This is a genomic window from Flavobacterium keumense (assembly GCF_029866485.1).
In the GTDB taxonomy this organism is placed as follows: Bacteria; Bacteroidota; Bacteroidia; order Flavobacteriales; family Flavobacteriaceae; genus Flavobacterium; species Flavobacterium keumense.
Genome location: NZ_CP092332.1, coordinates 980,413 through 1,038,083, shown reverse-complemented (window position 1 = coordinate 1,038,083; position 57,671 = coordinate 980,413). Strand labels below are relative to the sequence as shown.

Genomic DNA, 57,671 nt, shown 5'->3' with positions numbered 1-57,671 from the left:
GTCCGAATTCATGAAATAATGTACTTACCTCATCAAAGGTCAATAAGGCTGGGGTTGTTTCAGTAGGTTTTGAAAAATTACACACGATAGAAACTACTGGTGCTTTTCGCTCTCCATTTTCCGTTTTTTGATTTCTATATGAAGTCATCCAAGCTCCACCTCTTTTAGATTCACGAGGATGAAAATCAGTGTAAAGCACCCCAACATGCTTTCCATCAGCTTCAAGAACTTCGAAAGCAGTAACCGATTCATGATATTTAGGTACATCTTTTAATTCTTTAAACTGCAATCCATATAATTTTTGAGCGACTTGAAAAGCTCCATTTCTTACATTCTCTAAACTAAAATAAGGACGCAATTCCTGTTCGTCCAAATCAAAACGCTCTTTTCTAATTTTCTCCGTATAATACCTCCAATCATACGGTTGAACAGCTCCTTTAATTCCGTCTTTAGCCATCATTTTTTGAATGTCGGCAGCTTCTACTTTTGCTTTTTCTAAAGCAGGTTTCCATAAATCGTTTAATAATTTATTGACATTTTCTGGTGTTTTTGCCATTGATTCTTCCAAAACATAATTAGAATGAGAGGCATACCCCAACAATCGGGCTTTCTGCCCACGAAGATTCGCTAACTGAATTGCATTTGCTTTATTATCTAATTCATCATCGTGATTGGCACGAGTTTGATACGCATTCCAAATCTCTTGACGCAACTTTCTGTTAGCACTATATTGCAAGAACGGTATCACACTCGAATTAGCTAAAGTAAATACCCAACTTCCTGATTTTCCTTTTACTTTAGCATCAGCTGCTGCCGCATCAATGACATTTTGTGGCAATCCCTCTAGATCTTTTTTATCGGTAATTACCAATTGGTATTTATTGGTCTCCGCTAAAATATTTTGACCGTATTTCAAACTCAACATCGACAACTCTCCGTTAATTTTACGCAACTTCTCTTTATCAGTAGCCGCTAAATTAGCTCCTGAACGAACAAAGTCTTTGTAAGCATTATCCAAAAGTTTAGCCTGCTCTAAATTCAATCCTAAGGTTTCTTTTTTGTCCCAAAGCGCTTTAACTCTAGCAAATAATTTTTCGTTCAAATAAATGTTATCGCGATGCGCCGATAAATTAGGGGAAACTTCCTTGGCAATTGTCTGAATTTCTTTGTTGGTATTAGCCGAATTTAAATTAGAGAAAACTGTATTGACATTAGACAACAACTCTCCTGCATTTTCCATAGCTAAAATGGTGTTTTCAAAAGTAGGAGCTACTGGATTATTGGCTATTGCCTCAATCTCGGCAGCATTTCTTTTAATCCCTTCTAAAATGGCAGGTTTGAAATGTTCGTTTTTAATTTGATCAAAAGGTGGTACATTAAATGGTGTATTGTACGCTTGAAAAAATGGATTCATAGTAGTCGTTTCTTGAGCATTTGCAGTTAGCATACTTCCAATGGCTAGGCAAACAAATAAAGATTTTTTTATCATATGTTACGTTTTAAAAAAGTAAATTTAGGAGAAAGGAAGAATATAAAATAAAAAAACCTTAAAAATGTTTCCATTTTTAAGGTTTTTGGTGCGGATAATAGGACTCGAACCTACACGCCTTGCGGCACCAGATCCTAAGTCTGGCATGTCTACCAATTTCACCATATCCGCGTGAATTGGGTGCAAATATACACATAAGTTCTAATTTTCAAAGCAAATTAAACAAAAAATATTTCAGTCATTTTTTGTACTTTTGATTGTATAATTTGAAACCCAATTATGGAAAATATAGCCGCTTACGTTCAAGAAAACAAAGAACGTTTCATCAATGAATTAATTGAATTATTAAAAATCCCTTCTGTCAGTGCAGACACAGCTTACTCTCAAGATGTATTCGATACCGCCGATGCCGTAAAATTAAGTTTAGAAAAAGCAGGTTGTGATCTAGTCGAAATTTGCGATACGCCAGGCTATCCAATTGTGTATGGCGAAAAAATAATTGACCCCAATTTGCCAACCGTGTTGGTATATGGACATTATGATGTGCAACCACCCGATCCAATGGAATTATGGACTTCTCCTCCATTTGAGCCAGTAATTAAAACGACCGAAATTCATCCTGAAGGCGCTATTTTTGCACGTGGCGCTTGCGATGACAAAGGACAGATGTACATGCACGTGAAAGCATTTGAGTACATGATTCATTCGAATTGCCTGCCTTGCAATGTAAAATTCATGATTGAAGGCGAAGAAGAAATAGGTTCCAAAAGTTTGAGTTGGTTTGTAGAACGCAACCAAGAAAAACTAAAAACCGATGTGATTCTGATTTCAGACACCGGAATGATTTCAAATCAACAACCGTCTATTACGACAGGCCTTCGCGGTTTGAGTTATGTAGAAGTAGAAGTTACAGGACCTAATCGTGATTTACACTCCGGATTGTATGGCGGTGCCGTGGCTAATCCAATCAATGTACTGACTAAAATGATTGCTTCTTTACATGACGAAAACAATCATATTACGATTCCTGGTTTTTATGATAAAGTAGAAGAACTTTCTGCTGCCGAAAGAGCCGAAATGGCCAAAGCACCTTTCAGTTTGGAAAACTATAAAAAAGCGTTAAACATTGAAGAAGTCTATGGCGAGACTGGCTATGTAACTAATGAAAGAAACTCCATTCGTCCCACATTAGACGTGAACGGAATTTGGGGTGGCTATACTGGCGAAGGAGCCAAAACTGTGATTGCAAGTAAGGCTTTCGCCAAAATTTCAATGCGTTTGGTTCCAAATCAAGATTGGGAGGAAATCACTGAATTATTTACTAACCATTTTCTAAGTATCGCTCCAAAAGGAGTAACCGTAAAAGTAACTCCACATCATGGCGGACAAGGCTATGTGACCCCAATCGACAGCATTGGCTACCAAGCCGCTAACAAAGCCTACACCGAAACTTTTGGAGTTCCAGCTATTCCTGTTCGTTCTGGCGGAAGTATTCCTATTGTTGCGTTGTTTGAAAAAGAATTGAAAAGCAAAACGATACTGATGGGATTTGGATTGGACAGCGATGCGATTCACTCACCAAACGAACATTTCGGAATTTTCAACTACTTGAAAGGGATTGAAACTATTCCGTTGTTCTATAAATATTTTGTAGAACTGAGTAAATAATTTTCCTCTTTATCTGAAAAAATGAATAAAAAAATTACAGCAACAGCCGCATTCTTAGGAATGACCGCCATTATTTTAGGCGCTTTTGGTGCCCACGCTTTGAAAAAAGTACTCACTCCCGAACAATTGATTAGTTTTGAAACAGGGGTGCGGTACCAAATGTACCAAGCGTTCTTTTTATTCTTTCTAGCCGCTCAAAATAATATTCTAGAGAAAACTAAAAAAACGATCTATACCCTGATTATATCAGGAGTCCTTTTCTTTTCAGGATCGATTTATCTGTTGTCCACAATGGGAATCTCAGGGATCAATTTTAAAAGTATTGGATTGATTACCCCACTAGGTGGCTTATTACTCATCTTGGCTTGGGGGATACTTGGTTTTTCTATTCTAAAAGTAAAAAGATAAAAATAGCGGTTTCATTTGAAACCGCTATTTTATTACATATAACTCAAAATTTCCTTTTTCAAGGCATCGTATTCACCTTGTAAAATCAGACCGTTATCGAGTAATTTTTTATAGTTCTGTAACTTTTCAAAAAGTTCATCTGATGTCAATTCGTTGAGTGGTTTATCTCCATCCAAAGTACTGATTCCAGTAAAAAAAGGAACTTGAGTAGGCATAATCTCTGCAAAAGAACTAACTTCTTCTGTTTCGACTTCTTCTACCGCTGGGTTAGTGTTCAAACCTAAACCTCCTTTTAACAAATCGATTTGTTCTTTAGCAAAAGCGTACATCTTTCTTGCTTGAACTTTCGGAATGTATTCAATAGTCACCGAAATCTCGGTTTTGGTTACAAATGAAAAATCAGAGCCTAAAATACCTTCTTTAACAAAAGTACTTTCAATCTCATCCCAAGAATAATCTGTAAAATTCATTGAAAGCCCTAAATTTTTAGGTTGACAAATAATGATTCGTTTATTAGTCACCACAATACTATCTGGCAAAACGGTAATTGCGGGTTTTTTCTGCACCGCTATGTAACCAATTTCTTCATTTTTCATCAATAAATCACTCAATTTTGACATGACTTTTTCGATGGCTTTAGGATCTTGTTCTTCGTTTAAAAACTTTTTAAGTTGCTCATTCATATACTATTTATTTGGGAATTAGTTTTATTTAAGTAAATATACTATCTAATTTTCTAAACTCAGGATTTCATTTTTTATTTTATTAGGCAAACTGCTAAAAACCAATTCATACGAATGGTCGATTAACTCTTTAACCAAAGCATCAGCAACATCTTGATTGATTGAAATGGTGTTCCAATGTTTTTTACTCATATGATACCCCGGCTGAATTCCGTCGTATTCAGCACGCAATTCCTGAGCTCTATCAGGATCACATTTCAAATTGACCTGCGGATTTCCGTTTTCCCATGAACTTAGCGAAGTCAAAAGAAACATTTTACTGCCTACTTTTAACACCAAAGCATCTTCATTGAACGGAAAATGTTCTGTAACTCCTTTTTTAGAAAGACAATATTCGAAAAATTGTTGAATATCCATAATAGTTGAGAGTATTGAGTTTTTAGTTGGGAGTTTTAAAATGTTTAATTTAAATCTTGCTCGAACCGAATTTATCTGGATTATTCATCATATAGTAAATCAGTTTCCCAACTTCAGTATTTAGAGAAGTTAATTCGTTGTATTTTATTTCTTTCAAATAACCGCAAGCTAAAGAAAAATCTAACCAAACTTGAGTTTCGGAATTTTCAGCTTCTGCGTCAGTAAGTTTGCTTAAGAAATTTTTGGGATAAACCCTTTTCCTATAAGACTCAGTTATTGTAACTGTTACACTTCTCGAACTTCTTCTAATTTGATCTGTTAAAGAAAATTTTTCCTCATTTGGAAAACCTTTGGATTCTTCAAAATAAACATTGCTAAAGCAAATGATTTTTTATAAGCTAATAAATCTTTATAATCCATAATTCAAATCTTTAAAACCTAAAACTATCTCCCTACTCTCAACTCCTTACTCCAAACTATACAAAATAGGTTTACTCGGACTAGCATCATTTTCAAATGAAGCGATTTGTAAATTCAATAAATAATTGCCATCAAGCACTTCGTTAGGTACAAAAATCATCTCGGTAATCGTACAATTCAGTCTCGCATCGTCATTCAAATGGTTCACATCTTTGACATTCCAAAAGGCTTTGTGTGCTACTAATTTGCCCCCGTCTTTTTCTTTATCAACACTAGGCAAATCAATCAACAAATGTTGGATTCCGCTTTCGCGAAGGAACAACGCTGCCTCTTCAGACAAAAAAGGCGGATTCGTATTGGAATACTTCAATGATTTTTTTGAAACGTCATTTGGCAGGGTGCGAATAACAATGGCTTCTGGATTGATTTCTGAATTAGGAACAGATTGTAACGCCTTATCAATTTGCAGTTTTGAAATCACTAAATCCTCCCCTACTTTTTCTGGTTGAACCGAAATTAAAGTTGCCCAAAAGAAAAACGCTTTCAAACATTGATTGATACTGTAAAATTCTCTTGTAATATGCCCTAAACACTCGGTATGTGTCCCGTGTGCATGCGGATTGAAAAATAGATTATTAAAATTCGTTGACGATTGCCCTTCAGCTACTTTCCCAATCCAATCTCCCATAACTACAGGAGTAATTTCGGGGGCATTTTGGTACCAAGCAATAGGATTTTGCTCGTCATTCGTTATTGGAATGGAAATATCAATGGGTTTTGATAAGTCAATTTGTATGTTGTGGATTTTTGCTTTCATTTATTTTAACCGCAAAGCACGCAAAGTTTTACGCTAGGTTCACAAAGTTTTAAAGATTATTAACTACCCTTTTTACTCCGTTTTTAATTAATGTTACATTAAAATTTATTAGCAATCCTAATTTACAATTTGTTAATTTCAAATACGTTAACAATTGAGCAAAATGTACATCGTTCAATGCCTCAACAGATTTAATTTCAATAATTAATTTATTGTTTACTATAATATCAATTCTATATCCAATATCAAGTTTTACTTCTTCATAAATTAAAGGCAATGGCTTCTGTTTTTCAATATTTAATCCTTGCTTTTTTAATTCATAAAACAAACATTCTTCATAAGCACTTTCTAGTAGTCCAGGACCTAAACTTTGATGTACTTTTAAAGCGCAATCAAATACTATTTTAGACAATTCGTTTTCTGTCATATTGAATATTGGTGTATATTTTTATCTTGCGTTCTTTGCGAAAACTTTGCGACCCTTGCGGTTAGATTATTCCAAATTTAAGTAAAACAAATCACTTGCTATTCCATCGGTTAAAAATTTCCCTTTCAATGTTGGCTTCAATATTCCATCGGTAATAGAAAGCAAACCATCAACAATGAATTTTTGTGATTGTTGCTTCAAATAATCCAAATATTGAGAACCAAATTCCTGCTCAATTCGATCTAAAGAAACACCCCAAATCGTTCGTAAACCTGTCATAATATATTCGTTATAACGATCTTCGAGTGTTAATTTTTCGACTTCATTAGGCAATTCGTCATTCTGAAGTGCTTTCAGATACAAGGTATTATTTGCAACATTCCAACTTCTAGAATCACCATTATAACTATGTGCTGAAGGACCAATTCCGATGTATTTTTTACCCAACCAATAGGCCGAATTATTCCTAGAAAAATAATTTTCTTTACCAAAATTAGACAACTCATAATGAACAAATCCATTGGCTTCCAGAGTTTCGACCAAAATCATAAAATGTTCTTGGGCTACCTCATCATTGGGCGAAGCTACTTTACCTGTTTGAATCAGTTTGTTCAACGCGGTTTTAGGCTCTACCGTCAAGGCATAACTAGAAATATGTGGTATTCCAAATGATAGTGCCGTTTCAATATTCTGCTGCCATCTTTCGTTCGACATTTGCTTCGCCTGTTCGCCATTCTGGCTCGGGTCGGGAATTCCGTAAATTAAATCCAGTGAAATATTATCGAAATAACGGGTAGCTATTTCTAGGCATTTTTTTGCTTGCGCCGAATCATGCGCGCGATTCATTAACTTTAAATCCTCTTCAAAAAAGGACTGAATTCCAATAGAAAGCCGGTTAACCCCAATCCCTTTAAGTTCTAATAAATAAGATTCTGACAAATCATCAGGATTGGCTTCGAGAGTAATTTCGGGGTTTTCTACAATAGTATAATGTTCATAAATCGTAGCAATCAAAAATCTTATATCTGCAATCTGCAACCTACTTGGAGTTCCTCCTCCAAAATAAATGGTTTCGATAATTTCATATTCAAACTCACCTTTACGCAGTTGCAATTCTTTGGCCAAAGCCAAAACCATTTCTTCTTTCTTCTTCATCGAAGTCGAAAAATGAAAATCGCAGTAATTACACGCTTGTTTGCAAAAGGGGATATGGATGTAGATTCCGCTCATTTTTTAAGTGTTTAATATTAACACCATTGGTAGAACTACACTTAAAATAATAAAAATAAAACCAAAAAGTTTATCCGCTATTAAACTGACATCCCCGGAATAAAACATTTCTCTAGGCGGGATTTTTGGATCTCTTTTTTTTCTTAGCCAAAAAGGTATTAACATCAATCTATACAACAAAAGAGAATATATTGGACTATACCAAAGTAATAAAAAATTCGGTTTTAAAAACTCTTCAACACTTAACTTATAAGTTGTGATTGATGCTAGAGCAATTGTAAAACAAAAGATTATTATAAAAGAATCTTTCTTTCTCAATACTTTTCTACTAATAAAAAATATTGTAGGAACTATAACTAATCCAATAATTGAGAATTCTTCAAAAAAACTATTCATAAGTTATTTGTTAACACGAGATTCATTATTTTTCACAAAAGCATCCCAACCCGAATAACTTTTGCCAATTTCTAGTCGGCCTGAATTAAAAAAATGACAAACAGCGGCCGCTAATCCATCGGTAGAGTCTAAATTTTTCGGTAAGGTTTTAAGACCTAATAATTGTTGAAGCATTTTGGCTACTTGCTCTTTACTAGCATTTCCATTTCCGGTTATGGCCATTTTTATTTTCTTAGGTTCGTATTCTGTAATGGGAATACCGCGCGAAAGTCCCGCCGCCATAGCAACGCCTTGTGCACGACCTAATTTCAACATCGACTGCACATTTTTTCCAAAAAAGGGAGCTTCAATCGCTATTTCATCAGGATGATGCGATTCGATGAGCTCAATTGTGCGTTCAAAAATGATTTTTAACTTTTGATAATGATTGTCGTATTTGGATAATTGCAGTTCGTTCAATTGCAAAAATTCCATTTTTTTATTGACTACTTTAATCAATCCAAAACCCATAATAGTGGTTCCAGGGTCGATTCCTAATATGATACGTTCGTTTGCCAATTGAGGTTTGTTTAAAGGAACTACTCTACTTTTAGTATTACAGGAAGAATAAATTGAGTTTTAACAGGAATTCCACGTTTGATAGCTGGGTTTACTTTCGGAAAATCTACTAAACGTGCTTTTAAAATACTGTCAATTTTAACCGTATCATATGCTACTGAATCTTTTGGAAACTGCGGTTCAAATTGCATGGCTGAATTAGGAAAAACAGTAACTTTAACTTCTATAGTATCCAATTCTGGATACAGAACTGATAGTGTATCAATACTTAATTTTTCTTGAATTAACTGAGTTAATATTTCAAAAAAACATTGATTACGTTGTGTTTTATCTTCAATTTTTTCACAATCAACTAGTGAAGGAAACTCATCCACTTCTTTCCAATTAATTTCTTTTAATTCTTTGGCTAATAATTCTTTTTCAGAAGGAATTTGCTTCTCAAAATATTGACAAGAACTAAAAAGTAAAATAACTAAAAAAAGAAAATAATGTTTCAATGTTTTGTGTTTGAATAAAACTAATATGGGATAAAAATACAATTATTTTTTTTGAGAAGCTTTATAAAGCAAATAATCTTGATACGATTCAGACATCCATTTCTTTTTACTTTCGACTGCAGTTTCTTTTTGAGCAGGATACAATCTTGCAAGCCGATCGGAAAAAGCAGCAATTTTAATAGTATAACTATAAAACTCTATTTTACTCAAAACTATAGCTGGATTTGCTTTTTTTTCAAAAAACTCAAAAAACAACGTATCAAATTCTTTCATAGTATAATTTACCACAACACGGCGGTTTACATTATATAATGAGTCCTTTAGTTGCTTATCTTCATTGAATATCAATGCTGGTTGAGCAAGAGCAGTAAAAGAAATAAAAAACAGAACAATAAAAATGTAGTAATCAAAGTTTTTCATGTAAAGGGAGAAAAAAAATTTTGAAAAACCAAAGTTATGCTATTTTTTAGGATAAAAAAGAGTAACTATAACGATTTAGTACCCTTGTAAATCAAAAAAGCTATCCTTAGTTCTGAAAATCAGAATTTCTGGAAAGCTTTTCATTGGTCTAACTACTAAACCCGGTCAGCTTACAAGGCCGACCAAACAACACAACTAACTTTAGATACCGTTTTTGGGCAAAAAAGCACTCCATTATGAAGTGCTTTACCCAATTTAGCGGTCTGGACGGGACTCGAACCCGCGACCCCATGCGTGACAGGCATGTATTCTAACCAACTGAACTACCAAACCTCTGCTTAATTGCGGTTGCAAATATACAACAGATTTCTATTTACACAAGCATTTTTATAAAAAAAATAAAATATTCCTTCATGAAATTAACCAAAGTTTTGTTTTTCAACTAAATAGGTTAACAGTATTTTTTCGAAATTTTCGCCCACAGCGACTGGAACATATTGGATTCGGTTTTGAGCGCAACGTAATGCTAGCTTTTTAAAGTAATTAGCCACTTCTTTTTCATAATCTTGCTGAACGGTATTAGCAAAGACGGCTACTTCTTCTCCAGTTTCTACGTCTATAAATTTTCGAGGAGCCGAATCAAAATTAAACCCCAATTCGGTTTTAGCATCAAAAACATGAAACAAAACCACTTTATGCTTGTTGTGTTTCAAATGTTGTAAAGCACTAAATAAAGCTTCTTCGTTTCCAGCCTGAAACATATCCGTAAATAAGATAATCATGGAGCGACGGTGTATCTTTTCTGCAATTTGATGTAAAAAAGTAATCGAATCGGTCGTTTTTGAAACTTTCGGTTGTTCCAAAAGCCCCTCAAGCGCATTCAAAATCATTCGATGATGACGATCACTTCCTTTTTCCGGCGCATAATATTCATAGATGTCCGAAAACACGCTTAAACCCACTGCATCACGTTGCTTTTTCAATAAATTCATCAAAACCGCTGAAGCTAACACAGAAAATCCTATTTTACTTTCATAAAAATGCTGACTTTCTTTTAAATAGGGATAATGCATTGACGAAGAATTATCAATAATAATATGACAACGCAAGTTGGTTTCTTCCTCAAATTGTTTGGTATACAAACGATCCGTTTTGGCAAATAATTTCCAATCGATATGTTTGGTACTTTCTCCAGAATTATAGACTTTATGCTCTGCAAATTCAGCCGAAAAACCATGAAAAGGGCTTTTGTGCATACCCGAAATGAATCCTTCCACCACTTGATGAGCTAACAACTCCAAATGACGAAAACTAGAAATAGTATCTCTTTGTGATTCAATATTCATTACCCAAATATAAGAAAACGATTGGTATTTTATATGCAATAAAAAAGGCTGACTTTCGTCAACCTTTTTTATATCAATGCAATCAGAGGATTACAATAATGCGTCTAAACTATCAGTATAGGTTTGTTTTGGAGCAACCCCTACTTGTTTTCCTACTACTTCTCCGTTTTTGAAAATCAAAACCGTTGGAATATTTCTAACTCCGTATTTTGCTGCAAATTCTTGGTTAGCATCAACATCAACTTTACCAACTACCGCTTTTCCTTCATATTCAGTAGCAATTTCATCAATTACTGGTCCTACCATTCTACAAGGCCCACACCAAGCTGCCCAAAAATCTACTACTACTGGTTTATCTGATTTTAAAACTACTTCGTCAAAAGTAGCGTCTGTTATTGCTAATGCCATACTATATTATTTTTTATTTGTTTATTAATTGTATTGCAAATTTATAAATTAAAACACATTCTCACAGCACTTCTAAATTAGTTTTGGTTATGAATGTATTACCTTTTTTTATTTGTCAATTTAATTCAACTTAAAATTAATCTGTCTTTTTTCTAATTCTAATAATAACTCGTTTGATATTTTTACTTTCAATTTTCGGCTTGGCATACTCAATTTAGTTACCACATTTATTTCTTCAACTGCTGTAGTTGCATTAATTTTTTGATTTTCTATCAAAGAAACATCAGCATCCTCACTATCACTTTCTTCGACAAAAACTTCTTCATCGGCTTCATTAATTTCAGCGGTAGTCTCAATAATTTTTGTAATTTTTTCCAATTCCATAATTTCAAAAGTAACTGTATTGTCGCCTTTGTTTTCTTGAAAAAGTTGGTTCAATTGATGAATGAAATTTGGTTGAATATCGTTGATATTTAATAAAAGTACTAACTTTTTAGCGAAAGAAGGCAAAACATCTTGCAAATATTGGATTAAAGTAAACTGTAGTCGAGGTTCTCCCTTTTTACCCGTTTCTTTGTCTGCCCAACCTTCTTTTACCAAAACGCGCATATACGTAAAATTGTTCTGAATCAAAAAGTGACGGAATTTCAAATACTCTTCGCCAAAAATTCTAAACTCGTAACTTTCATCATATCCTTCCAGAAAAAAGGAAGCCCAGCCTTTACCGTTTTTAGCCACACGATGTTGTACATTATTAATTATCCCACCAAAAGAAAGTGTTTTACCCACGTACTGTTCTAAGTGTTTCAGTGCCTCCAACTTAGCATTGCAGAAATATTTCATCTCAAACTTGAAATCATCCAACGGATGGCCTGAAATATAAATTCCAACGACTTCTTTCTCCTTGGCTAATTTTTCCATCGTACTCCAATCATCACAAGGCGGCACCACAGGTTCGGCAATTTGTACATCACTAGCTTCTCCAAACAAACTCACCTGAGATGAATTTTCATTTTCTTGAAACTTGGCTCCGTACCGTATCGCTTTTTCATAGAATGTAATTCCGTCTCCATCATCATGAAAATATTGGGCTCGCGTAGTTCCTTCAAACGAATCAAATCCTCCGGCTAATGCCAAATTCTCTAAGGCTTTTTTATTAGCAGCACGCAAATCAATACGTTTAGTCAAATCAAAAATCGATTTGTATTTTCCGTCTTTTCTATTTTCTACAATCGTAGCCACTGCTCCTGCTCCTACTCCTTTTATCGCTCCCATTCCGAAACGAACGGCATAATCATCGTTTACCGTAAATTTATAAAACGACTCGTTCACGTCTGGCCCTAAAACCTGCAAGCCCATTCGCTTACATTCTTCCATAAAAAAGGACACTTGCTTGATATCGCTCATATTGTTAGAAAGTACCGCCGCCATATATTCGGCAGGATAATGTGCTTTCAAATAGGCCGTTTGATACGCAATCCAAGCATAACAAGTAGAGTGTGATTTATTGAAGGCATAACTCGCAAACGCTTCCCAATCAGTCCAAATTTTATCTAATTTTTGCGCATCATGACCATTAGCCATCGCTTGGTCGATGAACTTGGACTTCATCTTATCTAAGACATCTTTCTGCTTTTTACCCATCGCCTTACGCAATACATCGGCATCACCTTTAGAGAAGTTGGCTAATTTTTGAGACAAAAGCATCACCTGCTCTTGATAGACAGTAATTCCATAAGTTTCTCCAAGATATTCCTCACACGCATCTAAATCGTATGTGATGGGCTCTTCTCCATTTTTTCGTCGAATGAACGACGGAATATATTCCAACGGCCCTGGTCGATACAAGGCATTCATCGCAATCAAATCGGCAAAAACCGTAGGCTTCAAATCCTTCATGTATTTTTGCATTCCAGGCGATTCGTACTGGAAAATCCCTACTGTTTCTCCTCTTTGGAACAACTCATAGGTTTTGACATCATCAATTGGAAATTCATCAGGATTCAATTCCACTCCTGTGCGATATTTTACCAATTTGACCGTATCTTTTATTAAGGTTAGGGTTTTTAATCCCAAAAAGTCCATCTTCAACAAACCAGCACTTTCGGCTACAGAGTTATCAAACTGGGTCACATACAAATCAGAATCTTTCGCAGTGGTCACTGGAACGAAATTCGTAATATCATCGGGAGTAATTATCACTCCACAAGCATGAATTCCTGTATTTCGCATGGAACCTTCTAACATCTTTGCCTGCTGTATGGTTTCTCCTGCTAAATCTGCTGTGTTAGCGATAGCAATTAACTCTTTTACTTTATCAAATTCGTCTGAACGTAATGCTTTTTTGACATCCTCTTCTTTTTCTGCAATAAAGCGAGCCAAATTCCATTTAGAGGGCATCATGCCCGGAATTAATTTAGCAATTCTATCTGCTTCAAAAAGAGGCAAATCCAACACACGAGCTGTATCTCTAATAGCCGATTTAGTAGCCATTTTACCGTAAGTAATAATTTGGGCTACCTGATTAGCGCCATACTTATTAATTACATACTCCATAACACGCCCTCGACCTTCATCGTCAAAATCAATATCAATATCGGGCATCGACACACGGTCTGGATTTAAGAAACGCTCAAAAAGCAAATCGTATTTAATAGGGTCAATATTGGTAATTCCTAAACAATACGCCACCGCAGAACCCGCAGCAGACCCACGACCTGGCCCCACAGAAACGTCCATTTTTCTAGCTTCGGCTATGAAATCTTGTACAATCAAAAAATAACCTGGATAACCCGAATTGGAAATAGTAAGCAATTCAAAATCCAAACGTTCTTGAATTTCAGGAGTGATGTCGCCATAACGTCTTTTAGCACCTTCCATAGTCAAAAACTTCAAATAGGCATTTTCACCACGAACCCCTCCGTCTACTGCATCTTCAGCCACTTCAAATTCATCAGGGATTTTAAATTTTGGCAGCAATACATCACGATACAAAGAATAGGACTCCACTTTATCGATGATTTCCTGAATGTTGATAATCGCTTCAGGTAAATCAGCAAAAAGTTGCTTCATCTCATCGCCTGATTTGAAATAATATTCCTGATTAGGCAACCCATAACGATAGCCTCGACCTCGACCTATTGGTGTAGCTTGTTTTTCACCATCTTTTACACACAATAAAATATCGTGGGCATTAGCGTCTTCTTTGTCAATATAATAGGTATTATTCGTGGCTACTAATTTTATATGATGTTTTTTGGCAAAAGCAATCAAGGTTTGGTTTACCCGATTTTCATCCTCTTGCTTGTGACGCATTAACTCCAAATAAAAATCAGAGCCAAATTGTTCCTTCCACCAAATCAAGGCTTCTTCAGCCTGAGTTTCGCCAATATTTAAAATCTTGCTTGGAATTTCGCCGTAAAGATTTCCAGACAAAACAATAATATCCTCTTTGTATTTTTCAACAATTGCTCTATCAATTCTAGGAACATAATAAAAGCCATCGGTATAAGCAATCGAAGACATTTTGGCTAAATTGTGATAGCCTTTTTTATTTTTGCCAATAAAACTACCTGATATCCATTGTCTTTTTTCGTTTTATCTTTATGATTATCGCAAATATTAAACTCACATCCTACGATAGGTTTGATTACCGTTTCTGATGGTTCTTCGCCCTTATCGGCTAATTCCTTATTTTTTGCTTCTGCTGCTTTGTTATGATTTAAAACGGCACTCACAAAATGAAAAGCACCCATCATATTTCCGGTATCTGTCATAGCAACGGCAGGCATTTTAAACTTTGCCGTAGCTTTTACTAAATTAGCGATCGCTATTGTAGATTGCAGTACCGAAAATTGAGTATGATTGTGCAAATGAGCAAAAGGAGCTTCCTTTAAATCGGACTTTACCTCATCTGAAATTGTGGTTTGAACATCGTCTTGTTCAATTTTTTTCAAACGGGTTCTTATGGCATCCGAAGCTTGTTTTAAATTGACATGTTGTAATCCAATCAATTGGATTTCGGCAGGATTATTTTCACGGAAAGACCTGAAATACTCTGGAGTTACATCTAATTCTTCTTTAGTAAATACTTCTCGACGAATTAACTCTAAAAAACATCTTGTAGTTGCCTCCACATCGGCAGTAGCGTTGTGCGCTTCTGCAAAAGGTTGATTGAAAAGATAGCTGTGTAATTCCGTCAAAGTAGGCAATTTGTACTTTCCTCCACGTCCACCTGGTAATTGCAAAAGCGATGCGGTTACTTCGGTACATGTATCTAAAACAGGTAGCGATGCCATGGGTGAAGCCATTCCCATTCGATGGAATTCGGCTCCCATAATATTAACATCAAAACCTAGATTTTGTCCTACAATAAATTTGGCTTTCGCCAAAGAAATATTGAATTTTTCTAAAACTTCAACCAACGGAATCCCTTTGGCTTCGGCTAATTCTGTTGAAATACCGTGAATTCGTTCGGCATCATAGGGAATATTGAACCCTTCTGGTTGGACCAAGTAGTCTTGATGATCAATGAGTTTCCCCATTTCATCATGCAACTGCCAAGCAATTTGAATACAACGTGGCCAATTGTCCACATCAGTTATGGGAGCATCCCAACGCTTTGGTAATCCAGTAGTTTCAGTATCGAATATTAAATACATAATTGAATTTTAATGATTTGGGATAGTTTAGAATTGCTCTTAGCAGTTTCCAAATTTAGAATTTTTTGCCCTAAAAAAATAGGCAAGTTATTAACAAAAGAACACCATGTGTTTTTTTTGGACTTCGTAAAATGAATTCAAAAAAATCACCCTCCCGAATTATCCATTTTACTTTAAAAAAAGAGGGAAAACAAAAACTGCTCTTGAATTAAATTTAACAGTTTATGACTATTTTTCTTTGATTTGTTACATTTTTTTAGCCAAAAAAGGTCATTTTAACCCAAAACAAGCCTAAATTTGCCGATTTTAGAAAAAGATTTATTCGCCTTTAAAGAGTTTCTTTCAACTCTTTTTATTAAAACAAAAAATTACCAACGATCTAAAATCAACATTTTTTGAATTTATTTAGTAATCTAATGGTGTTTTGGGTATCGTATATCACAGATATATTGGTAATACCACTTTATTTCTTTTTTTAAATTTGCACAAATTGATACAATTGTGACGTATTCAAGATCAATTGTTAAGAGAGAAAATACATTAAAAAATAGTTACAATGAGTAAGACATTATTTGACAAAGTATGGGATTCGCACGTGGTGCGTAAAATTGAAGATGGACCAGACGTGCTTTTTATTGACCGTCATTTCATCCACGAAGTTACCAGTCCTGTTGCCTTTTTAGGTTTAAAAACAAGAGGTATCTCAGTTTTATATCCAGAGCGTACTTTTGCCACTGCCGATCACAACACACCAACCATAAATCAACATTTACCTGTTACTGACCCGCTATCTGCCAATCAATTGAAAGCGTTAGAAGACAATGCCAATGAATATGGTATTTCTCACTGGGGATTGGGACACCAAAAAAACGGAATTGTTCACGTAGTAGGTCCTGAAAACGGAATTACTTTACCTGGAGCAACCATTGTTTGTGGCGATTCACATACTTCTACTCACGGTGCTTTTGGAGCTATTGCTTTTGGTATCGGAACTTCTGAGGTAGAAATGGTTTTGTCAACGCAATGTATTATGCAGCCAAAACCAAAGAAAATGCGTATCAATGTTAATGGTCAATTAGGAAAAGGTGTAAGTCCAAAAGATGTGGCTCTTTATATTATTTCAAAATTGACTACTTCTGGTGGTACAGGTTATTTTGTAGAATATGCCGGTGATGTTTTTGAAAATATGACTATGGAAGGTCGTATGACTGTGTGTAACTTAAGTATCGAAATGGGTGCTCGTGGAGGAATGATTGCTCCAGACCAAACCACTTTTAATTTCTTAGAAGGAAGACTTCATGCTCCAAAAGGAGAAGCTTGGAATAAAGCCGTAGCGTATTGGAAAACCCTAAAAACGGATGCTGATGCAGTGTTTGATGCCGAGCTAAATTTTAATGCTTCTGATATTGAACCAATGATTACGTATGGTACTAACCCTGGAATGGGAATTGGTATTTCTAAACATATTCCGAATGCTAACCAAGTAGAAGGTGGCGAGGAAACTTACAAAAAATCATTAGCGTACATGGGCTTCGAAGAAAATGACATCATGATTGGTAAACCAATCGACTATGTTTTCTTAGGAAGTTGTACCAATGGCCGAATTGAAGATTTTAGAGCTTTTGCCGAAATTGTAAAAGGAAGAAAAAAAGCGGACAACGTTACGGCTTGGTTAGTACCAGGTTCTCACGTAGTAGAAGCACAAATTAAAGAAGAAGGATTATTAGACATTCTTACTGAAGCAGGATTTGTATTGCGTCAACCAGGTTGTTCAGCCTGTTTGGCAATGAATGATGATAAAGTTCCTGCTGGAAAATACGCAGTAAGTACCTCAAACAGAAACTTTGAAGGTCGTCAAGGTCCTGGTTCAAGAACTTTATTGGCAAGTCCAATAATGGCTGCTGCAGCTGCAGTTACAGGTAAATTGACTGATCCAAGAGAGTTATTTTAAGAATATATAGATTATATAATTAAGTAGTATCTTGAGATTTACTTTTTTAAAAATCAAAAATCCTCAATTGCTAATCAAAAATCAAAAATCAAATGGCATACGATAAATTTAATGTTCTTAGAAGTAGTGCGGTGCCACTACCTATAGAAAACGTAGATACTGATCAAATTATACCAGCACGTTTCTTAAAAGCTACCAAACGTGAAGGTTTTGGCGATAATCTTTTCAGAGACTGGAGATATAATGGAGATGATACTCCAAAAGCAGATTTCGTTTTAAACAATCCAACTTACAGCGGAAAAATCCTTGTGGGCGGAAAGAACTTCGGTTCAGGTTCTTCTAGAGAACACGCAGCTTGGGCAGTTTACGATTACGGGTTCAGAGCGGTAGTTTCTAGTTTCTTTGCTGATATTTTCAAAGGAAATTGTTTAAATATTGGAGTACTTCCTGTTCAAGTAAGTCCAGAATTTGCAGCCACTATTTTCAGTGCTATTGAAGCAGATCCAAAAACAGAATTAGAAATCAATTTACCAGCACAAACGATTACTTTATTGGCTACAGGTCAAAGTGAGTCTTTCGCTATCAATGGATACAAAAAGAACAATATGATCAACGGCTTTGATGATATTGATTATTTACAAAATATGAAAGAAGACATCGTTAGCTTTGCTAACGAACTGCCTTACTAAAAACAAATCAAACAAATGCAGTTACTTCGTGTCAAATCTAGTGTTTGACTGAGTAACTGCTTTTACCGTTTTATAAAAAGAGGAATCAAACGAGTTTTAGAATCACATGTATAATGGGAAAAAGAAAAATTGAAATAATGGACACGACGCTTCGCGATGGAGAACAAACCTCGGGAGTATCATTTTCTGCTGCAGAAAAATTAACCATTGCACAATTGTTGCTTGAAGAACTGCATATTGATCGTATTGAAATTGCTTCGGCGCGCGTTAGCGAAGGAGAATTTCAAGGAGTTAAAGGTATTATGGAATGGGCTTCTGCCAAAGGATATACAGATAAAATCGAAGTACTCTCTTTTGTAGACGGTGGCGTTTCTATAGAATGGATGAAAAAAGCAGGAGCCAAAGTTCAAAATTTATTGACCAAAGGTTCGCTCAACCATTTGACGCATCAATTAAAGAAAACACCCGAACAACATTTTTCTGAAATTGCACAAGCAATCGCTTTAGCAAAAGAAAATAATATTGAAACCAACGTCTATTTAGAAGATTGGAGCAACGGAATGCGCAATTCACCTGACTATATTTTTCAATACTTGGATTTTTTAACCCAACAACCTGTCAAAAGAATCTTATTACCGGATACTTTGGGTGTATTAATTCCGTCGGAGACATTTGAATTTGTTTCAAAAATTACAACCAAATACCCGAACACCCATTTTGATTTCCACGCTCACAACGATTACGATTTGAGTGTTGCCAATGCTATCGAAGCGGTAAAAGCAGGCATTCACGGATTACACGTTACCGTAAACGGAATGGGAGAACGCGCCGGAAATGCACCACTTGAAAGTACCGTAGCAGTAATCAACGATTTTATTCCAGAAGTAAACATCAACGTAAAAGAATCGTCTTTGTACTCGGTAAGTAAATTAGTCGAGACGTTTACAGGATATAGAATTCCAGCTAACAAACCGATTGTAGGAGATAACGTATTCACGCAAACTGCAGGAATCCATGCTGACGGAGACAACAAAAATAATTTATATTTCAATGATTTACTCCCAGAACGTTTTGGAAGAAAAAGAAAATATGCTTTAGGAAAAACTTCTGGAAAAGCCAATATCGAAAAGAATCTTCAGGAATTGGGGTTACACCTCAATCAAGACGATTTAAAATTGGTTACCCAACGAATTATCGAATTGGGTGACAAAAAAGAAACGGTTACCAAAGAAGATTTACCGTACATCATCTCAGATGTTTTGGATAGCCAAACCTACGAAGAACGTATTACTGTTGAGTCGTACGTATTAGTTCACTCCAAAGGAATGCGCCCTTCGACAACTCTTTGTCTAAAAATTGACGGAGAAATTATCGAAGAAAATGCACAAGGAGACGGACAATTTGATGCTTTTATGAATGCCTTGGCAAAAATTTACAAAAGCAAAAAAATGAGTTTACCCAAATTAGTAGACTACGCTGTGAGAATACCGCCAGGAAGTAGCTCGGATGCGTTATGTGAAACCATTATTACTTGGGTCAATAACGGCAAAGAATTCAAAACCCGCGGGCTGGATTCGGACCAAACCGTAGCCGCTATTGTGGCGACTCAAAAAATGCTGAACGTAGTAAGTATCTAAACACTGATAGAACGAAATAAAATATATAACACGAAAAATAATACCCAATGAAATTCAATATTGCTCTTTTAGCCGGAGACGGAATAGGACCAGAAGTAATTAATGAAGCTGTAAAAGTTTCGGATGCTATTGCAAAAAAATTCAATCACGAAATCAACTGGACTCCAGCATTAACAGGTGCTTGTGCTATCGATGCTGTTGGCGTTCCTTACCCTGATGAAACACACGAAATCTGTATGAAAGCAGATGCGGTTTTATTTGGCGCTATTGGACACCCAAAATACGACAACGATCCTTCAGCAAAAGTACGTCCTGAACAAGGATTGTTATTGATGCGTAAAAAATTAGGATTGTTTGCCAATGTACGTCCTACTTTCACTTTCCCATCTTTGATTGACAATTCTCCTTTAAAAAGAGAACGTATTGAAGGTACCGATTTAGTTTTCTTAAGAGAATTAACTGGCGGGATTTACTTTGGCGAAAAAGGAAGAAAAGACAACGGCGATACTGCTTTTGACAACTGTGTTTACACTAGAGCCGAAGTACAACGTTTGGCTAAAAAAGGTTTCGAATTAGCGATGACTCGTAGCAAAAAATTGTGTTGTGTGGACAAAGCCAACGTATTAGAAACGTCTCGTTTGTGGAGAGAAACTGTTCAAGCCATGGAAAAAGACTACCCAGAAGTGGAAGTATCGTATGAATTTGTAGATGCTGTTGCGATGCGATTGGTACAATGGCCTAATTCGTATGACGTATTAATTACTGAAAATTTATTTGGAGATATCTTAACAGATGAAGCTTCTGTAATTTCAGGATCAATGGGATTAATGCCGTCAGCATCTGTGGGAGAACATACTTCACTATACGAACCTATTCACGGGTCGTACCCACAAGCTACAGGATTGAATATTGCTAACCCATTGGCTACTATTTTATCTGCTGCCATGATGTTTGAAGATGCTTTTGGACTAAAAGCCGAAGCAGATGCCATTAGAGCAGTAGTCAACAAATCATTAGCGGAAGGAATTGTTACGGAAGATTTAGCACCAAAAGGAGCTAAAGCTTACAAAACAAGCGAAGTAGGCGATTGGCTAGTGGCTAATTTGTAATTCACAATCTGATTTAAAACAATAAAGGTGTCAATGAAAATTGACACCTTTATTGTATATAAAGAAAAAATACTAATATCCTCCTCTACCTCCGCGTGAATCTCTACCACGGTTGTTGTTAAAACTTCTTCTTTCGCCTTCTGGTTTAGGCTCTGATTTGTTTACTACAATAGTACGCCCTTGAACAGTAGCACCATTCAATTCGTCAATTGCTTTTTGAGCTTCCTCGTCGCTTGGCATTTCAACAAAACCAAAACCTTTACTTCTACCAGTAAATTTGTCAGTAATAATTTTAACTGAATCTACTGCTCCGTACGCCTCAAAAGACTCTCTTAAATCTGCTTCCTCAATACTGAATGGAAGACTTCCCACAAAAATGTTCATATCAACTTGTTTAATTAAGAGACAAATGTAGTCTTAATTAATCCTAATCTACTACGATTGAACTTATTTATGATTTATTTATCATAAAAGGAATGGTAAGGTCGCTGAATAAGCACAAAAAGACAGCTAAACAATTATCTATCATTAAAATACATTTCGAATTAGCATTTTTAAATAAAAAATGTATCTTTGCACCCTTAATTAACCGAGGTCGAGTACCTCAAAATTTAATCATAAGATTATGTCAGTAAAAATTAGATTACAAAGACACGGTAAAAAAGGAAAACCTTTTTACTGGGTAGTAGCAGCAGATGCTCGCTCAAAAAGAGATGGTAAATACCTAGAGAAAATCGGTACTTACAACCCAAACACTAATCCAGCAACTGTTGAGTTAGACCTTGACAGCGCAGTAAAATGGTTGCACAATGGTGCACAACCAACCGATACTGCAAAAGCAATCCTTTCTTACAAAGGTGCCTTATTGAAACACCACTTAGATGGAGGAGTTCGTAAAGGTGCTTTAACTCAAGAACAAGCGGATGCTAAATTAGCGGCTTGGTTAGAAGAAAAAGCAGCTAAAGTTAACGCTAAAAAAGATGGTTTATCAAAAGCACAAGCTGATGTTAAAGCAAAAGCGTTAAAAGCTGAAAAAGAAGTTAACGCTAAACGTATTGCTGCTGCGGCTCAAGCTGAAGCAGATGCTATTGCTGCTGCAACTCCTGCTGTAGAAGAAGAAGTTGCTGAAGAAGTTACTGAAGCTCAAGAAGAAGTTGCTGTTGAGGCTGTTGCTGAAGAAGTAGCAACGGAAGAAGCTCCTGCTGTTGAGGAAACTCCTGCTGCAGAAGAAGGTAACGAAGCAACTGAAGCATAAATTCCCTAAGGCGACAATGCGTAAAGAAGATTGTTTCTATTTAGGTAAAATCGCTAAAAAATTTAGTTTCAAGGGAGAAGTCTTAGCCTATTTAGACACAGACGAACCCGAGCTATACGAAAATCTGGAATCAGTGTTTGTTGAATGCAACAAACACTTGATTCCTTTTTTTATTGAAAATGCTTCTTTTCATAAAAACGACTTTCTTAGAATTCGTTTTGAAGATGTCAATACCGAAGAAGAGGCCGAAGCCCTTTTAGGTAATGACCTTTACCTCCCTTTAAGTATGTTGCCTAAATTAACAGGTAACAAGTTTTATTTTCACGAAGTAATTGGATTTGAAGTAGAAGACCAGCGTCTTGGCGTGGTCGGCAAAATTCAATCCATCAACGATTCTACCGCACAACCTCTTTTTGAAGTACTCAACAGGGGTGTTGAAATTTTAATTCCAATGATTGACCATTTTTTGGTAAAAGTTGATCGGGAAAACAAAAAAGTGGTGATGAATTTACCCGAAGGTTTGATTGAAATGTACCTTTAAAAAGGTGAATCGGTTATTTGTTTATTCGGTTTATCGAAAATCTACGATCAAAAATCGTTAATCTACAATCTGAAATCATTATGTCAAAATTCCAATTCAAACAATTCTCGCTTGAACAAGACCGTTGCGCAATGAAAATTGGAACGGATGGCGTTTTACTTGGTGCTTGGGCGCCACTATCTCACCAACCATTCTCGATTTTAGACATTGGAACTGGAACTGGAATTATTGCTTTAATGCTTGCGCAACGCTCTAATGCCGAACAAATTGACGCTTTAGAAATCGAAGAAAACGCATATGAACAAGCAACAGATAATTTCGAAGCTTCACCTTGGAACGAACGCTTATTTTGTTTTCATGCTGGCTTAGACGAATTTATGGAAGAGCCAGAAGATGACCCGAGCGATAGCGAACTGGCACAGCAGTACGATTTGATTGTATCCAATCCGCCGTTCTATGCCGAAGATTATAAAACCAATGATAATCAACGTGATTTAGCACGCTTTCAAGACGCACTCCCTTTTGAAGATTTGATTGAAGCAGCTGATTTACTACTGTCTGAAAACGGAATTTTGGCCGTCATTATCCCTTTCAAAGAAGAAGCACGATTTTTGGCATTAGCCCATGAATTTGAATTGTACCCAACCCATATTACCCGAGTAAAAGGGACTCCGACTACTGAAACCAAGCGTAGTTTGTTGGCTTTAAGCCGAAACAAAATTGACAATAGCACAATTGACGAACTCGTTATTGAAATAGATCGTCACGAATACACCCCAGAATACATAGCACTTACAAAAGATTTTTACATAAAAATGTAATTGTATAAAGTAGTAAACAACTATTAAAGTATTTATAAAATTGATACTAAAAGCTTCTTAAAAACTAGACACTTTTCTACTTTTACAAAAAATTAAACCTATGAATATCGAGAGCATTAACCAAAGTATTCAATCTCAAAAAGATATCTTACTACACCATCCTTTATATCAAAAAGTTCAAACTATTGAGGACTTACACCATTTTCTAGAAAGCCATGTATATGCCGTTTGGGATTTTATGTCTTTACTAAAAGCCTTACAATCCAAACTAACTTGTACATCAACGCCTTGGTTCCCTACAGTCAATACCGAAACCCGTTATTTAATCAACGAAATTGTTACTGCCGAAGAAAGTGATTTAACTCTAGATGGTCACCGTCAAAGTCATTTCGAAATGTACTTAGAAGCGATGCAAGACTGTGGTGCAAACACAGCTGAAGTTGAGCAATTTTTGACAAGTATTCGTTCGTTGAACAATATATTTGTAGCGATTAAAACAAGTGAGTTACACCCCAACATCAAAGCCTTTTTAGACTTTACTTTCAGAGTAATTGAAGAAGGTAAAACTCATGAAATAGCAGCTGCTTTCACTTTTGGAAGAGAAGATTTAATTCCGAGTATGTTTACTGCCATTTTGAAAAACTTCCAAGCTAGTTTCCCTGAAACCGATTTACGAAAACTAATCTATTATTTTGAAAGACATATCGAATTGGATGCAGATGAACACGGCCCAATGGCTATGCAAATGATTTCAGAATTGTGCAGCACTGACGCCCAAAAATGGAAAGAAGTAGAGGTGGTTTCTATTCTTGCATTAGAAAAACGCATCGGCCTTTGGGACGCCATTGAGGAAAGTATTTCTTTGAAGACAGCAATGGTTTAGCCTACACTAATTATAGATAAAAAAGCGAGAAAATTTTCTCGCTTTTTTTTTAACTCTCTGGAGCCAATTCCAACTCCAATCCGTCTAATTCTTCGGTAATTGGGATTTGACAACCCAAACGACTATTTGATTTCACATAAAATGCTTCAGACAGCATTGCCTCTTCGTCATCACCTTTTTCTGGCAAAGGCACATCGTTTAAAACATAACATTGACAAGAAGCACACATTGCCATTCCGCCACAAGTTCCTTCAACTGGAAGCTCATACGCTTTACACAATTCCATGATGTTCATCGCCATATCGGTTGGCGCTTGCAATTCATGAACCACTCCCTCTCTATCTTTAATTTTAATTAAAACGTCCATTTGTATTTATTTCTAGTTGTGTGTTATTATAGTAAAAAACAGACGCTTTACAGCACGTTCTCTACTGTTTCTATTTGAGGCACATATTTTTTTATCGTAGTTTCTACTCCTGCTTTTAAAGTCATTTGATTGACACTACAGCTAGTACATGCCCCTTCCAAACGCACTTTTACATGCTTATCTTCTTCTATTGCGATTAACGAAATGTCACCGCCATCTGAATTCAAAAATGGTCTAATTTCGTCTAAGGCTTTAAGCACATTCGCCATTACTTCTTCTGTTGTCATATCTTCAAAAATTATTTTTTAACTGCTGAACAACCCGCCATTGTTGTAATTTTAATTGCTTCGGTTGCAGGCAAACTTTCATTTCTATTTACGGTTTGTTGGACTACATTTCGAGTAATTTCCTGGAAAACAGATTCGATTACAGACCCTTCTTGCATTGCCGCAGGGCGACCGTAATCTCCTGCTTCACGAATTGATTGAACAATTGGCACTTCGCCAAGGAAAGGCACATTTAAGTCGGTAGCCAAATTTTTAGCTCCTTCTTGTCCAAAAATGTAGTATTTATTATTTGGTAATTCTTCAGGTGTAAAATAGGCCATGTTTTCAATGATTCCCAAAACAGGCACATTGATGGCTTCGGATAAAAACATTGCCACCCCTTTTTTGGCATCAGCCAAAGCAACCGCTTGAGGTGTACTCACCACGACCGCACCTGTAATAGGCAACGATTGCATAATTGAAAGATGAATATCTCCCGTTCCTGGTGGTAAATCAATCAACATGAAATCCAATTCGCCCCAATCAGCATCAAAAATCATTTGGTTCAATGCTTTAGCGGCCATTGGCCCACGCCAAATTACTGCTTGGCTTGGTGAAGTAAAGAATCCAATAGATAAAATTTTGACTTCATAGCTTTCAATTGGTTTCATTTTAGATTTTCCATCCACCTCAATTGAAATCGGTTTTTCCTCTTCCACATCAAACATGATTGGCATAGAAGGTCCGTAAACATCAGCATCCAAAACACCAACAGAAAATCCCATTCTAGCTAAAGAAACCGCTAAATTAGCTGTAGTTGTAGATTTACCTACCCCTCCTTTTCCAGAAGCTACAGCAATAATATTTTTAATTCCCGGAATGGCTTTTCCTTTAATTTCAGGTTTATCAGCCACTTCTACCTTGGTATTTACTTTGATTTTGGCTTCTGGTGAAACCAAATCGTGAATTGTTTTTTTGATATCGTCTTCGGCTCTTTTTTTAATATGCATTGCCGGAGAATTCAATACTAAATCAACTACTACCTCATCTCCAAAAGTAATTACATTAGTAACCGCTCCGCTCTCGACCATATTTTTCCCTTCACCAGCAATCGAAATTGTTTCTAAAGCCTTAAGAATCTCTTTTCTATCTAATTTCATTTTGTTTGTTCCAAAAATTATACGCTCAAAAAAAATGGGATAAAACCCGTTTATTTAAACTTAATATGAATTGCAAATATAACAGATTCTATTGGTTTTTTACCGCTTTTGAATTGGATTTATTGATACTCAAATCAGTACTTATTATTTAAAAAGATATCCAATTGAAGCCTATTTTTGCACTTCTGGTTCCCAAAAATGATTTTCAAAATTTACAATTTGGTTTTCTCGAACTTCAACGCCTTCATTTTCTAATAATTGTTGCATTAAATGGGTTCCGTCAAAATGTAATTTTCCTGTCAACAATCCTTTTCTATTGACCACACGATGCGCTGGAACATCTTCTAAATGATGAGAAGCATTCATCGCCCAACCCACCATTCTTGCTGAACGTGCTGTCCCCAATGCCTTTGCAATAGCGCCATAGGAAGTAACTTTCCCGTAAGGAATTTGCCTTACTATTTCATACACCCGTTCGAAAAAATTATCGTTAGACTTTGTCATTAAAATGTTTATTTCAAATAGTATTTGACAATATTAAATAACGTAATCAAAGTAATTACACCTGTTATACTCCCGATAATTTTATTCATATTTCGCATAAAAAAATCCGTTTTGCTTTCAATTTTACTAAAAAACGAAATATAACTATAGAAGACAAGGAAAGACCCCAACACAGCTCCAAATACAAAAATAAATATAGAAAGTGTTTCGAAAGAAAACCATCCATAAGAAGCCAAGGACAAACTTACCAAAACATAATATGGAATGGGGAAAAAATTCAAAGCTGACAACAACATTCCTAAAAAGAATCGGGTGGAAATGCGTTGTTTTTTAATTTTCCCTTTTATTTTTTTAGGCGTTTTGGCTATAGCCAAGAAATAAATTGTCAAAAGGGAAAAAATACCACAACCTACTTCTCTTAACAATACTACTACTTGAGGCCGTTCTCCAATAAATTGTGCAAATAGAATTGCTAAATACACTTGAAAGAAGATAACCAAAATAGCTCCAGTTACGAAGGATAACGCAGAACGTTTACCCTCTTTTATATTGACTTTAGCTGCTGTCATATTAATTAATCCCGGCGGAAGAATTCCTATAACAGCGCTAACAAATCCAAAAAACAATGCGGTAATTAGAATCATATAGTGCTTTGTTTCAGTACTAATGTGTTGTTTTACTTCAATTCCTGAAACCGAAACGACACTATTTTATTTTAAATCGAATATACGTAATTGCTTTGTTAATTTCTAAATATTGTTTTTCATAAAAGGTTTGAAAAGCAGTTACCTCTTCAGGACTTCCTTCATTTTTGTACACATTATGATTCGCATACAACACCTCGTGACCTTCGCCATGCAATAAGCCAAGAGTATATCCATGCATGAATTCACTATCCGTTTTCAGATTCATTACCCCGTCTTTCTTCAGGATTTTTTTATACAATTGCAAAAACTGTGAATTAGTCATTCTGTGTTTTGTGCGTTTGTATTTAATTTGTGGGTCTGGGAAAGTAATCCAAATTTCATCTACTTCATTTTCAGCAAAAATATGATCGATAAGCTCAATTTGAGTTCGAACGAAAGCTACATTATGTAATCCAGATTCTACAGCCGTTTTAGCACCACGCCAAAAACGCGCCCCTTTAATATCAATTCCAATAAAGTTTTTGTTAGGATATTTTTCGGCTAAACCAACAGAATATTCTCCTTTACCACAGCCTAATTCTAACACTATCGGATTTTCATTTTTAAAAAAATCAGCATTCCATTTCCCTCTCAATGGAAATAAATTCCCCACTACCTCTTCTCTTGTTGGCTGAAAAACATTGCTGAATGTTTCGTTTTCCTTGAATCTTTTTAATTTATTTTTACTTCCCACTTGTATTCAAATATTTTGGCAAATTTAACTGAAATATATAAGACAAGTGGACAAGCTGAGAAAAAAGATTATGATTTAGAACGCAACTGTTGAATTATCGGTTCCTCAATTGTAGTTTTAATTTGAACCACTTCGTTAACATTCTCATTAGGAATAGTCATGGACAAGACATAGTGCTTTATTTTCCATTGATTCCCTATCTTTACTACTACTCCGGAACCCCTGCAAATCTTCATCTGTGTAGATAATAACTCATCAAACCAAGCCGTATTTCCAGTAGTATCAAAATAAATATGCCTTTCTAATGCCGAAAATGACCACGCTTTACCTTTATCGAAATACGGTTTTGCAAAGGCCTCAAAAGCAGATCGATTCCAATTTTCTTTGGCATCAGTTCCTACAAAAACAGCATCGGCTGTCATCAATTCAAAATACCCTTTAAAATTAGCTTCTGAGGCAGCGCTATGCCAAGAATCTAAAACTACATTAATTGCTTTTTTTGAATCTGAAATTTGAGCAAAACCAGCATTAGAATTCAAAACCAAAAATCCAAAAGCAATGATTACAAAATGTTTCATATTACTATTTTTTCCGTAAATTTAATACATAATTTAATTCGAATTATGAAAAAGGGTGTTTGCTTAGTAACCAAAATAATTATAGGTTTTTTACTTATAGTTATTTCTTGCCAAAACAGCAAGAAGGAAATGAAAGCGAGTTTTCCAAAAGACAAACTAACCCTATCTGCTTTTGACAGCACTTTAGTGGCTACCTTTTTTAACCAATACCCTGAACTTAAAAAATACCAAAACGAAGTCGTTTCCTTGTACCAAAAACAACACTATAACTACATTTGGTTTGATCAAAAAGGAATTAAAGAAGTGGGATATTTACTCTACAACAAAGTAAGTAATTTATCTTCAGAAGGAATTTCGGCAACAATTCCATATCAAAACCAACTGGACACTCTCTTTCAAGAAGAAGTGAATAAACAAAACCCTGAAGTTAATTCCGAGCTTTTAATTTCTTGTATGTATTTTTTCTATACTGACAAAGTTTACAAGGGTTTGGATGTTGAAAAAAGCAACCAATTGGGTTGGTATTTACCTCGAAAAAAACAATCCTATATCAATTATTTAGATTCTATTTTGGCCAACCCTTCCTTGATTGACAAGGATGAGCGCGAGGTTCTTGGGCAGTATTACCGCCTTCGCGAAGTTTTAAAAAAATACCGCTTAATTGAAAAAGAGCCTTGGAACATCATCCTATTTGATTCAGGAGGAACTCAATTAAAAATGGGAGACCATTCAGAAGCTATTATTCAAATTAGAAACCGACTGTATCTTTTAGGTGATTTAAAGTCCAATTCGAAAAGTGATTTTTATGACAGCACATTAGCTAAAGGAATCGAAAATTATAAAAAAAGAAATGGTTTAGAAAACAATACAATAATTTCAAAATCAACTCTTGCCCATCTGAATATTCCTATCGCTGATAGAATTAAAACAATTATCGTCAATATGGAACGATGCCGATGGTTCTCGTCTCCCTTTACTACCTCTAAAACGTTTATTTTCATTAACATCCCTGCTTATCAATTGCGTTTTTTTGAAAACGGGAAAATAGCATTGGAATCCAAAGTAGTGGTAGGCAAAGCAATGAACAAAACAGTGGTTTTTAGTGCCGAGATGAAATACATTGTCTTTAGTCCGTACTGGAATATCCCTAAAAATATTCTCTATAAAGAGGTACTTCCTGCGATTGAGAAAAATCCAAACTATTTATCTGAAAACGATATGGAATGGTATGAAGGCGGCATTCGCCAAAGACCAGGACAAAAAAATGCTTTAGGAGTTGTTAAATTTATGTTCCCAAATTCCAATTCAATTTACCTACACGACACGCCTTCAAAGAGTTTATTTAATCAAGAAAAAAGAGCCTTCAGTCACGGGTGTATCCGACTTGAAAAACCAAGAGAATTAGCCCATCTCATTTTAAAAAACGACAAAAAGTGGACCTTTGAAAAAATCGAAAATGCGATGCAAAGTGGCGTGGAAAAATGGTATGCTTTGCCTCAAAAAATTCCAGTATATATTGGCTATTTTACTGCTTGGGTGACCAAAGACGGAACGATCAATTTCTATGACGATGTGTACCAGAGAGATGAAAGATTGTCTACGATGCTATTAGAAGAATAAATAAAGCTTCCGGCTTTAACAATGCTTCCAGCCTTTTAAAGGCTGGAGCATTAAAAAAATTATAAATTAAAATTCAATCCTAAAACAATATTCCTACCTATATTAGAAATTCCGTCTGCTTTGAGTCGGGACAGGTGAGCAATGTACTTTTTATTGGTAATATTATTCCCATTCAAGTTAACCTCTACTTTTGTTCTTCCAAAATGTAGCGTTCCTCCAAGTCCAAGATTTAACAAACTATAACCTCCTGTTCTGGTTTCAAAACCGCTTACCTTGTTCTGATTGAATGTCGAAGACAAACTAATCGTGGCAAAACTTTCTTTCAACCAATTGGAGTCGTTCAGCTCAAAACGAAGGGTATTGTTCCAATTATTAGCAGGAATTAATGGCAAATAATCTCCATTTTGTTTTTTGCCTGTAACCGTTTCAAAACTCGTTTCTAAATGCAACCAATCCAGAGGATGAGGGTGAAAATGCAGACCTACTTCTCCTCCGTAAAGATTCGCATTGTTTTGAATATAATTGAAAACTTCATTATCATCTATTGATTGTCCGGTAGGATTAATATAAATAAAATCCGTAATATGATTATAAAATCCGTTGACAAAAAACTCCAAGTGATCGGTTTTGTATTCCAAATTTAAATCCGTTTGAAAGTTTTGTTCTGTCTCCAAATCAGCATTCCCCACTTCGTAGCGATTGGTTCCTTCATGAACACCATTAGATGTAAGCTCTGCCAAATTAGGCGCTCTAAATCCGGAAGCGACATTCAACCTAAAAACAAAAGCTTCGTTAATATTAGTTTTATACCCAAGAGAAGCATTCCAACTCGTATAGGATGTATCCAAAGCTGCAAAAGAACCTCCGTGGAGTTGAATCCCATGTGCTTCTGAAGTTATATTTCTAGTGTCAAAACGCAACCCTGCCTGAATTACATTAGTACCCCATTCGTAGTTAGTTGTTCCAAAGACACCAAAATCTTTAGTAATAGCATCTGGAATTAACAACTCTTCCCCCAAATTCACATTGGTTTGATACATCCCTTGAACTCCTACTATAGTTTGTATTTTATTAGAAGATGGTAAATAATACTTTGCATTGTAATTGAACGTATTTAACTTCATTTTCAAAATAGCCACATCACTGTCTTCATATTCCGACCTGCCATTTGAAATAAATCCTAAGTCCAAATCCAGTTTAGAGGTATTGAAAAAGACAGTAGAATTTAGACTTATCAAATGATTTGAAACCGCTTGCTTTGGATACAAAACACTTTTACTTGTACTTTGTGCTGCAGTCCCTTCTTCTGGAATCCCTAGCTTTAAATCATTATAGTTGTATCTCAAAACTGAAGAAAAGAAAGCATCACTATAACCAATGCCACTTTTAAAATCTTTTTCTTGGTAACGTGTGTTAGTTACCCTTTCTCTACCTGCTGTTTTATAATCAGAATGAGTATTTAATGTTCCTCTTGCCAAGAATTTCCATTTATCAGTACTTGTTTTTAGTCCCAGAGAGGAATTACTTCCCAAAGTGTTTACAAATAGTTTTTGACTAAAATTTACTTTAAACGAATTGGCATTAGCAAATTTTTCAGGGTTAAAATACAACACACCCCCCAAAGCATCTGAACCATACAGCAACGAAGCAGGACCTTTAATTACTTCTACACTCTCAATTCCTGCATCGTTTAATCCCAAACCATGTTCGTCTCCAAATTGTTGATTCTCCACCCGTACACCTTGTGAATAGACTAAGACTCTATTGCTACTCAATCCTCTAATTACTGGTTTTCCAATAGATACTCCTGTTGATACTTGAGCCACTCCGGGAATGGTAGCTAATCCTTCTATTAAAGTTGCAGTGCCTTTTTGGGTTAAATTTTTAATGGTCTGGTGTTCTACTTTCATCACGTTTTGTGACTGAAGTTTATTGAATGCTGTTGAAACTATAATTTCATCCATTTGAAAAATGGTAGGTTCTAATTGTACGTCCAATCGATTTTGACGTTGTGCGTTTACAATCGTTTTGTTTTGAGTTCCATATCCCATCAAAGCAAAAGAAATCGAGACATTTCCGTTAGGCAAATTAGTCAAACTATAGTTCCCATTGGCATCTGAAAGCGTTCCTTTTTGAAGTTCTTGAATAAAAATTGAAACGCCTTGAAGCGATTTATTATTAGTATCAGTAATCCTTCCTGAAACTGTATTTTGTGCTTGCATTAAGGCAGTACAATTTACTACCAAAGCAAAAATTAATTTTTTCATGATATAAGTATAATGTTAAAAGAATCGTGTTCTACTATAGAACCGATGAAAAATTCGATTTAAACATTATATTGAGGGGGTCCTCGTAAAGAATACGTGCTTCCTGAAAAGGAAAAAACTGTTGGAAATTTAAAAAAGAAATGAGTTGCAACTTCTGGAGTTGTCGCTATTGGGAATTGAAACTTTGTTGAGATTATTCCGCTTTGAAACGAAATAGCACAAACCAAACATTGCTCAAAACCTTTATGTTGGTGTGTTAATTCAGTTGAATTAAGCTGTTTATGCTCGCATACTTTTTCTAAAAATTGCTTCTCAAGATGCTCCAATCCATGCAAAGACTGAAGGACTAGTGACCCCAATAGGACTAGTGCAAAGAAAAACCGTATCAAAAAATGCTTTTGTTTCATTGGCAACAAATATAGGTAAACCAATAAAGAAAAACCATTTACAATTCAGAATTATCTAAATCATAAATGGTTTTATTTATTAGTATTAAACTACTTAAACCAATTGAGCAGCAATCAAATACTCTGCAATTTGAATGGTATTTGTAGCCGCTCCTTTTCTTAAGTTATCCGCTACAATCCACATGTTTAAGGTATTAGGTTGGCTCTCGTCACGACGAATTCTACCTACAAAAACTTCATTTTTACCTTCAGCATATCGTGGCATTGGATAGGTAAATGTGTCTAAATTATCTTGAACCACTACTCCGTCCGTTTGGCTCAAAATAGTTCTTACCTCATTGACATCAAAATCATTAGTAAACTCAACATTCACAGCTTCGCTATGACCACCAACTACTGGTACACGAACTGCAGTTGCTGTAACAGCTATACTATTATCGCTTAAGATTTTTTTAGTTTCGTTCACTAACTTCATTTCTTCTTTAGTGTATCCATTGTCTTCAAAACTATCACATTGTGGAATACAGTTTCTATTGATTTTATATTTGTACACCATGTCGCCTTCAATACCAGCACATTCATTTTCGAATTGTTGTACCGCTTTTACGCCAGTTCCTGTAATGGATTGATACGTTGAAACAATGATACGTTTGATGTTGTATTTTTTATGCAATGGTGCTAAAGCCAATACCATTTGGATAGTCGAACAGTTTGGATTTGCAATAATTTTATCTTCTTTAGTTAATTCGCCTGCATTGATTTCAGGAACTACTAACTTTTTAGTTGGGTCCATTCTCCAAGCCGATGAGTTATCAATTACTGTGGTTCCTGCTGCGGCAAATTTTGGCGCCCATTCTAATGAAGTTCCCCCTCCTGCAGAAAACAAAGCAATATCTGCTTTCATATCGACAGCCGTTTGTAATCCCACTACTTTGTATTTATTTCCTTTGAAATCAATTTCTCTACCTACTGATTTTTCAGAAGCCACAGGAATTAACTCGGTTACAGGAAAATTTCTCTCTGCTAATACTTTTAACATTATTTCGCCTACCATTCCGGTAGCTCCTACTACTGCTATTCTCATTATATCTTTATTATTGAATTGGATTTTTATTTGGCAAAAGTAACCAATACTAAACTGAAAACAAGGGTGTTCACAAAAAATAACAAATTGTTAAATTTATAACAAGGTTATTTATTCTTCAACAAATCTCTTATTTCAGCAAGTAACTGTTCTTGGGTTGGGCCTTTGGCTGGTTGTACTTTAATATGGATTTTCTGTTGGGCTTTTTCATAGGCTTTCAACACAATAAAAATACAGAACCCTATAATCACAAAATCAAAAACAGTTTGGATAAAAGCTCCATAATTCAATGTAACCTCAGCAACAGCCGGAGCTTTTTGAATTCCATTTTCTACAACAGCAGGTACACCTTCTTGCAATACTAATTTGAGATTTTTAAAATCTACCTTTCCTAATAATAACCCAATAGGCGGCATCAAAACATCATTTGTAAACGAGGTTACTATTTTCCCAAAAGCACCCCCAACAATAACCGCAGTAGCCAAGTTGACGATTTCGCCTTTCATTAAAAAGGCTTTAAAATCTGCAAAAAATCCCATAAGAATAGTGTTATGATTTATATAGTTTCAAAATTAGTGAAATTTTATTCATCAGATAGAAAACATTTCGTCCCTAAGGGACTTTTGACATTCGTATCCTATCATCTTACCAATATCTATTCCCTACAGGAATGATTTAGTAGCAAAAATTATGTAGAACCTCCTTTACAAAAAAATAGAAGCTGTTCCAAAAGTACCCCATTTGTTATTTCGTCCCTACGGGACTTTTGTATTCCAATACTACCTTTTTTTACCAATATATTGCCCCTACGGGACAGCCTTATGAGTAGAAAAATTGAAGTAACAACTACTTCTATTTACAATCCATAGTTATTGCTAAATAGTCCCGTTAGGGACAACATTTGGGTAACAGAGTAAGCCCCACAACACAAAATGTCCCGTAGGGACTATATATTTATTGAAATACAATCGTATTGTTTTTTAACTGGACAACAAAGGTGAAAAATATATCGCGACCCTACGAATAGAAATAATTCAACAGACAAAATCAATTATTCTCTATAGAAAACTCGTTTTACCCGTTGTGAAATCCTAGTTAAAATCTCATACGGAATGGTATGTGTTTTTTCAGCTATTTCTATAACGGTTGGGCTTTCGCCAAAAACAATAACAGTATCTCCTTCGGCACAATCTATCCCTGTAACATTGACCATCAACATATCCATGCAAACACTTCCTAAAATAGAAGCTTTTTGTTTATTGATTGTAACGTAGCCTACTTCATTGCCCCAAAGGCGCGAAATCCCATCCGCATACCCAATAGGAATGGTAGCGACTTGAGTGGTTTTTTTAGCCATAAATCGGCGACCGTAGCCCACGCTATCTCCAGGAGGAATCGTTCTAATTTGAGAAATTACCGACTTCAATGTACTCACATTCTCCAAGTATTTTTGTTCTTCTTTCTCATTAGAAACTCCATACAATCCAATCCCTAGACGTACCATATCAAATTGTCCTTGTGGAAAATTATTAATACCTGAAGTATTCAAAATATGACGAATAGGTTGAATATCTAATTCACGCATTAATTGGGTTGACAATTCATCAAACAAACGAATTTGTGTTAACGAAAATTGTTGGTGTTCTTGGGCATCACTTGTTGCCATGTGCGACAAAATACTTTTTACTACAACACGCTGATTGCCTTTCAAAGTAGTAATCAGTTCGTCAATTGTATTGGCCTCAAAACCCAATCGGTGCATTCCTGTATCCAACTTAATATGGATAGGAAACTGATGTAAGTTTTTCTGTTCGGCAATTTTAAGAAAGGACTTTAGTCCTTTTATACTATAAATTTCGGGTTCCAATTGGTGTTGAATAATGGCCGAAAAACTCGTCGATTCTGGATTCAAGACCATTATAGGCAATTGAATTCCTGCATTCTTAAGACTTATTCCTTCATCGGCAAAAGCCACCCCTAAGTAATCTACTTTATGATGCTCTAACAATTTAGCAATTTCAAATCCGCCATTGCCATAACCAAATGCTTTTACCATCACCATCATTTTGGTAGTTGGTTTCATTTTGGATTTGTAGAAATTTAAGTTATGACTGATGGCATTCAGATTAATTTCTAAAACGGTCTCGTGCGTTTTCTCTTCTAAAGCAAAAACAATTTTTTCAAATTGAAAACTACGCGCACCTTTGATTAGGATGGTTTCATTTTCAAAATGCAATTGGTCTATTTGCGATACAAAATCAGAAGTAGTCTGGAAAGTCACACAATTCTGAAATTGATTTTTAAATTGAGAAATAACGGGACCAATTCCTATGACACGACTGATTTTATTGGCAACGATTAACTGTCCGACTCTTGCATACAAGTCGTCATTAGTCAAACCACTCTGGAAAATATCCGATAGAATGAGTGTTTTTTTACTAGATTGTTTTTGGCTTTCTAAAAAATCCAACGCAATTTTCAACGACTGAAAATCGGCACTATAACTATCATCAATCAAACTACAATTATTGATTCCATCCTTCAATTTCAAGCGCATTTCAACAGGATACAATTGTGCTACTCGGTTTTGGATTGTAGTAAAATCATATTGTAAATACAACAAAACCAGTACACACGAAACTACATTTTCTATGGATGCCTCGTCTTGAAATGGAATTGTGATGTCAAATTCTTCTTGCTTTTGAGCAATGTTTAAAATGGTATTGGTTCCCATTCGTTTTTGGCTCACAAAAACATCCGCCGTAGGGTCGTAAAAACTCCAAGAAAACGTTTTTAATTCTGGACGAATCAACGCGTCAATAGCATCACTTTTTGGATAAATCAAAATTTGAGAATGGTCAAAAAGACGTAATTTTTCTTTTATTTTTTCATTAGTATTGGCAAAACCCTCATCGTGTGCAGACCCAATATTTGTCAATACCCCGATGGTTGGTCGAATTATAGGTTCCAACTTTTCCATTTCGGAAACGGTCGAAATTCCAGCTTCAAAAATGCCAAAATTATGTTGTTCGTTGATTGCGATGACTGACAACGGAACACCAACTTGTGAATTATAACTTTTAGGGCTTCGAATAATCGTATATTCTGGACTTAATACAAAATTAAGCCATTCTTTAACAATGGTTTTGCCATTACTTCCCGTTATTCCAATGATTGGAAAATGAAATAATGAACGATAGTAACTGGCCAATTGTTGTAGGGCTAGCAAGGTGTTTTTGACAACCAAAAAATTGGCTTTGCCTTGACAATCTTCGGGAATATGAGTCACCACAAAATATTGAACCCCTTTGGCAATTAACTCTTTAATATAAAAATGAGCATCATTATTTGGTCCCACCAAAGCGAAGAACAAAGTCGTATCACTATTTTGCAAGGAGCGACTATCTATAGCTACTGCGTCAATAATGGCATTGAAGGAGTGGCCAACAAATTCAGCATGGAGTATTGCAGTACAATTTTGGATGGATACATTCATGAATTCAATACGTTCGTACGCTCATTTATAATTTTGTTTATCAAAAATAGTGTTTCTTTTTAAATTCAGGCTTTGGAACTACAAAATATAAAAGATTAGCCCAATATTTAGAGATTTTATATCCATTGCTGCATTAGAGGTTTGTGCTGTTTTAAATATTGGATTTAATCCATAATAGATATACAAATTGGCTCCGCCATATCCTGCTGCAAGGTAAGCTCCATATACTAACTTATTAAAATCAGGGTTGTTCACAATAACTGAATCTCCTGAACCACTTCTAAGTACCGAACGATCGTAGAGCAAATAACTTAGTTTAACGCCACCATGAATACGGAAAAAATTATGATTCTCAAAAGTAGAACCTCTCCATCTAAACTCTAAAGGCACATCTACAAACAGTTGCGAAAACTTATTGTTGGAATAGCTTGTAGGATCCGTTAAGACAGTATACACAAGGGTTCCATTGGTGTTTGTTATTCCTATATTTTGGCTGTAATTGTTAAAAGTTAGTCCCAACCCAGGAGCTATAGCAAGATTTCTGTTTTTATTAACAGGCATATCCCTTAAGAAACCTGCTGAAAATCCCGCTGAGAATTTATCATTGGAAAAACCTGTTGGAACATTTTTCAACACATTGTAGGTAATCCCAATATAGAATTGATCTTCTCGATACAACGAGTCTATTTTTACAGGAGCTGCGGGTATTGAGTTTTCATTTTCTTGCGCCAAAATAGGAAAGAAAGAAAATAAAAACACAACGATTAATACTACTCTTTTACTGAAGGACTGCACTATTGTCATTGTAACTCGATATTGGATTCTATACAAAGATACTACTTTTGGTAGTCAGTTGTCGGTTGTTGGTTGATAGTTGATGGCTGAATTATAGAAAATCAAAAAATCGTTAATCGCTAATCTGCAATCTTATATCTTTTTAAACCATTAAGGAATTAAGCTACATTAAGTTTTTTTTGTAATTTCTTAAATTTCTCTAATCGGTGTACCAAAATCAAAAATCGTTAATCGCTAATCTGCAATCAACAATCCTTTTTTAAAGTAGTCGTTCAATACAAATAAAGTTATTATTATATCCGTAACCAATCATTAGAGTAATACGATAAAACCTATTATTTGTTGTATCATTCATGTAATACACTGGAGTATCTCCAACACTTCCAAAACTCCAACCAAAAATAGATGAGGATAAAGAGGTATTAAACGTTATAGCTGTATTTGATGCACCACCACTACTACCTCCTGTCATACTATATATGCCTGCCATATACGTCACAATACTTCCTGACACTGTTGCAATACATAAACCTCTACTCCCGCTAGTTGAAACAGTTGCTTTTATATTATCTAGTGTTACAAATGATCCTGCATTAACATACCCAGATTTCATTTTTGGAGTTGTGGACCCATCTGAATATTTGTAGTTGCCCGAAGTATTTACATCTCCATTCACATCCAATTTAGTAGCTGGAGTAGTAGTTCCAATACCTACATTCCCAGAATCATCTACTCGTATCCCTTCATTACCCCCATCATTTGAAATATAGTTTCCTGAAAGCTGGATGTTTTTAGTAGCCGTATGATTCCCTAAATTATCTGCTGTAGTTGAAGTAGTAATCGATGGATTTAATTTGGTAATAATTAATGATGCTCCATAATACAAGTTTCGAGAACCATCGCTATTTATTATCCTTAGAGTACGCGGGCTAGAACTGCAATCTATTATATCGGTCATAAAAGTCGTTCCTCCCCAATCTGTCCCTCCTCCATTTGCAATATTTCCAAGATTCCCATCATTCATCCAAGCATTCCAAACACCACTCGTATATTCTTGCAATTGCATAGCATTATAAGTATTTGTTTGTTGGTGCGGAAGCCCCCATTGAATCTTATATATACCATTAGATAAGGTAAATGTTGTATTTGAAGTAACTGTTAAATCTCCAGATGCTATATTGTTAAATTTTGAATTCCAAGAATTAATTGCCGAACCTGCACCAATATTAGTCGTCGAACGAAAAATAGCTTGATTTTGAACATTTCCCACAGTAGTAGATAAACTTATCCATTGTTGTCCTGTACCGTCCCAATAGTAATAACCAGGCACTACTTGATAAGGATTAGTCCCAGCAGTAACCGTATTAAAAACCATTAAACCATTGGCAGGATTTGTTATAGGACTCGCTGAATTTGTAGCTGTTAATACTACTCTAGGAGGTAAAAATCCTTTGTTTGTTGCATTTACTTCTAATTTTGCTGACGAATCAGGATTTGTAGTTCCAATACCTGTTTGAGCTTGAACTATAAAAATAAAAAAACTGAAAAATAAAAGAAAGTACTTTTTCATATATGTAAAAATTAATTTTATGCGCTCACATCCAGTATCGCTATTTCATTTACAGGTGTTTTGTTAAACAAACTTGTTGTTGCTATCAATTTCGTAATTACCAATTAGTTTCCTAAATAAACAAAGGTATTAACTGATAATCTTCTTGGAGTAATATCCAAAGCTACTCCTGAACCACCCGATGAAACAGTAACAGTATGTGAATGAGAACCTGAACTTGCACTATTAAATGCTGCAATATCAACTGAATGACTATGGTTTCCCGCTCCTGCGGTTTCAAATGTACCATAATATGCTCTATCAGTAGTAGAGGCTGAATTCTCCCATCTCCTTCCATCATTTGTGTCATATGCGCCACTATCTGAATTGCTTCTTCTTCCAATAGAATGACTATGATATCCATTAATAGCAGTTTCCGTATTTGGAGGATCTATACTATGAAAATGATCACCAGCAGTTGCTGCAGTTCCTGTAAAACTAACATTAGGTAAATTATTTTGCGCAATAATTTTAGAGTTCTCTCCAGCTACACTTCCTAAAGTACTTCCGGTTTGCATTAAAACAGCATTATTTGCATCTGGAAGATTTGTCCCAATACCCAGCAAATTAGCTTGAGTTTGTTGTGAAGCAGTAAGGGTAGATTTGAGTCGGCCATCTAATTTAATCCAACCGTTGTGATCTACAGTTTGTAATCCTGTTTTTATATCTCCTACATTATATTGGTTAATAGGTAAATTACCTGCTACCATTTTGTAATACACACGATCATAATCACCACTATTTCTTGTTCCAGTAGATAACACAATTACATTATAAATAGTTCCGGCTTGTAAATTGACTTCTACTTTTCCATTGTACTCCACATGAACTGTATTATTTGCACTTGTTTGGAAATCTGTTCCTAAGTCAGAGATTCCTTGTCTTACTTTAAATGTCATAGTGAAATCGCCGGTTGCATAACCGCTACTTGAAAAATCAAACAAATATCTTCCAGATATTGGAACCGTAAAAGAATACCCACTCGCATTTGCAATTTTACCAGAAGAAGTAGAATACACTTCTCCATATAACTTAACCAAATCCGATGCAATTACAGCATTTCCTGCGGTAGTACCAGTAGCAATAGTAGCCCAATTGCTCCCGTTCCAGTAATAATAACCTGCTTGTAATCCTACAGAACCTAGGTTATAGACCAATAAACCTTCGGCTGGCGAGGCAATGGTAGCAGCATCAGTAGCACTTGTCAAAGTCACTCGTGGCGGTAAAAACCCTTTGTTCGTAGCGTACACATCTAGTTTTGCCGAAGCATTAGGTGTGGTAGTACCAATGCCAGTTTGGGCATTTATTTTTCCAAAAACAATAATTACTAAAATAAAAAAATAGTTTTTCATATAATAAATTTATTAGCGTACCCAATACCAAATTATACCAGGATTAGGGCTTGAAGATCCACCGCCACCGTCTGATATCCAAGGTGAAGGAGAATAATAACTATTATTTGAAATTAATGTTCCCCACCAATTGCCCGTTCCGTCGGAAAGAGTTAAAAATCCTGTTCCTGCCCCTACTGTTGTACTTCGCCAAGGCATTCTTTCTGCCATGCCATTATTATTACCAACATAATTCCAAGTCCCAAATTTTGTATTCAAAGTTACATTAGTTTGTGTATTATTCGTGTTTACAAAACTATAATTTCCATTCGCAGTCCATATTCCTCCATTACTATTTCTACTTCCTGCATCAATCATGTACTGAAAACCACTGGAACTTCGTTTAATATAATCAGCCCAACCAATAATAGAATAATTTGAAGTAGTTGTACTGATTACTCCTGCATTGGTAGTAAAAGGAATTGACGTATTGAGTACAATTGAATTAGCATATGACCATCCTGCATAAGAAGAGTTTTTCAAAATTAAAGTCCAGCCACCACCATCAGTAGTCATATCAGCATAAATTTTAAATGGATTACCGCTATTGATATTAGGATTTTTTATCCAATAAAATCCATCAGTTGAATTCGGGTAGTCTTGTTTAATTTGGTAAGCACTTGTAGACGCTGTACTTGGGCTTAAACCGTCATTCTCTGCATAAAATCTGGTGCGAAATGTATTAAAGTTATTGGTTATTTCTTGTGGAGATAATTCTCTATTATATACTTTAAAACTAGCTACTTGCATATTCATCCTCCAATTTGTATCAGCTCTCCATCCAGAAATTCTTCCTACACCAGAATTAAAATTAGCATTAGCAGAAGTAAAAGTTCCCGAAACATAGGACATGGATTGGTTTTCTCCATTTACATAAATCTTATTATTCGTTTTTGAACCAGCATACATCACAAAAACAAGTTGCCTCCACCCGCCAGTAATTCCTAGATAATCGGCTTGTGTACTGCTAATCCCGTATTGATCACCAGTAGAAGTATTGAACCCTATATTGCCTCCACTTGTCCAAACATCATAATAATTAAATCCAAAAAACATGGCTCCACTGCCCCCGCTACCTAGTAATGAAATAGGTTTAACCCACATCTCCACAGTGACCACATTAGTATTTCCAATATTAGCTGTAAAATCGGCATAACTTGTTGTATTATTAAATGTTAAATATCCGCCATTGGCCGAACTATATGTTGTATTATTTAATGTAACATTCGAACCATTTCCTGACAAATCATTCCAAGTAGTTCCAGACCCACTATAACTCGCGGTATTCCCTGCATCTAAATGTAATACTAACCCGGAATTTGATAGGCAAGTAATTGTTACACTTCCATCGCCAGTAGTATTTACAGTTCCAAATGAACTAATGCCTGATATTGATTTTGAAGAACCACCGCCTCCACCGCCATTGGCACTTCCGCCTCCAGCTCCGCCACCGCCACCATAAAATCCAGCTCCGCCACCTCCTGCACCTTGCCAAACGGTTCCAATTCCTCCAGTTCCTCCATAAATATCATTCCCATCTGTCCCGTTTTGTGCAGGTGCATTATCGAATGCAAATCCTCCGCCACCTGCAATTGTTGTTGAAGCACCATAGCCATATTGATACCTCCCATTAGTAGGGTAATTTGTAGATCCTTGACCATTACTAGCCGAACCGCTAGATGCATTTAGTGCTGCCCCACCGTTATACCCAGTAGTTCCACCTGTTCCTGTTCCGCCACCACCACCGCCGGCAACAACTAAAGCACTGGCATTTGAAGGAGTTATTGAGTTAAACACCCCCGATAATCCTCCACCTGCACCTCCAAAACCCGAAGCACTATTTGCTGTACCTCCATTACCTGCAAAACCATATTTTGCGGTAGCAGATTGCCCTGGGAAACCACCCACAACAACATATACTACTTGGCCAGGAGTTACATTTATTGTAGAAGTAATATTAGCTCCAGCACCACCTGGCTGACCGCCACCACCTGTTCCTCCTTTGGCCCCGATGGCATTTACTTGAATAGAGGTAACTCGGTTTGGCACTATAAACTTTTGAATACCTCCTGAATACGAAAAATAATAAGTATTAGGAACGACTGGTTTTCTGATAGCTAAATTAGGAAATGGTGTTTGTGCATTTGAACAAATTACAAACCAAACTAGACTTACTATAGTTACTATTTTTGACATTAATAAATGGTATCTCCATAAACATATCCCACCGAAGCAGTATTCATTACTAGCCCAATGGCGCTATTGACAATTCTTGAACTTAATCCGTTAGCCGAATTTAAAGTTACTCCCGAACCTAATAAAGTAATCATCCCGTTGCCTACTTGAATAAATTGACAAGAAAATCCAATGGGTAATGTATTAGAAACTGTCACCGTAACTGTTGATGCTGCATTAATAAAAAAGATCTTATTATTATCTGTTGCTGCCAAAGTAAAACTACTTGATTTACTTGAATCAATAATTAATCCATTGGCAATTTGAATCCAACTAGTCCCGTTCCAATAATAATAGCCTGGTACAACATTATTTGGCGCACTGCCTGCTGTAGCTGTATTATAAATCAATAAACCCGTAGCCGGAGAAGGTATAGTGGTGCCATCTGTTGCGCTAGTTAATACTATCCGTGGTGGTAAAAATCCTTTATTTGTTGCTGCAACCTCTAATTTAGCAGAAGCATTAGGCGTAGTTGTACCTATACCGGTTTGAGCGGTAGAAGTATTTATAAATACTACAATTACTGCTAATTTAATTGTTTTTATTACCGTATCCATATCTGATTGTAGGTGTGAAATTGATATCCATTCCCAATACTTGCTGCATAATCGTCTACTTCCCATCTGTAATCTTGCCCTCTTATTCCCCAATGGTAATTAGCTCCCAACCAAAATGGGAAATTGGTCATAGCTAAATTTCCTTCATTTACAAAATTACTTACAGCGCTATTAGGAATATAAGCCGAATGTGAGACTAATGCAGTATAACTACTATTAATTCCTGACATACTACCTGAACCTGTTCTAAAATAGGATATAGTATTTGCATGACTTGTTTTAAAATGAATTATTCTACTATGACCCGATGTAGCTCCGTAAAAACGAAGTTCTGTGAAGTTAAATGAGTTTAAATAGGAAGGAGCTGCGTGTCCCCAAGTGGTTGACGAACCTGATTCATCAGTACCTAAAACGGTTGACCCTAAAACAGGGAGACTATTAGTCTTGACTTGAAGCGCAGGATTAGTCCCTCCACGATGCAAATAATTAAGTACTAATGTCCAACCGCCGCCATCTGTAGTCATGTCGCAATAACAGTTGGTACTTGGTAGTGCACCAGCTCCGTCTGGATCAATACTATATTGTCCTGAAGGCGACATGGGATAATAACTTAATATTTCCTTACAACTTTTTAAACTTGTAATTGAAGGGCCTGGCATCCATTTACCCGTTCCAATTAGTTGTAATTTTCCAGTTCCTACAAAATCAATTTTCCCACTATAAAAAACGGTTCCTGTTGGAACATTTATTATATGACCATCTTGAATGGTAATTCCATTTGCCACTTGAGTAGGAGATGCCCATGCAGAACTTAAATTAAAATTTATGGATCCAGCAGTAGTTGTAACCGTCTGTGCAAATAAAGACGGAAGGGTTAAAAAAAATAGGTAAATACTATGTAATCCGTTACTTTTCATTTACTTTTTCTGTTAGCTCTTTAACTTTTTGCTGTAATTGTTCTATTTGTTTTTGTTGTTCTTTTATTGCTTCTACCAATAAAGCAACCACTTTATCGTATTGCACTGATTTATAGCCATCAGCATTATTTTCTGTTTGAACCACTTCAGGAATCACTTGTTCTACTTCTTGTGCGATGAAACCTAAAGCGCGGTTTTCGGTAAATTTTCTATTAGGAAATTCTTTGGTCTTCCAGTCAAAAGTAACGCCTCTCAATTGCATCACTTTTTGTAAAGGATTCTCAATTGGAAAAACATTCGTTTTAAATCGAGCGTCTGAAGAACCCGCAATAGAATTAGCTATAATATCACCTGCCACTTGTAAACGAACGGATGGAGTAGATGTACCAATACCGACGTTTCCTGATGCATTTATTCTAAATCGTTCCGAATTATTAGTGTACAATAATAATGATCCCACTGCGCTCTGACTTGATATTGTAAAATCATTAGAATTTGCTGAAGGATAACCAACCCAACCAAATCGTGTCAAAGCCCCTTGGGGAAAAAATTCCATATAGGTATGATCGCTCCCTTCTAAACGTAAGGTAGAACCGTTTGATCTTATATGAAGTTTTACTGCGGGCGTAGTCGTACCTATACCGGTTTGGGCAAAACCAATAAAGCTAAATAATAATACAATTAAATATATTTTTCTCATCTTATCGAATATAAATTTCTACTCTTGCAGAACGATTAATACCAGAATTAGTGGAACAACAACTTAATTGATCTCCGGCTGAATAATTAATATTAGTCGAAAACAATCCAGTCATCCCAATTCCACCAGAGACATCGTTAGAAGTCGCTTCTCCATTGGGATACAAACCTCCTCCATTTTCATTCCAACCGAATCCCCATCGCACATTTGCCGTAGAATTTGCATTGGAATAATTGAATCCATAAAATCTAATGTCTGTTTGGGCTGAAAATGCGGTTCCTTTACCAGAAAAATTATTGGCATCGCCCAAAAAAAGTCGGTTGGCCGAACTAAAAAAATTAATCGGTGTTATTCTAGTCCCACTATTAAAATTATTTTGTAACCAACACCAAACATTATATGAACCATTTGTATTTACACTTCCTCCAGTTGTACTCCCGTTATAATTCCATGGAATATCTGGCCACAAGCCCAATATATCTTTGGCATTAAAATAATTCATAGTATCAAATTTGGCATCACCATCATTTCGATTGGTATTTCCAGGATTTAAAGTATTAGCTGCTGTCCAATAGGTACTCGAATAATTAAAAGTAGTCCCCCTAGTTGCTTTCATCGCCATCATCCAACCACCTCCATCAATGGATGAGTTCAACAAACAATATATTTGTGTAGGACCTGCATAAGGTAAATTGATCCAATACACTCCGTCTGTGTAATTACTAAATGCGGTTTGAATGTATTTGGCACTTGGAGCTGCTAAAGCTGCTGTTGAACCATTCAAATTTGGGCTTGTTACAATTTCTTGCAAGTTATGTGTCCAGCTTGGGTAGTAAGTATTGGCTGGATGCACACTTGTATAAGCGCTAGGTGCAACAGCTTGAGTAGGCGATTTCCAGTATAATCTAAATCCAAAACCTCCACCACCTTGTTGCATTCTTGCTATAAACGAATAAGCCTTTCCAGCAGTCAAATAAATTGATCCTGTATGCGTACCTAATGCAGGTAAGGCCTGCCCTGAATAAGTTCCAATCACTGTAGTGCCTTCAATAATTAAATCACTTGCATCATCGGCTTCTAGCGTAAAAGTATAGTTTCCAGTTTCTAAAGGGATGAATGTTCCTTGTACCTTAAATCCAAAATAAGTTCCACTATTTGGCAAATTAACCCCTATTGAACTTAGTTCGGAGATACTTTGCCAATCTAAAATTTTAGTAGAATTGGTTCTGCCTGTTTGGTATAGAGTTGTATTGGAATTAATGGTATTAAACATCGTATTCATCTCAGTCAAATTGGCAGGAACCACTGGATACTGAGAGGTTGACCCATTTCCCCCGCAAATACTGTAAATCCAATAATCAAATTGTATCCTAGGTTGTTTGGTAACGGCCTGATAGGGAGCCATCATTTGTGCCTGAACCTTGAAAAAGATTAGGAATAGAAAAAAAATAAAATACCATTTTTTTTTCATAGCTCAATTAATTTGACATATCCCCTGATGAAATATATACTCCTGATGAAATACACACTAAACTTAAAATAGCATATTGCCCCGCTGTTTTGGTAAAACTGTATCTATTGGAAATAGTTACTGCAGAAGGAGATAAAGTTATTTGACCTGCTCCTTTTTGAATAATCATACAATTAAATCCAACAGATAATGAGGGAACTGTTACTGAAATAGCACTAGCATTGTTGAACGTAATGATCTTTCCGTTATCGGCATTAGTGAGGGTGTACGTAGTTCCTGTTTGATCGTTCATAACCGAACTAAAATTAGCCAAAGTACTGGTAGTTCCATTTCCTGTTAAAGAACCTGCTAAGGTTGTGGCACCCGCATTATCTATTCGGAGTCTTTCGGTTCCTGCTGTTCTTAACACAATATTATTGTTCATATCAGCCACCGTAGAAAATCCTGAAATATCAATGGAGGATTGTGTATTTGCATTAGTCCCTCCTCCGGCAGACAAACGAAGAAAACCATCATCACTGGTGTCAGATTGAGTGGTACCAGAGCTGGAACCGACTCCTCTTATTTCATAATTACCTATAATTCCGGTATTGATTGCAGGTCGATTACTTGCATTTGTAAAACCGTCATAGATTCTAATTCCACCGCCTACTAAATTTAATTTTGCTGTTGGGTTCGTAGTTCCAATACCTACATTCCCACCATTCGGATTTAATATTAAATTATAGTTTGTTCCATAAGCCGATTTTGACCTTGATTGCAACCAAGAAAAGGTACTTGAACTACTCAACCCAAAATCCAAAACATGACTTCCTGTTGTTCCACTTAATCGTAAATTACCATTTGCTAATGCTCCTGATGTAGCTGGGTCTGCAGAGGTAGTTTCTACCTGTAACTTATTTACGGGAGTAGTGGTACCAATACCGGTTTGGGCAGTTCCTTTAAAGAATACCAAACACAATACTATTAATACTATCAATTTATTCATGCTGTCTTTGTTAGAATAAGGCTCTAAAGGCAATCCATTGTGTTCCATCAGAAATTACACGAATCCAATTATTAGAAGCTTCTATCCCTAAGGTCGCCGTTGTAGCTGCACTGTTTGCTGCATCTACAACAATTTTTTGCGAACTTGTTGTGGTAATTGTAACAGTATTGGCACTAATATTTTTAATTGTAAATTCTTTTCCAGTATTTCCAACTGCGGTTGGCAACGTAAATGTAATACCCGATCCTGAAGACGCAATAACATAATTATCACTTGTAGTTAGTGTATAACTTGATGTTTTTGAGGTAATTGTTGATACTCCTGAAGCCCAAGTTGGTACTCCACTAGCTAACGTTAACACTTGTCCATCGGTCCCTTTAGCTAATCGTGTTCCTGTACCGTTGGTTCCTCCATAAATAATATCGCCAGCAGTTGTCATAGGTGACAATGCATCAAATGCCGTTGTTTTAGTAGTTGCTCCAGTACCTCCGTTTGCAATTGCAATGGTTGTTCCATTCCAAGTACCTGTTGTTATTGTGCCCACGCTAGTTAAACTTGAACTTACCACATTAGATGCTAAGGTAGTTCCTGTCAAAGTACCTGCAGCTGCCGCAACTGTAATATCAGCACTACCATCAAATGCTACGCCATTGATGTTCTTTGTAGCTGCAAATTTTGTAGCTGTTGCTGCATTTCCTCCAATGTTCAAATTAGCTACTGGTGTAGTAGAGGTTACCACAAGCGGCGCTGTACCAGTTGCAACGTTTGAAATTAATTGACTCGCCGTAACACCTCCCGCAGCGGTGATAGCACCTGTATTTGCTAAGGTTATCTTAGTTGTTGTTCCTGCACTTCCATTGCCATCATTAATTTTAACCCCTCCCGTAAAACGGAATGTAGCGGCACCATCATTGTTGTCCACAATATCTCCATCATCAGATAAAATAATTCCTTGTCCTGTTGTTCCTGCTGCGTTAACGGTTAAATTTTGGTTTACTACAGTTGAACTTCCTGAAAAAGTTTTTACTCCAGCGATAGTTTGATCAGTTGTTAAGTCTACAAAGTTTTTAGTAGAAGATCCTGTACCACCGTTTGCAACAGGCAAAATTCCAGTTACTCCCGTTGTTAAAGGCAATCCTGTTGCGTTAGTTAAGACCGCGGCCGAAGGAGTTCCAAGCGCAGGTGTTACCAAGGTTGGTGATGTAGCTCTTACTACATTACCAGATCCTGTAGTGGCAATTTCTTCTATTACCCCTGCTCCTGTTGATACACGACCTAAAACTGTATTTGTGGCACTAACATTTTGAATTTTTGCATAGCTAACATTGGCATCTTTTATCTTCGCTGTTTCAATTGCATTATCTGCCATATCTCCAACTACAATTGTTCCATCGGCAATTTTAGCAGAGGTTACTGCATCTGCTGCAATAGTTGTGGTAGTTACTTTTCCTGTTCCAATGGTTGCAGCAAAACTTCCTGTTCCTGAACCTGTAACATCCCCTGTTAACGTAATGGTTTGATCACCTGTATTTGTTCCGCTCGTGGTTCCGCTTACTGTAGCATCACCACTAACTGTTAATGTTTTTGAAGTAGTACTTCCTCCTGCAATAGTAAATCCTGTAGCAAGTGCTGTTGGAGTTAATCCATTGACGCTTGTTGCAGTTGCAACTCCTAAAGTAGGAGTTACCAATGTTGGTGAAGTAGCAAATACTAACGCTCCCGAACCTGTCTCGTCAGAAATTACTCCTTTCAATTCTGAAGAAGTTGTGGCTGACAATACACTGATTTTATCTGTAGTATACACCCCGTTGGTAACGGTAGATGCATTACCGTCTAAATCAGCAGTAATTGTTCCTGCTGCAAAGTCACCATTAGCATCTCGAGACACAATCGCAGATGCTGTATTGGCATCCGTAGCCGTAGTTGCAGAATTACTTACTTTTCCTGATGTAGCTATAGTAGCTAATTTAGTATCCACAATAGCAGCAGAAGCACTAATATCTGCATTTACAATCTCGCCATCTTTAATTTTAGCAGAAGTAACTGCGTCAGCTGCTAATTTTGCTTCAGTTATATTGGCATCTTTTATCTTCGCTGTTTCAATTGCATTATCTGCCATATCTCCAACTACAATTGTTCCATCGGCAATTTTAGCAGAGGTTACTGCATCTGCTGCAATAGTTGTGGTAGTTACTTTTCCTGTTCCAATGGTTGCAGCAAAACTTCCTGTTCCTGAACCTGTAACATCCCCTGTTAACGTAATGGTTTGATCACCTGTATTTGTTCCGCTCGTGGTTCCGCTTACTGTAGCATCACCACTAACTGTTAATGTTTTTGAAGTAGTACTTCCTCCTGCAATAGTAAATCCTGTAGCAAGTGCTGTTGGAGTTAATCCATTGACGCTTGTTGCAGTTGCAACTCCTAAAGTAGGAGTTACCAATGTTGGTGAAGTAGCAAATACTAACGCTCCCGAACCTGTCTCGTCAGAAATTACTCCTTTCAATTCTGAAGAAGTTGTGGCTGACAATACACTGATTTTATCTGTAGTATACACCCCGTTGGTAACGGTAGATGCATTACCGTCTAAATCAGCAGTAATTGTTCCTGCTGCAAAGTCACCATTAGCATCTCGAGACACAATCGCAGATGCTGTATTGGCATCCGTAGCCGTAGTTGCAGAATTACTTACTTTTCCTGATGTAGCTATAGTAGCTAATTTAGTATCCACAATAGCAGCAGAAGCACTAATATCTGCATTTACAATCTCGCCATCTTTAATTTTAGCAGAAGTAACTGCGTCAGCTGCTAATTTTGCTTCAGTTATATTGGCATCTTTTATCTTCGCTGTTTCAATTGCATTATCTGCCATATCTCCAACTACAATTGTTCCATCGGCAATTTTAGCAGAGGTTACTGCATCTGCTGCAATAGTTGTGGTAGTTACTTTTCCTGTTCCAATGGTTGCAGCAAAACTTCCTGTTCCTGAACCTGTAACATCCCCTGTTAACGTAATGGTTTGATCACCTGTATTTGTTCCGCTCGTGGTTCCGCTTACTGTAGCATCACCACTAACTGTTAATGTTTTTGAAGTAGTACTTCCTCCTGCAATAGTAAATCCTGTAGCAAGTGCTGTTGGAGTTAATCCATTGACGCTTGTTGCAGTTGCAACTCCTAAAGTAGGAGTTACCAATGTTGGTGAAGTAGCAAATACTAACGCTCCCGAACCTGTCTCGTCAGAAATTACTCCTTTCAATTCTGAAGAAGTTGTGGCTGACAATACACTGATTTTATCTGTAGTATACACCCCGTTGGTAACGGTAGATGCATTACCGTCTAAATCAGCAGTAATTGTTCCTGCTGCAAAGTCACCATTAGCATCTCGAGACACAATCGCAGATGCTGTATTGGCATCCGTAGCCGTAGTTGCAGAATTACTTACTTTTCCTGATGTAGCTATAGTAGCTAATTTAGTATCCACAATAGCAGCAGAAGCACTAATATCTGCATTTACAATCTCGCCATCTTTAATTTTAGCAGAAGTAACTGCGTCAGCTGCTAATTTTGCTTCAGTTACATTGGCATCTTTTATCTTGGCTGTTTCAACTGCATCATTAACGATATCAATAGTTAAAATTGAGTTACTTAAATTTAACTTAGAATAGGCAATAGCCGCATTAGCAGCCACATCGGCATTTACAATTGTTCCATCAGTAATTTTAGCCGAAGTAATTGAACCGTCAGCAACTCCAGCTGCTGCATTTAATGTGTCAACATAATCTTTAATTAATTTAACAGAAGGATATTTAGTAGTAGAGTTTGCATCAGCAGCAATATCAGTACTTTTATTGGCTATATTCTCTTTTAAATCCAACGCTGTTTGTGTAGCCGTTGAAACGGGTTTGTTGGCATCCGAAGTATTATCTACATTACTCAAGCCTACCATTGTTTTATCAATTCCAGAAACCGTTCCGGTAAATGTTGGCGAAGCTAAAGGTGCCTTTAAATCCAACGCTGTTTGCGTAGCCGTTGAAACGGGTTTGTTGGCATCCGAAGTATTATCTACATTACTCAAGCCTACCATTGTTTTATCAATTCCAGAAACCGTTCCGGTAAATGTTGGCGAGGCTAAAGGTGCCTTTAAATCCAACGCTGTTTGCGTAGCCGTTGAAACGGGTTTGTTGGCATCCGAAGTATTATCTACATTACTCAAGCCTACCATAGTTTTATCAATTCCAGAAACCGTTCCGGTAAATGTTGGATTATTGATTGGTGCTTTTAAAGATTCTGCAGCGTTTGCTCTTGTAATCTCAGCAGCAATCGCAGTGGCATTAGCCGTTACATTAGCTGTCAATGTAGCCTCTGCGGCAGTTGCTCTGTTTACCTCAGTAGTCAAATCAGTAGTATTCGCTTTCAATGCTAATCCAGGAACGGTCGGTGCGGCAGCTGTACCTCCCAAATCACCTGCCAATTGAATTTTACCTTTAGTTAAAGAAGATGCATCTGCAATGGTCGCTCCTGCAACTTGAGTATCTACATAGGTTTTTACTGCTTTCTCTGTTGGAAATTTCACATCCGAATTGGATGACAAAGTAACATCCGTACTTTTATTTGAGGTGTTTTCTTTGGTAGCTAATGAAGTTGTTACATCGGAACTATTCGCTTTCAATGCCAATCCAGGAACAGTTGGTGCGGCAGCTGTACCTCCCAAATCACCTGCCAATTGAATTTTACCTTTAATTAAAGAAGATGCATCTGCAATGGTCGCTCCTGCAACTTGAGTATCTACATAGGTTTTTACTGCTTTCTCTGTTGGAAATTTCACATCCGAATTGGATGACAAAGTAACGTCCGTACTTTTATTTGAGGTATTTTCTTTGGTAGCTAATGAAGTTGTTACATCGGAACTATTTGCTTTCAATGCTAATCCAGGAACGGTCGGTGCGGCAGCTGTACCTCCCAAATCACCTGCTAATTGAATTTTACCTTTACTAGTTGTAGTAGCATCTGGAATAGTTGAACTTACAATTTGACTGTCTACATAGGCTTTAGTCGCCGTTGACATAGGTTTATTTATATCTGAAGTATTATCCACGTTTCCTAAGCCTAAATTAGTACGTGCACCTGCTGCTGTAGTAGCCCCTGTACCTCCATTGATTAAAGCAACTACGCCCGAGACATTAGTAGCTGTATTTGCAGCATTTGCAAATGGCACCGAAGTCAACACTTCGCTTGAAAGTTCTTCAAACTGATTACATAAGCCTGTTGGATCAAGCGCCACTTTCAATGTTTTATTTTCGGTTGCATTCCAATTAATCCCACTAAAAGAAGTGGCATATCCACCTGTTTTATTTCCTGTACCTATAGTGATATTGACCATTCCAAAAGTGTCTGTTGTTGTTTTTATCACTTCCTCATACTCTATTCCCGTATTAGTATCTAAAAAACTAAATTGCAAACAAATTGCTTTGTTAGTCATTGGTACATTATTCACATTAACTCCCGGAATGTTTTGACCTCCAGGAGCATAAATTACTGCTTGATAGGTAATTCCTTTGTTTTGCGAAAAACCCAAGGATGAAACTAAAAATAAAACGATGTAAACTATTTTTCTCATTGGTTATTATCTTTTTATTAAATCAAAATATCCTCCAAATACAATTTGACTATTATTTATTGTAACATTATCAGAATTGTTTCCCAACTTTAGGCCTTTGCTAAGATTTAATCCGGCACTCAAATATCCCGTTTTGGTGAGATAATACTTTGCATATACACCCACCATAGGTCGAATAACTAATCCTGAAAATTCTTTTTGATGTACTAAATTGTATACTGAATTGTCAATCTCTTGTTTGCCTCTCAACATTGTAGCCGCGTTCAGACCCACTCTAGCACTCAAGAAAAAATAAAACGATTCATAAAATTGATAATCTATCGTATTCTGAACTCCTAAATAAGCCGTTGTATATGACAATTTATTGGTTGAAGACACCCCAGTCCCATTGTATTCATTTAATGTGAGACTGGCTGAATATTTTAATTCTTTCAAATTTTTGTATTTCAATGGTGCAGTATAACCTAACTCATAGGCATCTCCAATACCATTGATTTTGATTTTTTCAGAAAATGAAGACCTATTTCTGTAGGAGTATGAACTAAAATTTTTACCTAAATTAAAAAATACGCCTTGAGAATGGGCAGTAAAAGTAAGTAGGAGAAAAAGGATGTGGGGTACAATTTTTTTCATTAATATGTTTTTTTAATTTGCTTTTATAATTTTGGTGGTAAATAAATAACGACTTCCTTCAAGCCTAACCATGTATTCTCCTTCGGCTAATAGGAGATTGGTGATTGTTACAATATTATCGACAGCTTCTTTTTCTTGACGCAACAAAAGTCGACCATGAATATCAAATAATGTGATTTGAATTTTACCATTCACTGGTGAAGAAAATTTAAAATTAACATGATCAATTACAGGATTTGGGTAGACCTTAGTATCAACAGCTTCATTAGCAACAATTGCCACATTGGAAGTTTTACTTTGTTGAAATCCTTGACTTACAATCAATTTATTAGTTCTATTGGTTCCAACCACGGACTGCTGAGCAATAGTCTGACTGACTTTCACACCTTTAGAAGTAACAATAGTGTTACCTTGTGCTGACAACATTTGATGATGCAATTGTTGTCCAAACATAGCGCTCGAAAAGAAAAAAAATAAAAGTATTCTCATTGTAATTTGCATCTGTGGGGGCAATGCAATTTATAACTTTCAAATCTATTAATAATTAGGTAATTATAAAAAAATAATGATGAAAAAACAATGATTCGGCCTGTGTTTTTTGTTAATTTCGTAAATATATAACAGTTAATTTATAAATTAACTAATAATTAAAAATAGAAAGACCTTGATAGTAATTTATCAAGGTCTTTTTATAGTGCAGAGAGGATGGGATTCGAACCCACGATACAGTTACCCATATACAAACTTTCCAGGCTTGCTCCTTCAACCACTCGGACACCTCTCTTTTTGGGATTGCAAATAACTTAAAAAAAACTGACTTAGAAAAATGAAACCACACTATTGTTGAATTTCGCCGCGTAAAGAAGTTTCAAACACCTCTTTAAAATCAGTAGCATCAATGTTTTGACCTAAAAGATACATCAACTTAGTAATAGCTGCTTCTGTAGTAATATCTTTTCCCGAGATAACCCCTATTTCAAGCAAGACTGAGCTCGTTTCATACTGCCCCATTCTAACACTTCCTCCTGAGCATTGAGTCACATTGACAATGTGAATTCCTTTATTGATAGCCTTTTGCAACACATTTAAAAACCAATCAGCAGTTGATGCATTTCCTGCACCGTATGTTTCCAAAACAATTCCTTTCAGATGAGGAATACCAACAACGGCATCAATCACTTGCTCACTAATTCCAGGAAACAATTTAAGAATAATAACATTGGTATCCAATATTTTATGTACTCGAAAAGGCATTCTATTTTTTAGAGGTAAGAAGAACTGCGAATTGATTGTAAGGTGCACTCCTGATTCAATCAAAAAAGGGTAATTAGGTGATGTAAATGCTTTAAAATGTTCTGCATTGATTTTAGTGGTTCTATTGGCACGATACAGTTTGTACTCAAAATACAAACAAACTTCTTTAACAACAGCTTGTTCGTCTTGACGTAATGACGCGATTTGAATAGCTGTAATTAAATTTTCTTTAGCATCAGTTCGTAAATCACCTATTGGCAATTGAGAACCTGTGAAGATAATTGGCTTCGTCAAATTTTCAAGAATAAAACTCAAAGCCGAAGCGGTATACGACATGGTATCAGAACCGTGAAGCACTACAAACCCATCAAATAGAGTATAATTTTCTTCGATAATTGTAGCCAATTGAACCCACTTTTCAGGATTCATATTAGAAGAATCTATTGGATTATCAAACGAAATTGTTTCTATTTCACAATCCAATAATTTAAGCTCAGGAATACGTTGTAATAACTTACTAAAGTTAAATGCCTTTAACGCACCCGTTGCAAAATCTTTCTTCATACCAATAGTTCCACCGGTATAAATTAAAAGTATTTTTGCTTTAGAATGCATTGGTGTATTTTAATTTATTTACTACTGGATTAGCATACATAGCTAAAAAACCTTCCAATGCAATTGGATTATCTATACCTATTCGCATCTCTAAACGACGTTCAAAAAGTGATTTTTCGGCTTCTGTATACAAATGGTTATATGTATTGGTTTTATGTAAAATGTCATACGCAATAAAGTTAGTTGGCCACAGCTTATAATTTTTCAATATAGAATCATCAATTTCTTGAGCTAATGCTTGAATTTGTCTGTTCGAACTTTCGTATTCAGAAACGATTTGATCAATTTCTGTATCCAATACTTTTCCTATATGCAAATGAATTCGTTTCTTTTGACCCATTACACCACTCAAAATTGTATTTAAATCTTCATTTTTAGATTTTACATACACTTCATTATTAGCTTCTGCTAATAACTGAGGCATTTTCAAGACATCTGTTGGGTCATATTCATACGATATGGAAACAGGAACAATTTTTAATTTTTTGAAGTATTGCATTACATCTGCTTCATCCGATGCCATGCCAATCATTTTCAATACCCCAGGGTTAGTTTCATCATTTCCATCTTTGGTTCTTCCTTCACGCTGTGCAATCCAAACAGATCGATTCTCATGAAGCAATAATTGCCCTATATATTCTGACAAAAGTTTTGAACTTTGAAGCATTTCTCTTGGTGACAATCCTCTTAAAACTAAAAAATTACGATTCAATCGGGCTAAAGTTTTTACAAATGATTTTTGAACCAAATTATCCCCAATTGCCGACGCAGTCATCAAATGTCCATTTTGAAATAAAGCCGCATTCAATAAAGTGGTATCCAAAAGAATATCTCTATGATTTGAAATAAATAAATAAGAATTATTTTTTTCTAAATGCTCAAATCCTGAAGTAGTTAAACCATCTGAACTATTTTCTAAAATTTTTAATACAGTATGGTAAATAAAATTACACTGAAAATCACGAATAGAATGGGTTTTTTTCAATTGCTCTTTCCAAACATCATCTTCCATTTCTGGAAAAGTAAAATTCA

General features: G+C 36.0%; 50 protein-coding genes, 3 tRNA genes and 1 pseudogene (2 of these 54 only partly in view). 11 read left to right on the top strand and 43 right to left on the bottom strand.

Annotation, left to right across the window (positions count from 1 at the left end; translation table 11 throughout):
* Positions 1 to 1,414, bottom strand: partial view of a M3 family metallopeptidase gene (locus MG292_RS04475; protein ID WP_413614237.1) — the 5' portion only. Its footprint begins 653 nt before the window's first position; 1,414 of the gene's 2,067 nt are visible here — the first part of the coding sequence; it begins with the start codon at positions 1,412 to 1,414; its stop codon lies off the left edge, out of view.
* Between the two features lie 161 nt (positions 1,415 to 1,575).
* A tRNA-Leu gene (locus MG292_RS04470) sits at positions 1,576 to 1,660 on the bottom strand.
* A gap of 108 nt (positions 1,661 to 1,768) precedes the next feature.
* On the opposite strand from MG292_RS04470, the gene MG292_RS04465 reads away from it, so the two are divergent.
* Positions 1,769 to 3,157 (top strand): dipeptidase, encoded by a 1,389-nt coding sequence (locus tag MG292_RS04465; RefSeq protein WP_264533906.1) that lies wholly within the window; start codon positions 1,769 to 1,771, stop codon positions 3,155 to 3,157.
* Positions 3,158 to 3,178: 21 nt separating this feature from the next.
* A complete protein-coding gene (locus MG292_RS04460) occupies positions 3,179 to 3,565 on the top strand; it encodes a DUF423 domain-containing protein (protein ID WP_264533907.1) in 387 nt (128 codons plus the stop codon).
* Between the two features lie 32 nt (positions 3,566 to 3,597).
* On the opposite strand, the gene MG292_RS04455 is transcribed toward MG292_RS04460, so the two are convergent.
* From MG292_RS04455 to dnaE, 14 genes and pseudogenes are all read right to left on the bottom strand, one after another.
* Positions 3,598 to 4,248 (bottom strand): PH domain-containing protein, encoded by a 651-nt coding sequence (locus MG292_RS04455; protein ID WP_264533908.1) that lies wholly within the window; start codon positions 4,246 to 4,248, stop codon positions 3,598 to 3,600.
* Positions 4,249 to 4,293: 45 nt separating this feature from the next.
* Positions 4,294 to 4,665, bottom strand: coding sequence for an MmcQ/YjbR family DNA-binding protein (locus MG292_RS04450; RefSeq protein ID WP_264533909.1), 372 nt, complete (start codon positions 4,663 to 4,665; stop codon positions 4,294 to 4,296).
* A gap of 49 nt (positions 4,666 to 4,714) precedes the next feature.
* Positions 4,715 to 5,050, bottom strand: a complete 336-nt coding sequence (locus tag MG292_RS04445; RefSeq protein ID WP_342032620.1) for a four helix bundle protein — start codon at positions 5,048 to 5,050, stop codon at positions 4,715 to 4,717.
* Positions 5,051 to 5,131: 81 nt separating this feature from the next.
* A complete protein-coding gene (locus tag MG292_RS04440; protein WP_264533910.1) occupies positions 5,132 to 5,902 on the bottom strand; it encodes a cyclase family protein in 771 nt (256 codons plus the stop codon).
* A gap of 49 nt (positions 5,903 to 5,951) precedes the next feature.
* Positions 5,952 to 6,329 carry a GxxExxY protein gene (locus MG292_RS04435; protein WP_264533911.1) on the bottom strand — a complete coding sequence of 126 codons (378 nt, stop codon included), beginning with the start codon at positions 6,327 to 6,329 and terminating at the stop codon, positions 5,952 to 5,954.
* Positions 6,330 to 6,395: 66 nt separating this feature from the next.
* Positions 6,396 to 7,559: a radical SAM family heme chaperone HemW gene (gene hemW / locus MG292_RS04430; protein ID WP_264533912.1), complete on the bottom strand. Its 1,164-nt coding sequence runs from the start codon at positions 7,557 to 7,559 to the stop codon at positions 6,396 to 6,398.
* A gap of 3 nt (positions 7,560 to 7,562) precedes the next feature.
* Entirely contained in the window at positions 7,563 to 7,955 is a 393-nt protein-coding gene (locus tag MG292_RS04425) for a hypothetical protein (RefSeq protein WP_264533913.1), read from the bottom strand.
* 3 nt (positions 7,956 to 7,958) lie between these two features.
* Complete coding sequence (gene ruvC, locus MG292_RS04420) at positions 7,959 to 8,513, bottom strand: crossover junction endodeoxyribonuclease RuvC (protein ID WP_264533914.1); 555 nt, start codon at positions 8,511 to 8,513, stop codon at positions 7,959 to 7,961.
* 20 nt (positions 8,514 to 8,533) lie between these two features.
* Positions 8,534 to 9,010 (bottom strand): hypothetical protein, encoded by a 477-nt coding sequence (locus tag MG292_RS04415; RefSeq protein WP_264533915.1) that lies wholly within the window; start codon positions 9,008 to 9,010, stop codon positions 8,534 to 8,536.
* Between the two features lie 42 nt (positions 9,011 to 9,052).
* The gene (locus tag MG292_RS04410; protein ID WP_264533916.1) at positions 9,053 to 9,430 is read right to left on the bottom strand and encodes a hypothetical protein; all 378 of its coding nucleotides are present in this window, start codon (positions 9,428 to 9,430) and stop codon (positions 9,053 to 9,055) included.
* Between the two features lie 259 nt (positions 9,431 to 9,689).
* Positions 9,690 to 9,763, bottom strand: a tRNA-Asp gene (locus tag MG292_RS04405).
* Between the two features lie 86 nt (positions 9,764 to 9,849).
* A complete protein-coding gene (locus tag MG292_RS04400) occupies positions 9,850 to 10,776 on the bottom strand; it encodes a DUF58 domain-containing protein (RefSeq protein ID WP_264533917.1) in 927 nt (308 codons plus the stop codon).
* A 90-nt stretch (positions 10,777 to 10,866) separates the two neighbouring features.
* Positions 10,867 to 11,184: a thioredoxin gene (trxA, locus tag MG292_RS04395; RefSeq protein WP_264533918.1), complete on the bottom strand. Its 318-nt coding sequence runs from the start codon at positions 11,182 to 11,184 to the stop codon at positions 10,867 to 10,869.
* Between the two features lie 120 nt (positions 11,185 to 11,304).
* A pseudogene (gene dnaE, locus MG292_RS04390) lies at positions 11,305 to 15,845 on the bottom strand (DNA polymerase III subunit alpha).
* A gap of 556 nt (positions 15,846 to 16,401) precedes the next feature.
* Here dnaE and leuC point away from each other — a divergent pair.
* The 4 genes from leuC (at position 16,402) to leuB (ending at position 21,231) form a co-directional block, all read left to right on the top strand.
* Complete coding sequence (leuC, locus tag MG292_RS04385; RefSeq protein WP_264533920.1) at positions 16,402 to 17,796, top strand: 3-isopropylmalate dehydratase large subunit; 1,395 nt, start codon at positions 16,402 to 16,404, stop codon at positions 17,794 to 17,796.
* A 92-nt stretch (positions 17,797 to 17,888) separates the two neighbouring features.
* A complete protein-coding gene (gene leuD, locus MG292_RS04380) occupies positions 17,889 to 18,485 on the top strand; it encodes a 3-isopropylmalate dehydratase small subunit (RefSeq protein WP_264533921.1) in 597 nt (198 codons plus the stop codon).
* A 113-nt stretch (positions 18,486 to 18,598) separates the two neighbouring features.
* Positions 18,599 to 20,122, top strand: coding sequence for an alpha-isopropylmalate synthase regulatory domain-containing protein (locus MG292_RS04375; RefSeq protein ID WP_264533922.1), 1,524 nt, complete (start codon positions 18,599 to 18,601; stop codon positions 20,120 to 20,122).
* 47 nt (positions 20,123 to 20,169) lie between these two features.
* A complete protein-coding gene (gene leuB / locus MG292_RS04370; protein ID WP_264533923.1) occupies positions 20,170 to 21,231 on the top strand; it encodes a 3-isopropylmalate dehydrogenase in 1,062 nt (353 codons plus the stop codon).
* A gap of 72 nt (positions 21,232 to 21,303) precedes the next feature.
* Here the strand turns inward: leuB and MG292_RS04365 are convergent, their stop codons facing one another.
* The gene (locus MG292_RS04365; protein WP_264533924.1) at positions 21,304 to 21,615 is read right to left on the bottom strand and encodes an RNA recognition motif domain-containing protein; all 312 of its coding nucleotides are present in this window, start codon (positions 21,613 to 21,615) and stop codon (positions 21,304 to 21,306) included.
* A 241-nt stretch (positions 21,616 to 21,856) separates the two neighbouring features.
* Between MG292_RS04365 and MG292_RS04360 the strand changes: the two genes are divergently transcribed.
* From MG292_RS04360 to MG292_RS04345, 4 genes are all read left to right on the top strand, one after another.
* Positions 21,857 to 22,486, top strand: a complete 630-nt coding sequence (locus tag MG292_RS04360) for a 30S ribosomal protein S16 (protein WP_264533925.1) — start codon at positions 21,857 to 21,859, stop codon at positions 22,484 to 22,486.
* 16 nt (positions 22,487 to 22,502) lie between these two features.
* On the top strand, positions 22,503 to 23,027 hold the full coding sequence (gene rimM, locus MG292_RS04355) for a ribosome maturation factor RimM (RefSeq protein WP_264533926.1): 525 nt from the start codon (positions 22,503 to 22,505) through the stop codon (positions 23,025 to 23,027).
* An 80-nt stretch (positions 23,028 to 23,107) separates the two neighbouring features.
* Complete coding sequence (locus MG292_RS04350; RefSeq protein ID WP_264533927.1) at positions 23,108 to 23,848, top strand: tRNA1(Val) (adenine(37)-N6)-methyltransferase; 741 nt, start codon at positions 23,108 to 23,110, stop codon at positions 23,846 to 23,848.
* A gap of 100 nt (positions 23,849 to 23,948) precedes the next feature.
* Positions 23,949 to 24,731, top strand: coding sequence for a DUF3050 domain-containing protein (locus MG292_RS04345; protein ID WP_264533928.1), 783 nt, complete (start codon positions 23,949 to 23,951; stop codon positions 24,729 to 24,731).
* Positions 24,732 to 24,780: 49 nt separating this feature from the next.
* Here the strand turns inward: MG292_RS04345 and MG292_RS04340 are convergent, their stop codons facing one another.
* From MG292_RS04340 to MG292_RS04310, 7 genes are all read right to left on the bottom strand, one after another.
* Entirely contained in the window at positions 24,781 to 25,098 is a 318-nt protein-coding gene (locus MG292_RS04340; RefSeq protein WP_264533929.1) for a 2Fe-2S iron-sulfur cluster-binding protein, read from the bottom strand.
* Positions 25,099 to 25,145: 47 nt separating this feature from the next.
* A complete protein-coding gene (locus tag MG292_RS04335) occupies positions 25,146 to 25,385 on the bottom strand; it encodes a NifU family protein (protein WP_264533930.1) in 240 nt (79 codons plus the stop codon).
* An 11-nt stretch (positions 25,386 to 25,396) separates the two neighbouring features.
* A complete protein-coding gene (locus MG292_RS04330) occupies positions 25,397 to 26,524 on the bottom strand; it encodes an Mrp/NBP35 family ATP-binding protein (RefSeq protein ID WP_264533931.1) in 1,128 nt (375 codons plus the stop codon).
* 171 nt (positions 26,525 to 26,695) lie between these two features.
* Complete coding sequence (locus MG292_RS04325; protein ID WP_264533932.1) at positions 26,696 to 27,028, bottom strand: MGMT family protein; 333 nt, start codon at positions 27,026 to 27,028, stop codon at positions 26,696 to 26,698.
* Positions 27,029 to 27,036: 8 nt separating this feature from the next.
* Positions 27,037 to 27,672 carry a LysE family transporter gene (locus MG292_RS04320; protein ID WP_264533933.1) on the bottom strand — a complete coding sequence of 212 codons (636 nt, stop codon included), beginning with the start codon at positions 27,670 to 27,672 and terminating at the stop codon, positions 27,037 to 27,039.
* 61 nt (positions 27,673 to 27,733) lie between these two features.
* Entirely contained in the window at positions 27,734 to 28,408 is a 675-nt protein-coding gene (gene trmB / locus MG292_RS04315) for a tRNA (guanosine(46)-N7)-methyltransferase TrmB (RefSeq protein ID WP_264533934.1), read from the bottom strand.
* A gap of 68 nt (positions 28,409 to 28,476) precedes the next feature.
* Positions 28,477 to 28,986 (bottom strand): nuclear transport factor 2 family protein, encoded by a 510-nt coding sequence (locus MG292_RS04310; RefSeq protein ID WP_264533935.1) that lies wholly within the window; start codon positions 28,984 to 28,986, stop codon positions 28,477 to 28,479.
* A gap of 129 nt (positions 28,987 to 29,115) precedes the next feature.
* Between MG292_RS04310 and MG292_RS04305 the strand changes: the two genes are divergently transcribed.
* The gene (locus tag MG292_RS04305; RefSeq protein WP_264533936.1) at positions 29,116 to 30,606 is read left to right on the top strand and encodes a L,D-transpeptidase family protein; all 1,491 of its coding nucleotides are present in this window, start codon (positions 29,116 to 29,118) and stop codon (positions 30,604 to 30,606) included.
* Positions 30,607 to 30,665: 59 nt separating this feature from the next.
* On the opposite strand, the gene MG292_RS04300 is transcribed toward MG292_RS04305, so the two are convergent.
* From MG292_RS04300 to MG292_RS04210, 19 genes are all read right to left on the bottom strand, one after another.
* Complete coding sequence (locus MG292_RS04300; protein ID WP_264533937.1) at positions 30,666 to 32,873, bottom strand: TonB-dependent receptor; 2,208 nt, start codon at positions 32,871 to 32,873, stop codon at positions 30,666 to 30,668.
* A 501-nt stretch (positions 32,874 to 33,374) separates the two neighbouring features.
* Positions 33,375 to 34,364, bottom strand: a complete 990-nt coding sequence (locus MG292_RS04295) for an aspartate-semialdehyde dehydrogenase (RefSeq protein WP_264533938.1) — start codon at positions 34,362 to 34,364, stop codon at positions 33,375 to 33,377.
* Positions 34,365 to 34,471: 107 nt separating this feature from the next.
* Positions 34,472 to 34,903, bottom strand: coding sequence for a large-conductance mechanosensitive channel protein MscL (gene mscL, locus MG292_RS04290; RefSeq protein WP_264533939.1), 432 nt, complete (start codon positions 34,901 to 34,903; stop codon positions 34,472 to 34,474).
* Positions 34,904 to 35,415: 512 nt separating this feature from the next.
* Positions 35,416 to 37,860 carry a bifunctional UDP-N-acetylmuramoyl-tripeptide:D-alanyl-D-alanine ligase/alanine racemase gene (locus tag MG292_RS04285; RefSeq protein ID WP_264533940.1) on the bottom strand — a complete coding sequence of 815 codons (2,445 nt, stop codon included), beginning with the start codon at positions 37,858 to 37,860 and terminating at the stop codon, positions 35,416 to 35,418.
* A gap of 78 nt (positions 37,861 to 37,938) precedes the next feature.
* Positions 37,939 to 38,664, bottom strand: coding sequence for a porin family protein (locus MG292_RS04280; protein WP_264533941.1), 726 nt, complete (start codon positions 38,662 to 38,664; stop codon positions 37,939 to 37,941).
* A gap of 250 nt (positions 38,665 to 38,914) precedes the next feature.
* Positions 38,915 to 40,225, bottom strand: a complete 1,311-nt coding sequence (locus MG292_RS04275; RefSeq protein ID WP_264533942.1) for a hypothetical protein — start codon at positions 40,223 to 40,225, stop codon at positions 38,915 to 38,917.
* A gap of 104 nt (positions 40,226 to 40,329) precedes the next feature.
* Positions 40,330 to 41,616, bottom strand: coding sequence for a hypothetical protein (locus MG292_RS04270; RefSeq protein WP_264533943.1), 1,287 nt, complete (start codon positions 41,614 to 41,616; stop codon positions 40,330 to 40,332).
* 12 nt (positions 41,617 to 41,628) lie between these two features.
* Positions 41,629 to 43,851 carry a fibrinogen-like YCDxxxxGGGW domain-containing protein gene (locus tag MG292_RS04265; protein WP_264533944.1) on the bottom strand — a complete coding sequence of 741 codons (2,223 nt, stop codon included), beginning with the start codon at positions 43,849 to 43,851 and terminating at the stop codon, positions 41,629 to 41,631.
* Complete coding sequence (locus tag MG292_RS04260) at positions 43,851 to 44,447, bottom strand: hypothetical protein (protein WP_264533945.1); 597 nt, start codon at positions 44,445 to 44,447, stop codon at positions 43,851 to 43,853. The genes MG292_RS04265 and MG292_RS04260 overlap by 1 nt, the downstream gene beginning before the upstream one ends.
* Positions 44,435 to 45,364 carry a fibrinogen-like YCDxxxxGGGW domain-containing protein gene (locus tag MG292_RS04255; protein ID WP_264533946.1) on the bottom strand — a complete coding sequence of 310 codons (930 nt, stop codon included), beginning with the start codon at positions 45,362 to 45,364 and terminating at the stop codon, positions 44,435 to 44,437. Before MG292_RS04255 ends, MG292_RS04260 begins: the two co-directional genes overlap by 13 nt.
* On the bottom strand, positions 45,354 to 46,064 hold the full coding sequence (locus MG292_RS04250; RefSeq protein WP_264533947.1) for a tail fiber domain-containing protein: 711 nt from the start codon (positions 46,062 to 46,064) through the stop codon (positions 45,354 to 45,356). The genes MG292_RS04255 and MG292_RS04250 overlap by 11 nt, the downstream gene beginning before the upstream one ends.
* 1 nt (position 46,065) lies before the next feature.
* Positions 46,066 to 47,535, bottom strand: a complete 1,470-nt coding sequence (locus MG292_RS04245; RefSeq protein ID WP_264533948.1) for a PA14 domain-containing protein — start codon at positions 47,533 to 47,535, stop codon at positions 46,066 to 46,068.
* A 7-nt stretch (positions 47,536 to 47,542) separates the two neighbouring features.
* Positions 47,543 to 48,571 carry a hypothetical protein gene (locus MG292_RS04240; RefSeq protein ID WP_264533949.1) on the bottom strand — a complete coding sequence of 343 codons (1,029 nt, stop codon included), beginning with the start codon at positions 48,569 to 48,571 and terminating at the stop codon, positions 47,543 to 47,545.
* Complete coding sequence (locus MG292_RS04235; RefSeq protein WP_264533950.1) at positions 48,534 to 54,137, bottom strand: beta strand repeat-containing protein; 5,604 nt, start codon at positions 54,135 to 54,137, stop codon at positions 48,534 to 48,536. Before MG292_RS04235 ends, MG292_RS04240 begins: the two co-directional genes overlap by 38 nt.
* A gap of 6 nt (positions 54,138 to 54,143) precedes the next feature.
* Entirely contained in the window at positions 54,144 to 54,770 is a 627-nt protein-coding gene (locus MG292_RS04230; RefSeq protein ID WP_264533951.1) for a hypothetical protein, read from the bottom strand.
* A gap of 12 nt (positions 54,771 to 54,782) precedes the next feature.
* Positions 54,783 to 55,259, bottom strand: coding sequence for a T9SS type A sorting domain-containing protein (locus MG292_RS04225; protein WP_264533952.1), 477 nt, complete (start codon positions 55,257 to 55,259; stop codon positions 54,783 to 54,785).
* Positions 55,260 to 55,467: 208 nt separating this feature from the next.
* Positions 55,468 to 55,554 (bottom strand) — tRNA-Ser (locus tag MG292_RS04220).
* A 53-nt stretch (positions 55,555 to 55,607) separates the two neighbouring features.
* Positions 55,608 to 56,639: an asparaginase gene (locus MG292_RS04215; RefSeq protein WP_264533953.1), complete on the bottom strand. Its 1,032-nt coding sequence runs from the start codon at positions 56,637 to 56,639 to the stop codon at positions 55,608 to 55,610.
* On the bottom strand, positions 56,629 to 57,671 hold the 3' portion of the coding sequence (locus MG292_RS04210) for a 1-acyl-sn-glycerol-3-phosphate acyltransferase (RefSeq protein ID WP_264533954.1). Its footprint extends 94 nt past the window's final position; 1,043 of the gene's 1,137 nt are visible here — the last part of the coding sequence; the start codon falls outside the window, past its right edge — the gene reads right to left on this strand; it ends in the stop codon at positions 56,629 to 56,631. Before MG292_RS04210 ends, MG292_RS04215 begins: the two co-directional genes overlap by 11 nt.

Excerpts from the sequence above, each read along its gene's own strand:
- MG292_RS04465 (WP_264533906.1), top strand. The coding sequence starts at position 1,769 with ATGGAAAATATAGCCGCTTACGTTCAAGAAAACAAAGAACGTTTCATC.
- MG292_RS04460 (WP_264533907.1), top strand. The coding sequence starts at position 3,179 with ATGAATAAAAAAATTACAGCAACAGCCGCATTCTTAGGAATGACCGCC.
- MG292_RS04455 (WP_264533908.1), bottom strand. The coding sequence starts at position 4,248 with ATGAATGAGCAACTTAAAAAGTTTTTAAACGAAGAACAAGATCCTAAA.
- MG292_RS04450 (WP_264533909.1), bottom strand. The coding sequence starts at position 4,665 with ATGGATATTCAACAATTTTTCGAATATTGTCTTTCTAAAAAAGGAGTT.
- MG292_RS04440 (WP_264533910.1), bottom strand. The coding sequence starts at position 5,902 with ATGAAAGCAAAAATCCACAACATACAAATTGACTTATCAAAACCCATT.
- MG292_RS04435 (WP_264533911.1), bottom strand. The coding sequence starts at position 6,329 with ATGACAGAAAACGAATTGTCTAAAATAGTATTTGATTGCGCTTTAAAA.
- hemW (WP_264533912.1), bottom strand. The coding sequence starts at position 7,559 with ATGAGCGGAATCTACATCCATATCCCCTTTTGCAAACAAGCGTGTAAT.
- MG292_RS04425 (WP_264533913.1), bottom strand. The coding sequence starts at position 7,955 with ATGAATAGTTTTTTTGAAGAATTCTCAATTATTGGATTAGTTATAGTT.
- MG292_RS04410 (WP_264533916.1), bottom strand. The coding sequence starts at position 9,430 with ATGAAAAACTTTGATTACTACATTTTTATTGTTCTGTTTTTTATTTCT.
- MG292_RS04400 (WP_264533917.1), bottom strand. The coding sequence starts at position 10,776 with ATGAATATTGAATCACAAAGAGATACTATTTCTAGTTTTCGTCATTTG.
- trxA (WP_264533918.1), bottom strand. The coding sequence starts at position 11,184 with ATGGCATTAGCAATAACAGACGCTACTTTTGACGAAGTAGTTTTAAAA.
- leuC (WP_264533920.1), top strand. The coding sequence starts at position 16,402 with ATGAGTAAGACATTATTTGACAAAGTATGGGATTCGCACGTGGTGCGT.
- leuD (WP_264533921.1), top strand. The coding sequence starts at position 17,889 with ATGGCATACGATAAATTTAATGTTCTTAGAAGTAGTGCGGTGCCACTA.
- MG292_RS04375 (WP_264533922.1), top strand. The coding sequence starts at position 18,599 with ATGGGAAAAAGAAAAATTGAAATAATGGACACGACGCTTCGCGATGGA.
- leuB (WP_264533923.1), top strand. The coding sequence starts at position 20,170 with ATGAAATTCAATATTGCTCTTTTAGCCGGAGACGGAATAGGACCAGAA.
- MG292_RS04365 (WP_264533924.1), bottom strand. The coding sequence starts at position 21,615 with ATGAACATTTTTGTGGGAAGTCTTCCATTCAGTATTGAGGAAGCAGAT.
- MG292_RS04360 (WP_264533925.1), top strand. The coding sequence starts at position 21,857 with ATGTCAGTAAAAATTAGATTACAAAGACACGGTAAAAAAGGAAAACCT.
- rimM (WP_264533926.1), top strand. The coding sequence starts at position 22,503 with ATGCGTAAAGAAGATTGTTTCTATTTAGGTAAAATCGCTAAAAAATTT.
- MG292_RS04350 (WP_264533927.1), top strand. The coding sequence starts at position 23,108 with ATGTCAAAATTCCAATTCAAACAATTCTCGCTTGAACAAGACCGTTGC.
- MG292_RS04345 (WP_264533928.1), top strand. The coding sequence starts at position 23,949 with ATGAATATCGAGAGCATTAACCAAAGTATTCAATCTCAAAAAGATATC.
- MG292_RS04340 (WP_264533929.1), bottom strand. The coding sequence starts at position 25,098 with ATGGACGTTTTAATTAAAATTAAAGATAGAGAGGGAGTGGTTCATGAA.
- MG292_RS04335 (WP_264533930.1), bottom strand. The coding sequence starts at position 25,385 with ATGACAACAGAAGAAGTAATGGCGAATGTGCTTAAAGCCTTAGACGAA.
- MG292_RS04330 (WP_264533931.1), bottom strand. The coding sequence starts at position 26,524 with ATGAAATTAGATAGAAAAGAGATTCTTAAGGCTTTAGAAACAATTTCG.
- MG292_RS04325 (WP_264533932.1), bottom strand. The coding sequence starts at position 27,028 with ATGACAAAGTCTAACGATAATTTTTTCGAACGGGTGTATGAAATAGTA.
- MG292_RS04320 (WP_264533933.1), bottom strand. The coding sequence starts at position 27,672 with ATGATTCTAATTACCGCATTGTTTTTTGGATTTGTTAGCGCTGTTATA.
- MG292_RS04310 (WP_264533935.1), bottom strand. The coding sequence starts at position 28,986 with ATGAAACATTTTGTAATCATTGCTTTTGGATTTTTGGTTTTGAATTCT.
- MG292_RS04305 (WP_264533936.1), top strand. The coding sequence starts at position 29,116 with ATGAAAGCGAGTTTTCCAAAAGACAAACTAACCCTATCTGCTTTTGAC.
- MG292_RS04300 (WP_264533937.1), bottom strand. The coding sequence starts at position 32,873 with ATGAAAAAATTAATTTTTGCTTTGGTAGTAAATTGTACTGCCTTAATG.
- MG292_RS04295 (WP_264533938.1), bottom strand. The coding sequence starts at position 34,364 with ATGAGAATAGCAGTAGTAGGAGCTACCGGAATGGTAGGCGAAATAATG.
- mscL (WP_264533939.1), bottom strand. The coding sequence starts at position 34,903 with ATGGGATTTTTTGCAGATTTTAAAGCCTTTTTAATGAAAGGCGAAATC.
- MG292_RS04285 (WP_264533940.1), bottom strand. The coding sequence starts at position 37,860 with ATGAATGTATCCATCCAAAATTGTACTGCAATACTCCATGCTGAATTT.
- MG292_RS04280 (WP_264533941.1), bottom strand. The coding sequence starts at position 38,664 with ATGACAATAGTGCAGTCCTTCAGTAAAAGAGTAGTATTAATCGTTGTG.
- MG292_RS04275 (WP_264533942.1), bottom strand. The coding sequence starts at position 40,225 with ATGAAAAAGTACTTTCTTTTATTTTTCAGTTTTTTTATTTTTATAGTT.
- MG292_RS04270 (WP_264533943.1), bottom strand. The coding sequence starts at position 41,616 with ATGAAAAACTATTTTTTTATTTTAGTAATTATTGTTTTTGGAAAAATA.
- MG292_RS04265 (WP_264533944.1), bottom strand. The coding sequence starts at position 43,851 with ATGTCAAAAATAGTAACTATAGTAAGTCTAGTTTGGTTTGTAATTTGT.
- MG292_RS04260 (WP_264533945.1), bottom strand. The coding sequence starts at position 44,447 with ATGGATACGGTAATAAAAACAATTAAATTAGCAGTAATTGTAGTATTT.
- MG292_RS04255 (WP_264533946.1), bottom strand. The coding sequence starts at position 45,364 with ATGAAAAGTAACGGATTACATAGTATTTACCTATTTTTTTTAACCCTT.
- MG292_RS04250 (WP_264533947.1), bottom strand. The coding sequence starts at position 46,064 with ATGAGAAAAATATATTTAATTGTATTATTATTTAGCTTTATTGGTTTT.
- MG292_RS04245 (WP_264533948.1), bottom strand. The coding sequence starts at position 47,535 with ATGAAAAAAAAATGGTATTTTATTTTTTTTCTATTCCTAATCTTTTTC.
- MG292_RS04240 (WP_264533949.1), bottom strand. The coding sequence starts at position 48,571 with ATGGAACACAATGGATTGCCTTTAGAGCCTTATTCTAACAAAGACAGC.
- MG292_RS04235 (WP_264533950.1), bottom strand. The coding sequence starts at position 54,137 with ATGAGAAAAATAGTTTACATCGTTTTATTTTTAGTTTCATCCTTGGGT.
- MG292_RS04230 (WP_264533951.1), bottom strand. The coding sequence starts at position 54,770 with ATGAAAAAAATTGTACCCCACATCCTTTTTCTCCTACTTACTTTTACT.
- MG292_RS04225 (WP_264533952.1), bottom strand. The coding sequence starts at position 55,259 with ATGAGAATACTTTTATTTTTTTTCTTTTCGAGCGCTATGTTTGGACAA.
- MG292_RS04215 (WP_264533953.1), bottom strand. The coding sequence starts at position 56,639 with ATGCATTCTAAAGCAAAAATACTTTTAATTTATACCGGTGGAACTATT.